We start from the raw sequence: 57018 nt of genomic DNA, 5'->3' as shown, positions 1-57018 counted from the left end.
CTGCGTTCGCGGCCAGAATCTCCCGGCGGCGGGCCGGTGTGAGCTCCTCTTCCCGCCCGTTTACCAAAAGGCGCGTTGCGCGCCCCAGCACCACGTCGGGAGCGCCTTTGGTGAGTACCAGGTAACCGCCCGCGGGAGCCGGGTGGATGGTGCTCATCAGTTTCCGCCGCGAATCAAAGGGCACCTCAGCCACGCGCGGGTAGGTGCCGGCCAGGTCCGCAGGAAAAAGGCCGCCCTTGGCCGCCAGGCCCAGGAGCGCCCCCTCGGTGGGGTCACCGGCGAGGTGGACGCCGCCGTCCGCTTCTTGCTCCACCCGCGCATCGTTGCAGAGGGCGGCGATGAGGAGCGCCCGGGCCAGGTCGGGATCACCGGCCGGTTCCACCTTTTCCCCGGCGCGGCAGATGGCGCCTTCCCGCCCGTAGGCTGCGCCGGACACGCTGTAGGCGGCAGCACCGCACCAAAGCTCCACCGCCGCCATTTTGTTCTGGGTGAGGGTACCCGTTTTATCCGTACAAATAACAGTGGTCGAACCCAGCGTCTCCACCGCATGCAGGCGTTTCACAATGGCATTGCGCTCCACCATGCGCTGCATGCCCAGGGCCAGGACGATGGTCACCACCGCCGGCAGGCCCTCGGGAATGGCCGCCACCGCCAAGCTCACAGCCACCAGAAACATTTCCAGGAGGCGCGCGCCGGTGTGCGCGCCGCGCAGGAAGCCCGTGAGAAAAACCACGCCGCAGATGACCAGGGTGATGGTGCCCAGGGATTTACCCAGGGCATTGAGCTTTTGCTGGAGCGGGGTGAGCTCCTCCGGCGCCGCTGCCAAAAGGCCGGCGATGCGGCCCATCTCCGTGGCCATGCCGGTGGCGCAGGCCACGCCCTCACCGCGCCCGTACACCACCGTGGTGCCCATGTAAGCCAGGTTACAGCGCTCTGCCAGGGGCGCTCCGGCAGCCAGCACCGCGCCGGCATCCTTTTCCACCGGCACCGACTCTCCGGTGAGCGCCGCCTCTTCGATTTTCAGGCTGGCCGTCCGGGTGAGGCGCAGGTCGCACGGCACCACGCTGCCGGCCTCCAGGAGCACCACATCGCCCGGTACGATGGTCGCCGCCGGCACTTCGAACACGCGCCCGCCCCGCAGCACCCGGGCCTGGGGGGCGGCGAGCTGTTTTAGGGCCTGCAGGGCGCGCTCCGCCCGGCCTTCCTGGATGACGCCCAGGACGGCGTTGAGGACCACGATGAGCAGGATAAGAGCAGCATCGGTGCGTTCCCCCACGGCGAAGGATACGGCCCCGGCGGCCAAGAGGATGATGACGAGATAATCCTGAAACTGCGCCAGGAGCTTGCGCCACAGGGGCTCTCCTTCCTTGCCGCCCAGTTCATTGGGCCCGTAGCGCTCCAAGCGGGCGGCGGCTTCCTGCGGGGTAAGGCCGCACTCGGTGTCCGTCCCCAGTTCCCGGCCGGCGGCGGCCACCGACAGTGAATGCCAGGCTTGCACTTAACTTCCTCCTTCTGCAGTCTACGGTAAAAAGGAAGCCAGATCTGCGCGTGAACAGGTCCGCCACTCCAGCGCCCGCTTTGCGAAGCGATTGTACGAGCTTTCCTTGACGCGTTGGGCGCGAGCCGACCCGGATCGCGGACGATGGGTTGAGCTTTTTCCGTTGCACATCGGCGTCGCAGCGTGGCGCAAAACGTAAAGAAGCGAGACCTTAAACATGCGTTTAAGGTCTCGCTTTCTGCCGGGTGCCAGAGGACAGGCCAGGACGCGCGTCCGGTGTTGTTGACCTGCCCGGGGTTTCCCAAGCTACTCCCCTTAATCCAGGTTCATTATACCCCATTTCTCGCGGTCTGACTAGAGGGATTTTGCGCCTGCGGCGCGAATAAAGTGGCAAGCGCGCTTAGCGCCGGAGCTCACGTGGAAGGAAGTGCAGGCATGGTCAAGGCGGCGGTTATGGAAGCGCCGGAGCAGCCCGTTCAGGTGAGAGAATTCCCCGAACCGGTGCTCGAGCCCGGCGGCGTGGTCCTTAAAACCCTCTTTTCCGAGGTTTGCGGCACCGACGTGCACCTCTGGCACGGCCGGCTGGCCGAGGTTCCTTACCCCATCATCCCGGGGCACATCAACGTGGGAGAGGTGGAAGCAACCGGCGGTGAGGTGCGCGACGGGGACGGCGAGGTCCTCAAGCCCGGCGACGTAGTGACGTTTCTTGACGTCCACGGCACCTGCCACAGCTGCTGGTACTGTGAGGTGGCCAAGGCCTCCACGCGCTGCCCCAAGCGGCGCGTGTACGGCATCACCTATTCGGCCAGCGAGGGCCTCTTGGGCGGCTGGAGTGAAAAAATCTACCTTAAGCCGGGCGTGCGCATCGTGAAAGTACCGGCGCATGTGCCGCCCGAGGCCGTCATCGGCGGCGGCTGCGGCCTGCCGACCGCCTTTCACGCCGTGGAGCGCGGCGGCGTAGGCCTGGCCGCCAGCGTGGTGGTACAGGGAAGCGGCCCGGTGGGCCTTAACGCGGCCCTCCTTAGTGTTCTCGCCGGTGCCTGCCGGGTGATCCTGGTGGGGGCACCTCGGCTGCGGCTGGATTTTGCCCGCTCGCTCGGCGTCGATGAAGTGATCGACATCGAGGAGGTCCCGGCCGCCGAGCGCGTAGCACGCGTAAAGGCGCTCACCGGCGGACGCGGTGCCGACGTCGTCATCGAGGCCACCGGCGTTCCCGCGGCGCTGAAAGAAGGGCTCGCCATGACGCGCGACTGCGGTACCTACGTGGTGGTCGGGCAGTACACCGACCACGGCGAGGTAACCCTTAACCCGCACTGGGACATCAACAAGAAACACGTGGACATCCGCGGCACCTGGGGCATCGACTTCAGCCACTTCTACCGCGCCCTTAAGGTGTTGGCCAAGCATAACGACCGCATCGGCTGGCAGCGCTTCATCACCCGCCGCTACGCCCTCGGCGAGGCCAACCTGGCCCTGGCGGACGTCGAGGCCCAGAGGGTGATTAAGGCCGTCATCGACCCCCGCGCCCCGTTCTAGGGCGCTCGCGCGCTGGGAGACCCGGCCCAGGAGCCGTGCTTTTTCCCGCGCAACGAAAACCAGCGTACCAAGCTGCTGCCCTCTCAGGCCCGGTCTCTGTTTCTTCCTGCGTGCCGGCGCGCCGTCAGGCGGGAAGCGCCCTGCGGGGCACGGCGGCGCAGGCCATCCAGGCGCCGCCGGCCCAAGCTAAGAAGGAGGCCGGTGGCCGTCAGGATAAGCAGCGCCGGGAAAACGGCCGCCATTTTACACCTCATCCTCGGCCGGGTGAAAGGTAAGCCCGTAGAGGCGGGCGGCCCGTTCATCGGTGAGGCGCCCGTCCACGCAGGCGAGGCCCGCCCTAAGGCCGGCATCGGCCCGCAGGGCCGCGCGCCAGCCGGCGGCGGCGATGGCCTTGAGATAGGGTAAGACCACCGTGGCGAGCGCGGTGGTGGCGGTGCGCGGAAAGCGCGCCGGCAGGTTGGGAACGGCCAGGTGCCGCACGCCCTCTTCCACATAGATGGGATCGTCCCAGGTGGTGAGACGGCTGGTCTCGACAGCGCCGCCCTCGTCCACGGCCACATCGATGATGACGGCGCCCGGCGCCAGGAGCTTCAGGTCAGCGCGGGCAACCAGGTGTTCCCCCCGCTCCCCCGGGCCCAGGGTGACGGTGTTGATGAGCACCTGACAGCCGGCCAGGCAGCGCGCCAGCGCGTCACCCTGCGCCACCACGGTGGCGACGCCGGGCGGCAGCTCCCCTTGGAGCGCCCGCGCCTGCTCCAGGCTGTGCCCTACCAGGACGACCTGAGCCCCCAGCCCCGCGGCGGCGCGCGCGGCCGCCCGCCCCACCCGGCCCGGGCCAAGGATGACCACGCGGGGCGACAGCAGGCCGCTCACCCCGCCGAGCAGCAGGCCGGGGCCACCGCGGTCCGTGCGCAAAAGGTCGGCGGCCACGAGGACAGCGGCCTGCCCCGAGATCTCGCTCATGGCAGCCAGCACCGGGCGGACGCCGCCTGCGCCCTGAACCTTTTCCCAGCCCAGCCCCACCGCCTGTTTTTGAAGGAGCGCCTTCAGGAGCGGGCGGTTTTTGCTGAACATGAGGAAAGCGAGCAGCACCTGCCCGGCCCGGAGAAGTTCCACTTCCTCCTCCACCGGCTCCTTTACCTTAACGATCACCTCGGCCGCCCGGTAAAGTGCGGCCAGGTCGCTCACCACCTCCGCACCGGCCGCGGCATACTCGGCGTCGCTCCAGCCGCTCCCGGCACCGGCGCCTTCCTCCACCAGGACGCGGTGTCCCAGGCGCGTAAGTGCCGCCGCCCCGTTCGGCACCACGGCCACCCTGAGTTCCCCCGGCACCCTTTCCCGGGGTACAGCAATAAGCACGGCAATCCCCCCTAAATTTCCCTTTCGGCGCCCGGCCCGGCTTTCCTGCTCCCGGCGCACCGGGGCGGGAAAAAAGCGATGAGGCAGGGCTTTTCCTGCCTCATCTGGCCTTGTCCAGGCGTTCTTTGATGTCTGTCAGGACCTCCTCCGGGGTCCGCCCTTCGGCGGAAATCACCGGGACGGCCGTGGTGCGGTCGGCCATGCCCAAGAAGGAGTCATCCTGCCCGCTTATCACCACGGCCGCGGCGTCTTCCTGTCTGCCGCTGAGATCCACCACGTCGTACCCTTGCCGGGTCAGGTACTTTTTGACGTAGTCCAGCCCGGCCTCGACGGCGATCCTCTCTGCCACACAGCCACCTCCCGCAGTTCTTGCTGATAGCTTTTCCGCGCTCCCGCGGCTTTATCCGGAAACAGCCGCCCACCCGGCGAAGGGAGGGTAGGTAGAGCACGCGCCGGCGCGCGCCACCAGGTGGCACAGGCTCACGATATCGAACACGGGAAGGCGGCTTTCCTCCTGCACCGCGCGTGCAAAGGGCGGCAGGTTGGTGCACTCGAGGACGATGGAGCCGATCTCCGGGTGAGCGGAAGCCAACCGGCGGGCGGCGTGGCGCACCTCGTTTTCGACAGCCGCCGGATCCAGCGTTGCTTCGCCCCGAATAAACGTGCGGGTGAACTCCGGGGCCTCCTCCAGCCCGTAGATCACGTGCGGCACTTCTTCTGCACCCACCGCGGCCAGGTGGCGCGGTGAGAGGCTCGGTGCGTGGGCGGTGATGATGCCTACCGGCCGCCCGCCGGTGAGGCGCCAGGCCAGCGGCACCTGCAGCAGGCTCGATGTAAAGAGCGGGACCTTCACACTGGCGGCAAGCTCCGCCTGCCAAAGGGCAAGAAAGCCGCAGCTCGTGGTGATGGTGCGCACCCCAGCGGCCTCAAGTTCCTGCGCCGCCGCGATGAAGGGCGTGAGCAGGGCCGGGTCCGCCTCTTCAACCACCTTAAGCGGTGAGGCACCCTTAACCACCTGGTAACGCACCGGAAATGGGAAGGTGGCGGCGTTGCCCACATCGCCCGGGAGGCGCGGGAAACGCGTATCCAGCATGATGATTCCCAGGACCTGGCCGTAGTTGGTGTAACCGCCCTCAATCAGTGCCATGCCGCTTCTCCTTTCGCCTGCCGCGCGCCGGCCCGCCGGCTAGAACAGCTGGAACCAGGCCGCCAGGCCCGTCAGGGCGAAGTAGAGGGTAACCGGGAGGGCCATCAGCATCACCCGCACCGGGTCCACCTTCTTGGCCAGGATACCGCCGACAATCCCTACCACCACAAAGGTGGTCAGGCACACCGGCGGCATGGACTGCCCGGCCATGGCCAGGTGGGCCGCGCCGAGCGCCGCCTTGGCCGGGGCGACACCCAGGTTTTGAGTGAGGATGGGACCTAGAAAGGGCACCAGCGTGTTTTGCGCGGTGGTCTGCGACCCGGTGAGCATGCCCAGGAGGAGCATGGCTGCGCCGCCGCCCAGCTTAAGCGCCGCCGGTGTGAGGCCCTTGGTGAAGGCCACCACCTGGTCGATCATGCCCGAGGCGTAAAAGGCACCGATCATGACGCCGGCGCAGAGCTGGATCTGTACGGTTTTAGAGACGGCGGCCAGACCCTTGCGGAAGATGGTCCCCGCGTCGCGGCGCACGCGCCGGAAGGTGAAGGCCACCAGGGTGGCCACGATGATGGCCTGGATGATGCGGTTGGTCAGAGCCTTGGCGATGGGGACTCCCGCGAAAGGAAGCAGCGGGTCCAGCACCTTAAGCAGTTCCACCTTGAAGCCGGACCGCAGCACGACAATGCCCGCCAGGACGGCGAGGGGCAAAAGGCGCAGCCATTCCTGCGCCAGAATCCGGCCGGCCGTCCGGTCCGGGATAAGCTCGGCGGGCAATTCTTTGATGCGCACGTAGCGCCAGACGGTGAAGAGGCCCACGATGACGCCGAGGCTCACGGTTACGTAGCCGGTGTTCACCACCGGGTCGACCGGCGTACCTACCAGGCCGGCGGCTAGAAAGAAGGCCTGGGTGATGGGCGGCATGATGGAACCGAGGATACCGCCCAGGAGGATGATGACACTTGTCTCCTCGGGGCTGAGGCCCAGCTCCGCCAGGGAGAGCACCACCAGCACCCCGATGACCGTGACGGCGGCGATGGCGTCACCCAGGAGGGACCCCGCCAGCACCAGGGTGAGGAGCACCGCCGCGATGAGCCCCTTGGGCGAGCGGCCGAAGAGGGCGCGGAAGGTGTTGAGCACAGTGTCCATGGTGCCGAGGCTAACCTGGGACTGGGCATAAATGCTCCCGAAGATGGAAAGGCCGATCACCCAGGCGATGCGGTCGATGCCGTCGATGGCCGCCAGGAGGGCCGCGCCCGGGGCCACGCCGCCGAAGAGGAAAGCCAGGAAGGCGGCGGTGAGAAGCCCCAGGCGCACTTCCCCGCCGATTTTGGGAAGGGGTATCAGGATAATCAGGAACAGGGCCGCCACCGGGATGAGGACGCTCAACACGGGCCAACCACCTCCTCGCCACTGCAGGTCTCGTTTGAATAAAAAGTGCGGGCGGCACAAAGGGTTCTCCCGTCGGGCGCGAGATCCGACCCCGATCGCGAACGACGGGCGATACAACTTTCGCTGCATCACCGGCGCCGAAAGAGTATCTTCTTTCGTCGGCTGGGTGCTCAAGGCGTGACCTTCAGCTGCCCGCCCTGGTCTTTGCCGCGGGCAAAGCGGTCCACGGCGAACTCGGCCAGGGGAAACGACGTTCGGCCGCTGAGGATGAGCTCCGCCAGCAGCCGGCCGGTGATGGGGGCCAGGGCGATCCCGTCACCCTCGTGCCCCGCCGCAATGTAGAGATTCTCCCACCCCGGCGCTTTGCCGAGGAAGGGCAGGCCGTCGGGGGTGTACGGGCGGAGCCCGGCAAAAGTGCGGACGGCGTGGAGCCTCGCCAGCGCCGGCATGATACGGGTGGCGTGGCGGACGACTGCCCTGATGCCGAGCGGCGTGGTCCCCTTATCCCAATCCACAAATTCCCGCGTGCTGCCGATGAGAAAGCCCCCGCTCTGCGTTTGCTCCAGGGCCAGCCCCACCCCCAGGCGCAGCGCCTCGTCCTCCGCCGCCGCCAGCAGCTCCGGGTGGTACTTGGCGGCGATGTAGCGGGCACAGAGGAAAATGTGGTGCACCAAGGGCGGAGCCGGCTCCGTTACCACCAGCTGGCCGCGGCGCGGCCGCAGCGGCAGCTCCAAGCCGAGCGGGGCGACGAGCTGCGGGGTGAAAACGCCCGTGGCGAACACCACCGCCCCCGCGGCGATCTCTTCTCCCCCCGCCACCACGGCGCTGAGGCGCCCGCCGGCGCGGCGCAGCCTCTCGAGCGGCGTCCCCTGGCGCAGCGTCGCCCCCAGCCGCGCTGCGGCCTGAGCGAACCCCAGCACCACCTGCAAGGGATTCACCTGGCTGTCCTGGGGGCTGTAGGTGGCACCCACGATGTGCGGTGCCAGGGCGGGTTCCAAGCGGCGGGCCTCGTCGCCGGAAAGGAGGCGCACGTCCAAGCCGATGGCCTGTTGCTTGGCCATAAAGGTGCGCATGGCCGGAAGTTCTTCTTCGCGCTCAATGACGATGAGCCCGCCGCAGTTGTTGTACTCAATATCCCACTCCAGCTCGTCCGCCAGGCCCCGATACAGCTCCGCGGACGCCAGGGCCAGCGACAGGTGTACCCCCGGGCTTTTCGACTGGAGGATCACAAAGCCGTCGCAGGCGGAAGACGTCTCGGCGCCCAGTTCCGCCCGCTCCACAAGAAGAACATCCGCGCCCTGCTTGGCCAGGTAGTAGGTGACGGCGGTGCCAATAACGCCGCCGCCCACCACCACCACATCCGGAGCCTTCATGCCTTCTCCCCCTTCAGGCCGGCCAGCATCAGCGGGCGCGTCGGCGGGCGGTAAGTGCCGGGGGGGATCTGGGCCGGGCTCTGGCCTGTCTCCTGGGCGAGAAGCTGGATGATCAGGCGACGGCAGGTGCATCCCTGGCAGAGGCCCATGCCGGCCCGGGTGAATTTTTTGATGGCTTTCACCGTGGTCGCTCCGGCGCGGATGGCACGCCGGATGTCGCCCTTGGTTACCTCCTCGCAGCGGCAGATGATCACATCGTCGTCATTTCTCATCGCTCAGCCTCCTCATCCCCCGCACTTCCGCGGCCAGGGCACTGGGTACGGCCAGGGTAACCAGCCAGGTGCCGTCCGAGGTGCGCACCTGGCGCACCGCCGTCACGGGAGCGGCCGCCACCGCCCTGCCTTCACGGTCTACGGCGGTCACCACAGCGCCCACCTTAGGCAGCGGCAGGAACTCGTAGGGGAAGGTCACCTCGGCCGCCTCGCCCTCTTCCTTCACCAGGAAAATGGCCAGGCCCGGGCAGGCGGCGACGCACAGGCCGCAGCCGCTGCACTTGGCTGGGTCCAGGCGCGGGCGGGCCGTGATAGGCTCGCCCACCTGGATGGCCCCCTGGGGACAGGCCGTCTCGCAAGGGTTGCAGGGAATCTCCTCGGGACACTCGATCACTGCCACCGGCCGCCGCTGCATTTGAGCCACCCTTTCACGATTTCCTCCTGGGCGCGCCGGCGCCCGCCGCCGAAGGGCCCGCTGCGCAGGGCTTCGAGCCTGCGGCGCGCCGCTTCCTTTTCCGCTTCCAGCTCCGGGCCGCCCCGGCCGGCGAAGGCCGCCGCCGCCAGGCCGGCCAGGCACCCCTCCTCCAGGGCCGTGGAGGCCTCCTCTACGCCGGCCGCATCCCCGGCGACAAAGAGGCCGGGTACGGTGGTTTCCATGTCGGCGTTGTGGAGCGGTACATGCCCGCCCAGGGGGCCGGAGTATGCAAAGCGGCACCCGGCCTGCCACGCCAGCTCCGTGAGCGGAGTTAAGCCTACCGCCAGGCAGATGAGGTCCACCGCAAACGTCTGTTCGCTGCCCCGCACCGGCCGCCCGTTGTCATCCAGGGCCGCAATGGTGACCGCCTCGAGCTCTCGGCCGCCGGCGGCAGCCAGCACCGTGTGCCGCGTCCAGATGGGAACGCCCGCGCGCCGGAGCTTCGCCGCATGGACGGCGTAGCCGCCGATGTGCGGCGCCGCCTCCACCACTCCCAGCACCTCAGCCCCCGCCTGCAGGAGCTGGTAAGAAACGATCAGCCCGACGTTGCCGGCCCCCACCATAAGCGCCCGCCGCCCCGGCAGCACGCGGTGGAGGTTCACGAACGTCTGCACCGCCCCGGCGCCCATCACCCCGGGCAGGGTGCAGCCGGGAAAGGCCAGGGCGTTTTCGCCGGCGCCGGTGGCCAGTACAATGGAACGCGCCGTAAGGGTGGAGGTGGTACCCTCCCGGGCCACGCCCAGGGTGTGGTCAAAAAGGCCGTAGGCCACTGTATCCATCCACAAGGCCACGCCCTGGGCCCTGCAGGCGGCCCCCAACTCGGCCGCGATGCGGAAGCCGCGCACCCCGGCATGGTGCGCCCGGGAACCGAAAAATTTATGGATCTGTTTGCGCAGCTGCCCGCCGGGCACGGCGTTTTCGTCGATAAGCACCACGTCCGCTCCGGCTCGGCGGGCGGCCAGGGCCGCCGACAGCCCGGCGGGCCCGCCGCCCACCACGGCCACCTCCGTCACTTCCGCTCCGGCCACTGCCCCAGCCCCCTTTGCGTCTCCACCTTCATGCCCGCCCGAACCGGGGTGACGCAGGTACGGACGTTGGGGACGCCGTCCACCGTCATCACGCAGTCGGTGCAGCGCCCGATGCCGCAGAAGGGGCCGCGCGGCTCGCCGCGCCGCTTGGTGGTGCGGAAGGCGCGGATGCCTGCGGCGAAAAGCGCGGCGGCGATGGGTTCGCCGGCGCGGGCCGGTACCTTTTTGCCGTCCACCTCAATCCAAACCACCGGGGCCGCGGGCAGCGGGCCCAGGATGGGGTGTTCTTCTATGCGCAACTCTTCCTCCCCCTTTACCATTTCTGCGCTCCGCGCGGGGGGGTTCCCGCCGTAAAGACGCAAAAACAGCCAGGCAGACAGGCCTGGCCGTATAGGCGCTTGAGCCCATCTCTCCCTCCCCAGCTGTGAGATAGCTCACCACCTGCGGTCCGGGGTGGCCGCAGGTGACAGTCCGGCAGCTCTTAACTGCCGACCCAGCTCAGGCGCCTGGAGCGGTCGCCCGGCTTCGGCGGCGGCCCCTTTCCCCGCCCTTCTCCGCTGCCCTGCTCTGGGCGGCTACTCATGGCCTGCCGCGCCTCTACCCCACCTCAGCGCTACAGCGCGTCGCAAGCAAGGACTGAGATGAGGCAACTATTCTTTTAATTCATATCTTACCGCTCATTATCCGGGGGTGTCAAGGGGGATTCCCGGGGAGCGAGCCGGGGTCTTCCCAGGCGGCCTTAAGGAGACGGATCACCTCGTCGTCACTTACCGGTGGGAAAGCGGCGTAGTACTCCCCCACAGCCTGAAAGGCGGGCGGCTCCTCGAGGCAGAGCACCTCATCGGCCACAGCCCGAAGGCGCGCAATGCTCTCGGCGGGGCCCACGGGGACGGCCAGAGTAAGGCTGGCCGGCCCGTCCCGGCGCAGAAGACGCAAGGCCAACAGGTCTGTGATCCCGGTGGCCACGCCGTCATCCACGAGGATGACATGCCGGCCGCCGACACGGGGCGGGGGACGGTCACCGCGGTAAAAGCGCAGGCGGCGCGCAGCCTCGGCCGCCTGGCGCGCCGCTTCGCGCCGCAGGTAATCCTCGCCGACGCCCAGACGGGCAATGAGGGCAGCGTCCCTGAGCTCGGTACCGTCGGGGGCCACGGCGCCGATGGCCAGCTCGGGATTAAAGGGGCTGCCTATTTTGCGCGGTTGGATGATGTCGAGGTCGCCGCCCAGGCGCCGCCACACGGGGAAGGCCACCGGCACCCCGCCCCGTGGAACGGCCAGGATGAGCGGATCCGGCTTCGCCACCTCGGCGAGAGCGACGGCCAGCTGTTCGCCGGCTGCGCGGCGGTCGCTGAACATGAGCCACCCCTACCTGTCGTTCTGCTCGTACGTCGTCCTTACCAGTATGGGCGGACAGAAAACGCGTTATGTACGGCCGGCGGCCCTCACGCGGCCGCCGCCGGGGATATGCTCTTCGGTTTCAACCAGGAACGGGCGTTGTCCCCAAGTTCCCCTGCCGCTTCCACGGGAAGGGGGCGTTCCGCCGGCGCTTTCACCTTCTGGTCCGTGAAGACCTCAACGCCGGGCGCGACCGCGGCCGGCGGCAGAATCCACTATGAAGGCGACATCCACGGGGCCGTTTCTTTGCCCCGTTGATCACACGTGTCAAGACAAACTTACGCTGCAGGCGAAACTTCCACCTCACGGGCCATGGGCTCGGGCCGCGTGGTCTGATGCCTTTCCCTCTTAAGAGGAGGCGTTAGCGAAGGCGTTCTCCATTTCGGGAGCCGCCGCCGTGCTCTTGCGGGCGCCTTCTTCCGCCCCGCGCATCTCGCAGGTGCCGAGAAAGAACCCGCCATCGCTTACCGCTAGGTTGGTCACATGGATCTTGCCCCGCACCTTGCCGGTAGCCGTGATTTCAAGGCGGCCCTCCAGGTCGAGTTCCCCCTCCACCTCCCCGGCCACGGTCGCATGGCGGGCCTTGATGTTGGCGGTGGCGCGCCCGCTTTCGCTGATGACGACATCGCCCTTTACGGCGATGTCACCTTCCACCCGGCCCTCGATGCGCAGCGTACCGTGCGCCGTGATGTTGCCTTTAAACTCGGTGCCCCGCCCCAGGATGGTATCCACCTGGTCGTAATTGATCTCGTCCTTCTTTTTTACAGCAAACATGCAGCGTGCATCCTCCTTCGGCCCTCCAGCCCGGGGAAGCGCCGGAACCACCGCCCCCGGCCTCCCGCGCCGGGGAGCAGAGGGTGTCTTCCGTTACAGCAGGAAGTCCAGCGGGTTTTCCTTGCGGCCCTGGTAAATGACCTCGTAGTGAACGTGCGGCCCGGTGCTGCGCCCGGTGTTGCCCACGTAAGCGATGACCTCGCCCCGTTTTACGGTTTGACCGGCGCGCACATTGAGCTTGGAGTTGTGCCCGTAAGCGGTCTGGTAGCCGTAGCCGTGATCGATGATGACGAAGCGCCCGTAACCGCTCTTCCACCCGGCGAACACCACGCGGCCTGCGCCGGTGGCCCGCACCGGTGCGCCGTACGGGGCGGCGATGTCCAGGCCTTCGTGGAACTCTACGCCCGGGCCGAAGGGTGAGCGCCGGAGGCCGAAACGGGAGGTTACCGAGCCGCGTACCGGCCAAGCGTTTGGTACATGTTCCAGACGCTGCCGGTACTGGGCGACCCTGGCCTTCAGATCCGCCAGGCGCGCCCGGGTGGGTTCCAGCGCCCCGGCTGCGCTGCCCAGCACCGCGTCGATATCCGCGGGGTGCACACCGCGGGACGCTCCCCCGCGCGGTGCGCTCTTCGCCGGCTGCGCGGCTCCCTCAGGCCCCCGGGGCAGGTCCAGCATCTCCCGCACCTGGCTGTCCAGCGTGTTGAGCTCATTCAGGCGCTCTTCCACATCCGCCGCCCGCGCGGCCAATGCCTCCAGCTGGCGGGCCTGCTCGCGGTTGACGCTGCGCAGGGCGTTTATTTCGGCCGCCGCCGAACGCAGGCGCAGGTAGTCGTAGCCCAACCAGGCCAGGCTGAGGGCGGCCAGGACGGTGCACAAGGCACCCAGGCGCAGGAGCACAGTGGGTATGCGCAGGTTGCGGCACTGCTCACCGGAATGAGGCGCGATGATAACGGTGAAGGCGGGAGGTGGCGGTGCGGGGCGACGCCGGCGGACCAAATTGTGCGGAAGTCGCAATGGAACCACCTCAAGCAAAAGCGCTATTGATGTTCGATTGCCCTTTGTTTAATCATTCTCCGCCCTCGCTGGAAATTCCTGCTCATGGGAGTATAAAAAGGGTACAGGCCTTTTAATGTGCCTGTGCCGTAGTAGCGATGGCCTGTTCTTCTTCTGCGGTGAGGTGGTAGGTGGACTTTCCGCCCTGGACCGGTTTGGCATACACCCGCGATTCATCGCGACCGAAGAGGCTGCTCAGTACCACGCCGTCCCCGTGCCCATCTAAGATGGCAACGGCAAAGCTGAGATCGCTGCCCGTATCGGGGAACGCGTTGAACCGCACGATCCCCACGTGCTGTACCGCGCGTTGTTGTGCCGTTTCCAGTTCCCGCAAGGCGAAACGCAGGTCCCGCAGCGCCTCGTTCTGCTCACGCGCCCGGCTTAAGGTTTCATTGAGGAGGTCTTCGAGGGAGGCGGCGGCATTCCCCGCCATGAAAGCCCGGTAACGCCTGGTAAGCACCCCCACCCGCAGCCAGAGCAACACCACCAGTATGAGCAGAATGGCAACCGCCGTGAGGAGGACGAGGAGCACGGGAACGGCCCCCGTGCCGAGCAGAGAAGAGAGGTAAGTGCTGTCCATAGAGAAAGGTTCGCTCCTTTTGTAGCTTGCAGCCTGAGGTTATAGGCCGGCCTCCCGCGCCAAGAGGCCGGTGAGCCGTTCCAGGTCTTCGGTCGAGTAGTATTCAATCTCGATGCGGCCTCCCCGGCGGCCGGGTTTGATGCGCACCTGGGTCGCCAGGGCGTGCTTGAGATTCGTCTCCACTTCCACCATCCAGGGGTCGAGGGCGGCGGGCTTTTTCTTTTTCTGCTGCTTTTTGCGCGTCAGCAGGGAACGGATCAGGTTCTCCGTCTCCCGCACCGATAGGTTCTTGGTTACCACCTGGCGGCAGACCTGGTTTTGGAGTTCAGCATCCTCCAGTGCGAGGAGGGCACGTGCATGCCCCATGCTGATTGTTCCACGTGAAACATACTCCTGTACGCCGGCCGGCAGGTTGAGCAGGCGGATGATGTTGGCGATGTGGGAGCGGCTCTTGCCTAACCGGCGCGCCAATTCCTCCTGCGTCAGCCCGAACTCCTGCAGCAGGCGCTGGTAAGCCGTGGCCTCCTCCAGGGGATTGAGATCCTCACGCTGCAGGTTTTCGATGAGCGCGATTTCCATCATTTCAGCGTCGCTCAGTTCCCGCACCACCACCGGTACCCGTTCCAGCCCGGCCAGCTGGGCCGCCCGCCAGCGCCGCTCGCCGGCCACCAGTTCAAAGCCGCCGATCACCGCCCGCACCACCACGGGCTGCAGCACCCCGTGCGCCCGCACCGATTCGGCCAGTTCCGCCAGCTTCTCCTCGTCGAAAACCCGCCGCGGTTGAAAGCTGTTCGGCCGGATCTCCTTAACCGGCACCTCGCGCACCGGCTCGTCCCCCTGCGCCTCCACCGCCGGCAAAAGCGCCGCCAGGCCCCTACCGAGCCCGTGCCGGACGTCTTTTTTCTGCGTCACGTTCCATCACTTCCTTGGCCAGTTCCTGGTACACCTCGGCCCCCCGCGAGCGCCGGTCGTACATCATCACCGGCTTGCCGTGGCTCGGCGCCTCCGAGAGGCGCACGTTCCGCGGCACAATGCTTCGGTAGACCTTGTCCCGGAAGTATTTCTTAACCTCATCCACCACCTGGATGGCCAGGTTGGTGCGGGCATCAAACATGGTCAACAGCACGCCCTCCACCTCGAGCCCCGGGTTAAGCGACTTCTGCACCAGCTGCACCGTAGCCATCAGCTGCCCCAGGCCTTCCAGGGCGTAGTACTCACACTGGATGGGCACCAGTACGGAATCCGCCGCCGTGAGCGCATTCACCGTGAGGAGCCCCAGCGAGGGCGGGCAGTCCACAAAGATGTAATCATACCGCTCCCGTTCCCCGTTCAAAGCCAGCCGCAGCCGGTGCTCGCGCGCCTCCATGCCTACCAGCTCGACCTCCGCCCCCGCCAGCTGCACCGCCGAAGGCACCAGCTCCAGTCCGCGCACCAGCGTCGGCACCCGCACCGCCCGGATGCTCTTTGTTCCCAGGAGCACCTCGTAAATGCAGGCGCCCACCCGACGCTTATCCACGCCCAGCCCGCTCGTGGCGTTCCCCTGCGGATCGATGTCAATAAGCAGCACCCGCCGGCCCTCCTGGGCCAGGGCCGCACCCAGATTGACGGCCGTGGTGGTTTTTCCCACTCCGCCTTTTTGATTGGCCACGGCGATCACTCTACCCATAAGGCTCACCTCAAATCGTCTTCGCTTAGTAATTCCACGCGCCCCTGGATCTTCCTGCCGCACCCGCCAAAATCAGCCCCGCTTTTTAGATCCCGCTCCTTCACCCAGCGCGGGCCATGCACAATCTTTGTTATCGTTATAACAATCATCTCTAGCCTAATTGCACTTATTTCTGTTATAATGAAGCCGTCAGCAAGAAGCGAGGGGAGACGCCCCAGCGAAGCCACGCGTTGCCGTGTAAGTTTAAGCCGCCGGGTCCGGCACCTTCTTCCCGCTGCTGCATGCCCCCACCCGGCGGTACGGCCAGCGCGGTACAGCCGACCACATGAGAGAGGAGTGACCTGCGTGACCCCATCCACGGCTGCCCGGGCCGCGGAACCTGCTCCCGCCTCGTTCCCCGAGGTGGATTCCATCCTGGCCCGCCACAGCTACAACCCCGGCGCCCTGATCGCTATTTTACAGGAAACCCAAGAAACCTACGGCTACCTTCCTCCGGCCGCCCTGCGCTACATCGCAGCCCGCACGCGGCTGCGCCCGGCGCACGTCTACGGCGTCGCCACCTTCTACACCCAGTTCCGCCTGCGCCCGGTGGGCAAACGGGTCGTCATGGTGTGCCAGGGTACCGCCTGCCACGTCAACGGCGGCAAAACCATTCTCCAGGCCCTGACAGAAGAACTCGGCGTGCAAGAAGGGGAGACCACCCCCGACGGCGAGTTCACCCTCCAGACGGTGGCCTGCCTAGGCTGCTGCAGCCTGGCCCCCGTGATGATGGTAAACGGCGAAGCCTACGGACAGCTCACACCGGACAAGGCCCGGCGCATCATCCGCGAACTCCGGGGCACGGCGGCTACACCCGCTGCCCCCGCCGACTAAACCAGGAGGTGTCCAGCATGGCGCAACAACCACAGCGAGTCACTCTGCGCGTCGGCCTCGGCAGCTGCGGCACCGCCGCCGGCGGGCTCAAAGTATACGAGGACCTCAAAGCGGCCATTGCCCGGGAGAACCTGCCGGTGGACCTGAAAAAAACCGGCTGCATCGGCCTCTGCTACGAAGAACCGCTCGTCGACGTCCTCGGCCCCGGCGACGCCGTCTACACCTACGGCCACGTCACACCCGAACGGGCGCTTGCCATCTTAAAACAGCACGCCCTGGGCGGTGAGCCCATCACCGAGTGGTTGGTCGCCGGTGCGGGCAGCACCACCGCCTCGACCGCCGCCTTTCTCGGTAAACAGCGGCGCATTGCGCTCCGCAACTGCGGGCACATCGACCCGGAGGTACTGGCTGAGTACGAGGCCCGCGCCGGCTACAGCGCCCTGCGGCGCGCGCTCACCGAGCTCACCCCCGAGGCCGTGATTCAGGAGGTTCTGACCTCGGGCCTCCGCGGGCGCGGTGGTGCCGGCTTCCCAACAGGTCTCAAGTGGAAGTTCACGCGGCAGGCCGGCGGGCAGCCCAAGTATATCGTCTGCAACGCCGACGAGGGCGACCCTGGGGCCTTCATGGACCGCAGCGTCCTCGAGGGAGATCCCCACGCCGTCATCGAAGGTATGCTCATCGCTGCCTACGCCATTGGTGCCAGCGCCGGCTACATCTACGTGCGCGCCGAGTACCCGCTCGCCGTGAAGCGCCTCGGCATCGCGCTCGAGCAGGCGCGCGCCGCCGGCTACCTGGGCGAGCACATCCTCGGCTCGGACTTTTCCTTTACGCTTGAGATCAAGCAGGGGGCCGGCGCCTTTGTCTGCGGCGAGGAGACGGCGCTCCTCGCGTCCATCGAAGGGCGCCGCGGCATGCCCCGCCTCAAGCCCCCCTTCCCGGCCAACTCCGGCCTCTGGCAGAAACCCACCTGCATCAATAACGTCGAGACCTTCGCCAATGTGCCCTGGATCATCTTAAACGGCGGCGCCGCCTTCGCCGCCCTGGGCACAGCCAAGAGCAAAGGCACCAAGGTTTTTGCCCTCGCCGGCAAAATCGCGCGCGGCGGCCTGGTGGAAGTCCCCATGGGCATCCCGCTGCGCGAGGTCATCTTCGACATCGGCGGTGGCATCCGCGGCGGCAAAAAATTTAAAGCCGTGCAGCTGGGCGGGCCGTCGGGCGGCTGCATTCCGGAGAGCCTCCTCGACACCCCTGTGGACTACGAGTCCATCACCGCCACGGGCGCCATCATGGGCTCGGGCGGCATGGTGGTCATGGACGAGGATACCTGCATGGTGGACATGGCCCGCTTCTTCCTCGACTTCGTCCAGAAGGAGTCCTGCGGTAAGTGCATCGCCTGCCGCCTGGGCACCAAGCGCATGCTGGAGATCCTGGAGCGCATCACCTCCGGCGAGGGCCGCGAAGAGGATCTCACCACCCTTGAGGAAGTGGCCACGCGCGTCAAGGAGACTGCCCTCTGCGGCCTGGGCCAGACGGCGCCCAACCCAGTCCTCACCACCCTGCGCTACTTCCGCCACGAGTACGAGGCCCATATCCGCGATAAGAAGTGCCCGGCCCACCACTGCCAGGCGCTCATCACCTTCCGTATCAACCCCGATGCCTGCACCGGCTGCGGCCTCTGTGCCCGCGTCTGCCCGGCCGGCGCCGTGAGCGGGGAACGCCGGCAGCCGCACGGCATCGATCCCAAGAAGTGCATCCGCTGCCGCAGCTGCTACGAGGCGTGCCGCTTCCACGCCATCGAGATCGACTAGGGGGTAGAAACCATGGGCTACACCATCAGCATCAACATCGACGGCCGCGAGCTCACCGTACCGCGCGGCCAGACCATCCTCCAAGCGGCCCAGGCAAACGGGATCCACATCCCCACCCTCTGCTATGCGGAGTATCTGGAACCCTTCGGCTCCTGCGGCCTCTGCGTGGTCGAGGTTGAAGGCACGCCCAAGCTTCTGCGCGCCTGCGCCACCGAGGCAGCCGACGGCATGATCATCCGCACCCGCTCGTCCAAAATCGACGCCGCCCGGCGCCTGGCCCTGGAGCTTCTGCTCTCCGACCACCGCGGCGACTGCCGGCCCCCCTGCGTCCAGGAATGCCCGGCGCACACCGACTGCCAGGGGTATGTGGCCCTCATCGCCAACGGGCGTTACCAAGAGGCAGTGCGACTCATTAAAGAGGTCCTGCCTCTCCCGGCTTCCATCGGCCGCATCTGCCCGCACCCGTGTGAGGACGCCTGCCGCCGCGGTAAGTACGTGGACGAGCCCATCGCCATCGCGGCGCTGAAGCGTTTCGTGGGCGACTTCGACCTGGCCGCCCGGGATCCTTACCAGCCTCAGCCGGCACCGGCGAGCGGCAAGCGCGTCGCCATCGTCGGCTCCGGTCCGGCCGGCCTTTCCGCCGCCTACTTCCTGGCCTTGGCCGGCCACGCGGTGACCGTCTTCGAAGCGCTGCCTGAGCCGGGGGGTATGCTGCGTTACGGCATCCCCCAGTACCGCCTGCCCAAGGCGGTTCTCGACGCGGAGATCGCCTCGATCCTCAAGCTGGGCGTAAAGCTTCGGACCGGCCAGGCCTTGGGACGCGACTTCACACTGCCGGGCCTCTTCAACCAGGGCTTCCACGCTGTGCTCCTGGCCCTGGGCGCGCAAAAGAGCAGTTCGCTCCGCGTCCCGGGCGAGGACCTCCCTGAGGTGCTGGGCGGCACCGAGTTCCTGCGCGCCGTCACCCTGGGCCGGCGCGTCCCACTCGGTCGGGTGGCCGTGGTGGGCGGCGGCAACACCGCCATGGACGCAGCGCGCACGGCCCTGCGCCTGGGCGCCGCCGAGGTCACCGTCCTTTACCGCCGCTCCCGCGCCGAGATGCCGGCCCGCGCCAGTGAAATTGAAGAGGCCGAGCAAGAAGGCGTCCGCTTCACCTACCTGGCCGCCCCCGTCGCCGTGCGCGGTGCGAACGGCCACGTCACCGGCCTCACCTGCCAGCGCATGCGCCTGGGCGCGCCCGATGCGTCCGGCCGCCAGCGCCCCGAGCCCGTCCCCGGCTCTGAGTTCGAGCTTACGGTGGACACCGTCATCGCCGCCATCGGCCAGCGCGTGGACCTTGAGGGCCTCAACGAGCTCAGCACCACGCCCCGCGGCACCCTCAGCGTTGACGCCGACACCTGCCAGACGTCGCTGCCCGGCGTCTTTGCCGCCGGTGACGCCGTCACCGGCCCCGACATCGCCATCCAGGCAGTGGCCGGCGGCAAAAAGGCCGCCACCGTGATCAACTCCTACCTGGCCGGCCGCCTCACCCCGCACCGCGAACCCTTCGCCGTGAAACGCACCGATCTTAAGCCGGAGGATTTTGCCCACCACGAGAAAAAGGCCCGCGTCCCCGTCCCGGTCCTCCCGCCAGAGATCCGGGTCAAGGACTTCCGCGAGATCGAGCAACCCCTCACCCCGGAGGCAGTGCGGGCCGAAGCGGAGCGCTGCCTGGCTTGCGGCTGTCAGGACTACTTCGAGTGCCAGCTGAGGCGCTACGCCGAGGAGTACGGCGCCAATGCCGAGCGCTTCGCCGGTGAAACCCACGACTATCCCGTGCAGGAACACCCGTTCCTTAAGCGCGACCCCAATAAGTGCATCCTCTGCGCTCAGTGCGTGCGCGTCTGCGACGAGGTGCGCGGCCTGGGGGCCCTCGGCTTTGTGCACCGCGGCTTTGACGCCGTCATCAAGCCGGCCTTCGACCTGCCGCTGGCCCAAAGCGGCTGCGACGCCTGCGGCCAGTGCGCGGCCGCCTGTCCCACCGGGGCCCTTACCGAAAAGGCGCCCCTTCCCAAACAGGGTCCCTGGGAGCTCACCGCCACCCTCAGCGCCTGCATCCTGTGCGGCCTCGACTGCCAGCTGAATCTCGAGACGCGCGGCGATCTTCTGGTACGGGCGACGCCGCTGCCGGACACCCCGCCGGCGGCAGGTAACCTCTGCGCCCGCGGCCGTTTCACGCTGCTTACGCGCCCGGCCGACCCGCTGACGGCGCCGCTGCTTCACGGCCAGAGCGCCACCTGGGATGAAGCCTGGGCCTACCTCACCCGCGCCGGCGTCGCCGCCCGCAGCGGCGGCCAGGGCGCGGCCTTCCTGCTGGCGCCCACCAGCACCAACGAAGAGGCCTACCTGGCAGCCAAGGTGGCGCGCGCGGCGCTGGGGACGAACAGCATCACCACCCTGAGCGAGGCCGGGCCGGACGAACTCTTCGCGACCCTCGGGGTGACAGCCGCGCCCAACACGCTGGCGGAGCTGCCCCAGGCCGATTTCATCCTCGGCATCGCCCGTAACCTGCAGGCGGATTACCCGGCAGTTCCGGTGCTGCTGCACCGCGCCTTCCGCCACGGCGCCCACGTGACGCTGGTTGAACAGGAAAGCAGCAGCTTCAGCGCCGAACTCCCGGCCGCCTACACCGTCTCCCGGCCGCGCGCCCTGCTCGAACTCCTCCTCAGCCTCTACCTCAAAGACCACGACCCGGCGCGCCTGCCGGTGGGGCCGCTCGCCGGCCTGCCTGAGCTTAAGGCTGCCCTGGCGGCGCTGGACCCCGAGGAACTCGCTGCGGCCGCCGGCCTCAGCCTCGGCGCAGCGCAGGCCCTCCTGGCGGACTACCTGAAGGCCAAGAACCCGCTCCTCGTCGTGGATGGAGCCCTTCCCGGCGCCCTCGCCCTGGCCGCCGACCTGGCGCTTGTCACCGGCCGGCTGGGCCGCCCGCGCCAGGGGCTGGTGGCCCTGCGCCCCTACGGCAACAGCCAAGGGCTCCTGGAGTTCGGCGCAACGCCCTACCTCCTCCCGGGAGGAAAGGACAGCGGCGACGCCGCCGCCCGCACCCGCCTGGCCGCCGCCTGGGGCCGCGCACTCCCGGAAGAACCGGGTCTCGCCGGCTCTCAACTCGTGTCCGCCCTCAAGGCCGGCCGGATCGCTACCTTGTTCGTGTGGGGCGAGGATCCCGCGTCCCTGGCACCCGAGTTGGTCCCGGCCCTGCGCAGCCTGAAGCTCCTGGTTGTGGCCAGCGATCGCCGCAGCGCCACCACCGACCTGGCGCACCTGGTCCTGCCTCTTCCTGAATTCGCTGCCACCGAAGGTACGGTGACCTCCACCGACGGCCGCCGCACGGCGCTCAACCCGGCGCTCCCGGCGGCGGCGCCTCCCGGCTGGCGGACGCTCCTCAGCGTGAGCCGCGCCCTGGGCTACAAGCAGGACATCGCGGGCGCAGCCGACCTCCAGGCGGAAATGGACGCCCTGGCCCCGCGTTTTACGCCCCCCCTCACCTGGCAGGCCCTCGCGCAGGCCGCGCATGCACCTAGGCTCCTCTGGCCGCACGGGGCCGCCGCCTCCTGGCGCACGGCCCGCGTGGCCGCCGCCGAGGCCCAGCTGGCGGAATTGGGGCTCCGCTAAATAGGGCAGGGGACAGTCCGCCACGTCCCTGCCTTGTGACAGGCCATCCACCCAACAGCGAAGAGGGGAGGAAGTACGGCTTCCTCCCCCTTTTACACCTATTCACAGGGTCACTCAACTCAGCGACTATACACGCCGGGTCCCCCCTATGCCTCCCCCGGCCGTCCAGGAGGACACTAAATGCAATCGAGCCGTGTACGCCCAGCTCCCTGCGCCGGCGAAGCCGCCGGTTTTCTCCTCGCCCTCCTCTCCGCCCTCGCCTACAGCACAGAGGGCGTGGCCGCCAAGCTGCTCTACGCCCGCGGCCTTGCCCCTCTCACCGTGCTGGTGTGGCGCTTTCTCCTCGCCGCCGCTCTCTTTGCGGCTGCCGCCGCTCTCCGCCACGCCCTAATACCGCCCCGCACCCGGCGCCTGCCGCTTCTCACCGCCGGCTGCATCCAGGCGCTCACCGTGCTCTTTCTCTTCTACGCCTTCGCCGCCCTCCCGGCCGCGCTGGCGATCCTCCTCTTTTACCTTTACCCGGCCTTCGTCACCGCCGGCGCCATCTTCTTCAGAGAGCGACTTACCGCCGCGCGCTTCCTGGGGCTCCTTCTCACCGTGAGCGGCCTCAGCATAATCACCGCCGCGCCCGGCACTGCCTTTTCTTTCTCCGGCGCCGCCTACGCTCTCGCCGCGGCCCTGGGCAACGCCGCCTTCGTGCTCCTCAGCAGCCGTTTCCTGGAAGAAGTGCCGGTCTATACCGTAAGCACCTGGACCACCGGCACAGCAGCCCTGATCTTTCTTGTCCCGGCGCTCGCCCGCCACCAGCTCCCTGTGGCCCCCGCCGTGCCGGCCGTGCTTTTCCTCCTGTTTTTCCTGGCGCTCGTTCCCACCGTCTTCGCCCTGGCCAGCCTCCTAGGCGCCATCTCCCACATCGGCCCCAGCCGTACCGCCATCATTGCCACCCTGGAGCCTCTCTTCACGGCTCTACTCGGGTACCTTCTCCTGGCCGAGCACCTCTCACCCCGCCAGCTCCTGGGCGGTCTCCTCATTCTGGCGGCTGTGGCGCTGCAGAGGCGCTGACCCATTTCCCGCCCGCGCTTCTCTAAAACCGCCGCCACGCACCGTGGAAACTGCAAAGGTTTTCCGCCCGCGGGGGGATTCCCCTGCGCCCCGGACCACCGCCGGGCCGAACGCACCCGCCTCGCTCAGCGTTCGGGCGCACCTGTCCTTCCCGATGGAGAAAGGGACAGGCTCAGTGCCGCCCCCGCTTTTTTCCCTGCAGCTTTTCCCAATACTCAAACCAGCCCTTCAGGAGCGCCGCTGCCTCGCCGCGCGTCAGCGGGGCCTCTGGGCGGAGGGTCCCATCCGGGTACCCCGTGAGGATCCCGGCCGCCGCCATCTCCTCACAGGGGCCGGCGTAGCCCTTTTCCTCCAGCCAGCCCCAGTCCTTAAAGCGCCTCAAGTGCTCGAGCGCTCCGCCGGAGCCGGAAATAAAGCCGTACATATTACCGATCTTCGCGAGCCCGGCCGCCGCATAGCCGCGCGACACCACCGAGCGCCCGCCTCCGGCTTCGTCCGCCGTGTAAGCATACAGCCAGTAGCGCCGCCCGCCTGTCTCCCCCGCTCCCGGTTCTTCGCCTACCGCCCGCGCCACGTACGCGTTCCACTCCAGCGGTGTGATCGCCCGGTTCAGGCCCGTCTCGGACTCCAGGGCCGCGCGCAGCTCCGCGCCGCCGATCCCTGCATCCAGCAGGGCCTTGGCCGGCGCCCACGCCCAGTGCGCTTCTTTCGGTGCAGGAGTCTCTCCTGCGCCCACCCGGCCCAGCACAGCATCATCCGCCCGGGCGGGCACCGCCGCCTCCAACAGCGCCAACGTCAGGACCAACCAGCACAACGCTTTCCGCTTCAGCGCCTTCAGCACCGCTGACACCCCTTTTTGACTATTGCGACACTTACCTGTGCAGCCAGGGCGCGTGCGCCCTTCTCTTTATGCCCTGCCTCACCCGGCTGCGTCGGCCCTGCCCTCCCGGGCCACAATCCGCTGGAGCGTCGCCGCATCCACGTTGCCGCCGCTCAACACGAAAACCGCCGGCCCCGCCCCCAGGGAAAGCTTTCCGGCCAGGAGCGCAGCGACGCCCACAGCCCCGGAGCCCTCCACCACCTGGCCGGCCTTGAGGACCAACCAGGCCATCGCCCGGGCAATCTCCGCCTCGGAGACGAGCACCAGCTCGTCAACCAGCCTCTGGAGCAGGGGAAAGGTCTCCTCATAGGCGTTCCCGGCCAGCCCTTCGGCCAGCGTCTCACCCACGGGACTGGGCACCACCCGTCCGGCCTTGAAGGCCTCGTATACCGCCGGCGAGGCCGCAGCCTGGACGCCGACGAGCTTAGCTGCAGGCCGCACCGCCTTAAGCAGCACCCCGATCCCGCCGATGAGCCCGCCGCCGCCCACCGGCACCACCACGGTACCGGCCTCGGGAAGCTCCTCCATGATCTCCAGCCCCACCGTGCCCTGGCCGGCCATCACTTCCGGGTCAGTACAGGGGTGAACGAAGGTGGCGTCGCGTTCGCCCCTGAGCTCCCAGGCCGCTTCTTCCGCCAAATCGAAGTTGCTCCCCCGGCAGATCACCTCCGCACCCCAGCGCTCCGCCGCCCGTACCTTAACCCGCGGGGTTACCTCCGGCACCACCACTGTAGCCTTAACACCCGTAAGCGCCGCGGCTAAGGCCACGCCCTGCCCGTGGTTGCCTGAAGAAGCAGCCACAATCCCCCGCCTGCGTTCCGCCGGGCTCAGCGCCAGCACCCGGTTCAGCGCCCCCCGCAGCTTGAAGGAGCGCGTTCGCTGCTGGTTCTCCAGCTTAAGATATACCTCCGGCCGGCCGCACTCCTCCTCCAGCGCCCAGCAGCGCTCCAGGGGCGTACGCCTTACGTACGGCCCGATACGCCGCGCGGCCGCAAAGACATCGGCCGGCCTAATTTCCTTCGTCAAGAAAAATCACCTGCTCCTTCCAGGGCCGGCGCGCCGGGGCCGCCGGCGTCTCCGCCGGGTAGCCGAGCGGGGAAAGCGCCACCACTGCCAGGTGGGCCGGCAGCTTGAGAAGCGAACGCACCTTCTCCTCTTGGAACCAGGTGATACAGCACGTCCCCAGTCCTTCATTCCACGCCGCCAAAGCCAGGTGCGCGAAGGCCAGACCGGCATCGAACAGGTAGTACGGCTTATGCTCCCGCGTGCCGGACTGTTCCGGATCGGCCACCAGTACCAGCGCCAGCGGCGCCTCCTCCAGGCCGCTGCGGCCCCGGTTCGTCTCGGGCACCGCTGCCAAAAGCTCGCGCTTTCGTTCTCCCTGCAGTACAAACAGCCGCCAGCCCTGCAGGTTGCGCCAGGACGGCGCCCAGTTCGCCGCCTGCACCAAAAGCTCTACCTTTTCCGGTGGTACCGGATCCGGCCGGAAGTGCCGCACGCTGCGCCGTCCCGCAATAACCTCCATCAGCTCCACGCATTACGCCTCCTCTTCTTCGGGGGCCCGGGTTTCGCCGGCCGGCGCCGGCGCGTCAGCGTGTGCCGCCGCCTCCCTGATCCCCCGCCCCTTCCGGGGCCCTCTCCCTCCCTTTCGCTCCCGAAGGCTCTTTTTCCTGCCGCCACTTCGGGATAACCACCCGCACCTCCCAGCCATCCTCGCTTTCCCGCGCGCTCACCGCCACCTGAAGCCCCGCCTTCTCGAGCTCCCCGGCGGCCTTCCGGACGCTGTTCAAAAAGAGGCGGATGTCCTTGTAAACCCGCACCACCCGCGGCCGCGGCGCGCGTTCCTCCCGGCCCGACAGGGTGCTCGCCACCAATTCTTCCGTCTGCTGCACCGTAAGCCGCTCGGCGACAATCTTCCGGGCCAGTTTCTCCTGGCTCGCCGCATCGGGCAGTCTAAGCAGCGCCCGGGCGTGTCGTTCCGTGAGTATTTCCCGGGAAATATGGTTGCGAATGCTGTCGGGCAGCCGCAAAAGCCGCAGCTTATTCGCGATGGTGGACTGGCTCTTACCCAGGCGCCGCGCCAACTCTTCCTGCGTCAGGCCAAACTCGCTCAGAAGGCGCGCGTAACCCTCGGCCTCCTCCCAGAAGGATAGATCCTGCCGCTGCAGGTTCTCCAGGAGCGCCAAGAGGGCCACGTCCTGGTCGCTCAGCTCCCGCACCATGGCCGGAATGGTGGCCCGGTGCAGCAAGCGGCAGGCCCGCACGCGCCGCTCGCCGGCGATAAGCTCATAGTTTGACCCCACCGGGCGTACCAGCACCGGCTGCAACACGCCGTAGGCCTCGATGCTGGCCGCCAGCTCCAAGAGTTCATCTTCGCTAAACTCGCGCCGGGGCTGAAAGGGATTAGCCCGGATGTTCCCCAGCGGGATCTCGCGCACCTCGCTGCGGCTCTGTTCCCCCAGCCCCAAAAGCTTGGCCAAGCGCTCCTTCACCGCGGCACCGCCTCTTCAGGTCTTTCTGTACTTTAATTCGCCGGGTGGTAGAAAATTCCTCCCGCTTAACAAAAAATGGACCCGGGGAGGCAGCTCCCGCGCCGCACTACAACGGTCGCTTGGCCGGCCTCCCCGCCGCCCGCGGGTAGGCCGCTGGGGTGGGAGCTACCTTGCGTACCAGCACCAGCGCGCGCCGCCCGGCCCCGCCCGGCAGCGCCAGCTCCCGCACCGCTTCCACCTTACCGCCCAGCACGGAAAAGGCCCGGGCAGCGGCTTCCACCTCTTCCTGCACCGCCGGCCCCTTGAAGGCGATGAACAGCCCCCCGACCTGAACCAGCGGCAGCACCAGCTCGGCCGAAACGGGGAGAGCCGCCACGGCCCGCGCCGTGCCCACAGCGAAGCCTTCCCGGAGCTCCGGGTCCCGACCTGCCTCCTCGGCCCGTCCCTGATACACGCGCACCCCGCTCAGCCCCAGCGCCTCCACCGCGCGGCGCAGGAACTCGGCCTTCTTGCCGACGCTCTCCAGCAGCACGAGCTTGAGCTCCGGCCGCGCAAGCTTGAGCGCCAGCCCCGGCAGCCCGCCCCCCGTTCCTACATCCACCAAGGGCACCGCTCCCGCCGGCAGGTAAGGCAGAGCGCTCAAGGCATCGAGGAAGTGCTTTGTTATCACCGCCTGCGGCTCCGTGATCGCCGTCAGGTTCACCCGCTCGTTCCAGCGCGTCAGCTCTCGGCCGTAGCACAGCAACAGCTCCACCGCCGCGTCGCTCAGATCCGCCCCCAGCGCCGCCGCCCCCGTTTTCACGAGCGCCCGTAATCCCGGTTTGCCCCACACATCTCCTGCGCCCGTCGTCATTGCCCCGCCTGCCCCTTACCCTTGAGATACACCAGCAGCACGCTGATGTCCGCCGGCGAAACCCCCGGAATCCGCGCCGCCTGCCCCAGGGTGGCCGGTCGAGTGCGCGCCAGTTTCTCACGCGCCTCCGCCGAAAGGGCCCGGATTTCAGCATAATCTATTTCCTCCGGCAGCCGCCGCCCCTCGAGCCGCGCGAACTGCCGCACCTGCTGCTCCTCCTTGGCGATGTACCCGGCGTACTTAATCTCCACCGCCACCTCTTGTGCCACCGCCGGCGCCACCGGCACCGGCGGCGGGGCCAGGCTCGCCACGTCCTGATAGCCGAGCTCCGGCCGCTTCAAGAGCTCCGCCAGCGTCGCAGGGCGCTCCAAAGGTGCGCTCCCCAGGCGCGCCAGGGCCGCGTTCACCTCGCTGCCCGGCACCAGGCGCACCTTCTCCAGCCGCTCCTTCTCCGCCGCGATGGCGGCCCGCTTGGCGCAAAAGCGCCCGTACAGCTCCTCCGGGAGCAGCCCCAGCGCGTGCCCGTAGTCAGAGAGCCTGAGGTCCGCGTTATCGGAGCGCAGCAGCAGCCGGTACTCCGCCCGCGAGGTGAGCATGCGGTACGGCTCTTTCGGGCCCTTGGTCACCAGATCGTCGATGAGGACGCCGATGTATGCCTCGCTCCGGCCCAGCACGAACGGCTCCTCTCCCCTAACGTAGCGCACGGCGTTGATGCCGGCCATGATCCCCTGCGCCGCTGCCTCCTCGTAGCCGGAGGTGCCGTTGAGCTGTCCGGCGCAAAAGAGCCCCTGCACCGCCTTGGCTTCTAAGTTCGCCTTGAGCTGTGTGGGCGGCAGGTAATCGTACTCGATACCGTACCCCGGCCGGATGAGTTCCACCTGTTCCAGTCCCGGCAGTGCGCGCAGCACCTTAAGCTGCACCTCCTCCGGCAGGCTGGTGAACAGCCCCATTACATACACCTCGTCCGTGTTCCAACCCTCCGGCTCGAGGAAGATCTGATGCGCCTGCCGCTCCGGGAAGTTCATCACCTTCCCTTCGATGGAAGGGCAGTAACGCGGCTCGGCGCCCTCCCAGGTATCCACAGAGAAGGGGGAGCGCCGGACGTTTTCCCGGATCAAGGCATGCGCCCGCTCATTGGTGTAGGTGAGCCAGCAGGGCAGCTGGCGGCGGCGCCGCGGCTCGTCCCAGAAGGAAAAAGCCAGCGGCTCCTCGCTGCCCGGCTGCTGGCTGAGCCGGCTGTAATCCACGGTATGCCCCGCAACGCGCGGCGGCGTGGTGGTGCGGAAGCGCCCCGTCTCCAGGCCCAGGCGCGTCAGCGAAGCGGTGAGCTCCTGCGCCGCCGGCTGCCCCTGCGGTCCCCCTTCGTACTTCAGCTCGCCGATGAAGATCTCGCTGCGCAGGTACACCCCGGTGGTCAGTACCACCGCCGGGGCCCGGTAAACCACCCCGGTGCGCGTCCGGACGCCGGCCACCCGCCCGCCCGGGGCCAAAAGCTCCGCCACCGCCGCTTCTTTGACGTCGAGCCCCGCCGTCCGGTAAAGCGTCTGGCGCATGCGGCGCCGGTAGAGTTCCTTGTCACACACCGCCCGGAGCGCCCGCACCGCCGGGCCCTTACTCGTGTTAAGCACCCGCAGCTGCAGGTACGACCGGTCCGTGTTGCGCGCCATCTCGCCCCCCAGCGCATCAATTTCCCGTACCAGGTGGCCCTTGGCCGGCCCCCCCACCGAGGGGTTGCAGGGCATCAGGGCGATGTGTTCCAGGCTCAGCGTCACAAGCAGCGTCCGGCAACCCATGCGCGCCGCCGCCAGCGCCGCCTCGCAGCCGGCGTGGCCCGCCCCCACCACAATGACATCGTACTTCCCGCCATCCATTCAAGCCGCCTCGCTTTGCCCTATTTTCCCACGCAAAAGTCGCTGAATATCCGCTCAAGGAGCGCCTCATCGGCCGTCTCCCCGGTGATCTTGCCCAACTCCAGCCGCGCCGCGCGCACGAGCGTGCTCACCACGTCGAGCGTCAGGCCGCCGGAAACCGCCGCCAGCGCCTCCCTGAGGTTCTGACGTGCCTCTTCCAGGGCCTCCAGGTGGCGGATGTTGCTCACCCCGGCATGCTCCATTTCGGCGGTGCCGCCGTACACCAAGTCGGCGATGGCCTCTTCCACCGCCTCCAGTCCCCAGCCCGCTTTCACCGACAGCGGGATCACCTTCGCCCCCGGGCAGTGCCTCTGGGCCTCTTCCGGCGTGAGCCGCCCGCCCACGTCCATCTTATTGAGCAGCACCAAGCTGCTGCGCCCGGCGCAGAGCGACCAGATCGCCTCGTCCTCCTTCTCCCAGCCGCGCGCGGCGTCCAGCACAAAAAGCGCCAGGGCCGCTTCTGCCAAGCGCTCCTTCGTCGCCGCCACGCCCAGTTTTTCCACCCGGTCGCTGGTCTCGCGGATGCCGGCCGTATCGAGGAGCCGCACCGGTACGCCCCGGATGTCCACCACCTCTTCAATAACATCCCGGGTGGTCCCCGGCACCTCCGTCACCAGGGCCCGCCGCGCCCCCACCAGGGCGTTGAGGAGGCTCGACTTTCCCACATTGGGCTTGCCCACGATCACCGTCGGCAGGCCCTCGCGCAGCACCCGGCCCCGCCTACCGCCGGCCAAGAGCCGCTCGAGCTCCCGAGCGGCCCCTTCCAGGCGCTTTGCCAGCTCCGCCGGCGCAAGCTCCGGGATGTCGTCCTCCGGGAAGTCGATGCCCACCTCCAGCTGCGCCGCGAGCGCCAGGAGCTCTTCGCTCACGCGCCGCACCGCCGCCGAGAGCCGCCCCTCCAGCTGCCGCCGTGCCACCGCCAGGCCGGCATCGGTTTGGGCGCGGATGATATCCGCCACCGCCTCCGCCTGGGCGAGGTCAATGCGCCCGTGCAAAAAAGCCCGCTCCGTGAACTCGCCGGGGGCCGCCAGCCGCGCCCCGGCGGCCAAGACCGCCTCTAAGGCCAGCCTGAGCGCCACGGGCCCGCCATGGCAGTGCAGCTCCACCACATCCTCGCGGGTGTAGGAAGCCGGTGCGCGCATCACCAGCGCCAGGGCCTCGTCGATGGCTTCCCCCGTCCGCGGGTCTACCACCCGGCCGTAACGCGCCGTATACGTGCGCTGCTCGCTCACCTTACCGCCGCGGCGGGCGCGAAAAACCCGGTCGCCCACCCCCAGCGCCTCCGGACCGCTCACGCGCACGATACCAATCCCACCTACCCCCACCGCGGTGGCGATGGCGGCGATGGTGTCTTCCTTCATCGACCTCCATCCCCCTAACGAAAAACCCAGCGAAAGCTTCACTGGGTTCGTTGCCTGCTATTCCTTTTCTTCTCCGGCCTGCGGCCCGCGCGCCTCGCGCTCCCTGCCGCGCAGGCTGATCACCACACGGCGGTATGGATCCCGGCCCTCGCTCAGCGTGATCACGTCAGGATCGTCCTGCAGGGCCAGGTGGATGATGCGCCGCTCGGCCGGCGGCATCGCTTCTAAAACGACGCTGCGCTTTCTCGTCTTCACGCGCTCGGCGGTGCGCCGCGCCAGGTTTTCCAGCGCCGCCTTGCGCCGCCTGCGGTAGCCGGCGACATCCAGCAGCACGCGCACCGGCCGCTCCACTCCTTTGTTGGCCGCCAGGTTCACCAGGTACTGCCAGGCGTCCAGGCTGTGCCCGCGCCGCCCAATGAGCGCCCCGACGTCTTCGCCTTCAACCTCCACCTCGAGCGCTTCCGCCCCCTGAACGGCACTCACCTTGGCCGCAATGCCGAGGACGCGCACAACGTTTTCCATAAACTCCCGGGCCTGCTCCGCCGCCTGCGGCCGCACGCTCACGCGCACCCGCGCCGGCCGGCTCCCCAGGATACCGAGGAGGCCGCGGCTACCTTCCTCCAGCACTTCCACTTCCACTCTGTCTCTCGGCAGTTCCAGTTTTCGCAGCGCCTGTGCCACCGCTTCGTCCACCGTGCGCCCTGTTTCTTCAACGCTCTTCACTTCGCGCCAACTCCCCCTTCACCACGAGCGTGCGCGCATCCCACCATTGCTGCGCGATGCGCACAGCGTTCTGCACCACCCAGTAAAGCGCCAGCCCGGCGGGAAAACGCGTCGCCATCCAACCAATGACAAGCGGCATGGCCACCAGCATCTGCGCCTGCTTCGGATCGCTGGTGACCTGCTTTTGCGAGATGTAGGTGGTGATCACCGTAAGTAGAGGGAGAATGTACCAAGGATCGGCCTTGCCCAGGTCTGCGATCCAGAGAAAGCCGGCTGCGTCCACCGGATAAGGGTAAGCCCTCAGCACGTTAAAGAGTGCGATCAGAATGGGAAACTGCAGCAGGAGCGGCAGACAACCGCTGAGCGGGTTGACCCCGTGCTCTTTGTACAGGGCGAGCATCTCTTTGTTGAGCTTCTCCGGCTGGTTCTTATACTTCTTCTGTAGCTCCTGAAGCTTAGGTGTCAGCTCCTTCATCGCCAGCATGCTTCTGGTCTGGCGCCGCGTCAGGGGCCACACAACAAGCTGCACCAGAACAGTGAGCCCGATGATCGCCCACCCGTAATTGTGTAGATAACCGTATAAGAACTCCAGCACCCAGAACATGGCATCACCGAGGGCCTTCACCTCATCCCCTCCTTCTCAAGAGCAGTTGCTCCGGCCAGCAGGGCCTGCTTTGCGGACCAGTTCCTCAGGCACCGGGTCATAACCGCCCGCCGCCCACGGGTGGCACCGCAGGATGCGCCGCACCGCCAGCCAACCTCCCCGCCGCGGCCCGTACCGCCGCACCGCCTCGTAGGCGTACGCCGAGCAGGTGGGCCGGTACCGGCAGTGGGGTCCCAAAAGCGGGGAGATAAAGCGCTGGTAACAGCGGATCAGCAGCAGGAGCGCCGTCTTAAGCATTCTTCTCTTCCCCCGCCAGTACACCGGCCCGCCGCAGAAGCCCCTTCAGCTCGCCCGCCAGCACACCGTGCGGCGCCGCCTTGGCGCGTCCCCGCGCCACAATCACGAGGTCGAAACCGGAAGCGAGCTCCGGGTAGAGCAGGCGGTAGATCTCGCGCAAGCGCCGGCGCACGCGGTTTCGCTCCACCGCGTGCCCGACCTTTTTACCCACCGTAAAACCGACCCGGGTGCCTCCCGCCCCCCGCGCGAGGGCATACACCACCACGCACCTTCCGACGTAGGAGCGCCCGTGCCGGTAAAGTTCCTGGAACTCCTCATTGCGCTGCAGCGTTTCCGCACGCACCGCCGCCCCTCCTTACCCCGGGCCGGCCCGCCCCTGACAAGAAAAGGGGCCAGGTTTCAGGTCCTGCCCCGCCTAGCCCCGCGATCTCCTCACCTCAGGCGGAAATCCTCTTGCGGCCCTTAGCGCGCCGCCGGGCCAAAACCCTCCGACCGCCTCTTGTGCTCATACGCACCAAAAACCCGTGGGTTTTCTGCCGGTGTCTGCGATTGGGTTGGTATGTTCTCTTCACGATGGAGTTTCTCCTTCCGCTCTTTTTCCCATAGCGCTTTAGAAAAATTATACTTGAGGCCTCTTCCCCTGTCAAGCTTTTCCCCCGCCTACCCCAGTACCTTTGTCCCGGTTGCCGACCTGTGGATATCTGTGCTATTATGATCCTGAGCTTAGCAAATCTGTCGGTTTCTACCTTCAGTGTTACCGTTATCCGCAGGTTTATGCACACCTTGTGGATAAACCTGTGTATAACTTGTGCAGCAACCCTTTGAAGGAGGGTGTTCCTTTGCCGCAATCCGCTCTGGAAGTCTGGCGTTCCGCTCTCGCCGTTATGGAGCAAGAGCTCGGCCGGACGAGTTTCGACAACTGGCTGCGCCCCACGCGCGCCGTGGCCATCGTGGGGACCAACCTCCTTGTCTCCGTGCCCAACGCCTACACGCGCGAGTGGCTCGAAACCTCGTACGCCAGCCTGGTGCAGCGCGCCCTCCGGGAAACGGGCGCCGGCGACCTCAGGGTCCATTACCTCCTTCCCGGCGACGACGAGCCGGCCGCGGCCCCGAGCAGCCCGGCGGCAGCCCGCCCGGCTGCGGGCGACCGCCCCCAGCTCAACCCCAAGTATGTTTTCGATACCTTCGTCGTCGGCAACAGCAACCGCTTCGCCCACGCCGCGGCTCTGGCCGTGGCGGAGTCCCCCTCGCGCGCCTACAACCCGCTTTTTATTTACGGCGGCGTCGGCCTGGGCAAAACGCACCTCATGCACGCCATCGGACACTACATCCTGGCGAAAAACCCCGAGATGAGCGTGGTCTATGTCTCCTCGGAAACCTTCACCAACGAACTTATCAACTGCATCAAGGACGATGAGATCAACAGCTTCCGGGCCAAATACCGGGAGAAGGACGTCCTTCTGATCGACGATATCCAATTTTTAGAAAATAAAGAGCGCACCCAAGAGGAGTTCTTCCACACCTTCAACGCCCTGCACGAGGCGAACCACCAGATCATCGTCTCGAGCGATCGCCCGCCCAAGGAGCTTTCCACCCTGGAAGACCGGCTGCGTTCGCGCTTCGAGTGGGGACTCATCACCGACATCCAGCCGCCCGACTTGGAAACCCGGGTCGCCATCCTGCGCAAAAAAGCTCAACTCGAAAACCTCACCGTGCCCGACGACGCCTTGGAGTACATCGCCACCCGCATCACCAGCAACATCCGGGAACTCGAAGGCGCCCTGATCCGCCTCGTAGCCTACGCCCAGCTCCACCAGGCCGAGGTGAGCGCCGCTCTGGCCGAAGAGGCCCTGCGCGACATCCTTCCGGAGAACCGCCGCCAACCCATCACCATCAGCCGCATTCAGAGCGTCGTGGCGGAGTACTTCCACCTGCGGCCGGAGGACCTCAGGGCCAAGCGCCGTACCCGCAACGTCGCCGAGCCCCGGCAGATCGCCATGTACCTGGCACGCGAACTCACCGACGCTTCCCTGCCGAAGATCGGCGACGAATTCGGCGGCCGCGACCACACCACCGTCCTCCACGGCTGCGAGAAGATCGCCGCCATTCTCCAGACCGACCCGAACTTAAGGAGCACCATCAAGCGCCTGCGGGAGGCCATCCAGGACAAAGCCGGCTAAACGCTGTGGATAACCTTTTTCTTCGCCGCCGCTCTACTTTTTTCCCCATATTTTTCACTGCTTGTCCACACCTGCGACGCTTTTTTCCACTGCATGATACCTGTGGACAAGCTTTTTTCCCGTTTTCTCTGCTTTTTCCACAGGCCTCTACTAATGCTACGCTGTCTTTTTAACCTCTGTCTTACTACCACCTTCGTAGTAACACGCCCTGTGGATAAAGCGCAAAGCCTTAGGTGGAGGAGAGGAAGATGAATCTTACCTGTGCGCGCGATCCCTTCTACAACGCCGCCCAGGCCACACTCCGGGCGGTCCTTCCCAAAAGTACCATTCCGGCGCTGACCGGCCTCCTCATCACTACGACACCGGAAGGCGTGACCGTAAGCGGTACCGACCTGGAGCTCGGGATAGAGGCGCGCTTCCCCGCGCAGATTAGGGAAGAAGGGCAGGTGCTCCTGCCGGCGCGCTACTTGGTGGGCATCCTGCGCAGCCTGCCCGAAGGCGAGCTGACCCTGGCGGAAAACCAGGGCGAAGAGCGCGTCCTGGTGACCGCCGGAGCGTCCCGTTTTGAACTCTTGACCCTGCCGGCCGCCGATTTTCCGGCCGTGGTGCCGGCAGAAGCGGCGGAGCTGGCGCGCGTGCCGGAGCCGGCGCTGCGCACCTTGATTCAACAGGTGAGCTTTGCGGCGGCGCGCGACGGATTGCGCCAGCTGCTTACGGCGGTGCTCTTCTCCCTGCGGGGCGATACGCTGCGCCTGGTGGCCACCGACGGCCACCGGCTGGCCATCGCTGAAGGGGCCTTTCCCGGCGCCGGCGCGGAGGGCGAGTACCTGGTTCCGGCGCGCAGCCTGGAGGAGCTGGCCCGGCTGGCGGGAGGAGCCGGGGAGATCACCATCGCGGCGGCGTCGAGCCAGCTCCTTTTTCACAGCGAGAACTGGGCCCTCATCTCGCGCTTGGTGGAGGGCAAATACCTGCCCTACGAGAGCGTGCTGCCGCGGCAGTTTTCTCTCCGCGCCCGGGTGAAACGCCTGGAGCTCCTGGCGGCGCTGGAACGGGCGGAGCTCCTGTCGGCGGAAAAAATGAGCGCGGTGCACCTTCACGTTTACCCGGGCGGCATCAAGGTTCTGGCGCAGAGTGCGGATGTGGGCCGCCTGGAAGAAGAGCTGCCGGCGGCGGTCGAGGGCGAAGAGCTGGACGTCGCCTTTAACGGGCGTTACCTGATCGAGCCGCTCCGGATCTTGGCGGCGGAGGAAGTCCTCTTTGAGTTTACCGGCCCCGAGAGTGCTGCGGTTATTTCGCTCCCGGGCAGCTCCAGCTACCGCTATCTGGTGATGCCGGTCACCGTGCGCGCTGCGGTGTAGGGGAGGTACGCGTGTTTCTTAAGCAACTGCGGCTGGCCGACTTCCGCAATTGGGCAGCGCTGGAGTGGGAGCCGGCGCCCGGGCTCAACATCTTGAGCGGCGCCAACGCCCAAGGCAAAAGCAACCTCTTGGAGGCCATCTTCTTTCTCGCGACGGGCAAGTCGTTTCGTACCCCGCGCGACGCCGAGCTGGCCCGCTTCGGCACTGCTGCCTTTGCCGTGGGCGGGCGCATCGTTAAGGCGAGCGGTGAAACCTCCCTGGTGGTGCGCTGGGAAGCGCCGCGCGGCAAAACCCTCACCCTGGACCGCACGGAGCACCTGCGCCTGGCGGAGCTCTTCGGGGAGGTTACCGCCGTGATCTTTTCCCCTGAAGACCTGGCCCTGGTGAAAGGCCCGCCCCAGGTGCGCCGCCACACGCTGAACCTGCTGCTTCTGCAAACCAGCCGCGCTTACTACCACCACCTACGCGAGTACAACCGCGCCCTCAGCCAGCGCAACGCCGCCTTAAAGCACCTTCCGCCGACGGCCGGGAGCGAACTTGCCCTGGCCGCTTGGGAGGAAGAGCTGGCCGGCCACGGGGCCGAAGTGATTCTCAGGCGCGCACGGGCGCTGGCCGAGCTGGCGCGCTGGGCGGACGCGCGGCACCGGGAGCTGAGCGGCGGGCAGCCGCTCAGCGTAAGCTACCTGCCGAACGTACCCTTCCCGGCCGGCGCCGCTCTACCGGCGATTGCAGCGGCCCTGGCGGCCGAACTGGCCCAGCGCCGCCGCGAGGAGCTGCGCCGCGGGATCACCCTGAGCGGTCCCCAGCGCGACGAGATCGCCTTCAGCGTGGCGGGGCGTGAGCTCAGAAGCTATGGCTCGCAGGGCGAGCAGCGCACGGCGGCCCTGGCCTGGAAGCTGGCCGAGGTGGAGTACATCAAGGCTGCCACCGGGGAAAGCCCGCTGCTTCTTCTGGACGACGTTTACTCGGAGCTGGACCCGGAACGCCGCACCTACCTCACCCGCCACGCCGCCCAGGGGGGCCAAACCTTTCTCACCGCTACCGAAGAGACGGCCGCGGCCCGCCTGCCCGGCGCCGTGCGCTGGCAGGTGGCGGGGGGCGAACTGACGGCCCTGTGAGCTGTTCCAGAAGGAAAAGAGGCTGGGGCTTAGGCCGTTCCCGGGGCCATCCCGGGCAAGAAGCTTTTACCTGTGCAGTGCCGCCGTGGCGGCGTAGAGGTACAGCATGAAAAGGAGTGACAGCCCATGTTCCTTCACATCGGCGACGATGTGGTGGTCCCAACCCGGGACGTGATCATGATCCTCGACCTTAGAACCGCCGGCGAGGGCGTGGCCACCCGCGAGTTCATGGAAATCAGCCGCGATGAGGGCTACCTGACCAAGGTGGGAGAGGGGGAACCCAAAGCGCTGGTTCTTACCGGCGAACGGGGTTACCTGACACCGATCTCTTCTCTCACCCTGGCCGGCCGGAGCAAATCCCTCCTCGCCGGTTAAGCGCGGGGCGGCTGAAGGCTGAGGCCTGGCCGCCTCTTCTTGTGGCTTTTCCCGGCGCTATGGTATAATTGTCCTTGTCGGACTCAGCAACCGAAAGGGGTGGAAGAATGCCAGAAAAGAACGAAGCGCGCTACGACGCCAGCCAGATCCAGGTACTCGAGGGCCTGGAGCCGGTGCGCCTGCGTCCCGGCATGTACATCGGCAGCACCGGGCCGCGCGGCCTGCACCACCTGGTCTACGAGGTGGTGGACAACAGCATCGACGAGGCCCTGGCCGGCTACTGCACCGCCATCGAAGTTACCCTCCACCCCGAGCACATGGTGGAAGTTAAGGATAACGGGCGCGGCATCCCCGTGGAGATCCACCCGCAGGTGGGTAAGCCGGCGGTGGAAGTGGTGATGACCATGCTCCACGCCGGCGGGAAGTTCGGCGGTGAAGGCTACAAGGTTTCCGGCGGCCTGCACGGGGTGGGCGTCTCGGTGGTTAACGCTCTTTCCGAGTGGCTGGAGGTAGAGGTGCGCCGGGGAGGTCACGTTTACCGCCAGACCTACCGCCGCGGCGAACCTACGTCGGATCTCGCCGTGGTGGGGGACAGCGACGAAACCGGGACCACGGTGCGCTTTATCCCCGACCGCGAGATCTTCCCCGACCGCACCTTTTCCTTCGACACCCTGGCCCAGCGCCTGCGGGAGCTGGCCTTCTTGACGCGCGGCCTGAAGATCAGCCTGAAAGACGAGGTCTCCGGTCAGGAGAACGTCTACCAGTTTGAGGGCGGGATCGAGGAGTTCGTGCGGCACCTGAACAAGAACAAGGATGTGCTGCACGAGCCGCCCATCTACTTTGAACGGCGGCGTGAGGACGCCAGCGTGGAGGTGGCCCTGCAGTACAACGACGGCTACGTGGAGAACATCTTCACCTACGCCAACAACATCCACACCCAGGAAGGCGGGGCGCACGAGGCCGGCTTTAAGACGGCGCTCACCCGCGTGATCGGCGACTACATCCGCAAGAACAACCTGCTCAAGAACGGCGACCCGGCCCTTACCGGCGAGGATGTACGCGAGGGCCTGGTGGCGGTGGTGAGCGTCAAGCTGGTGAACCCACAGTTTGAAGGGCAGACCAAGACCAAGCTCGGCAACCCCGAGATGCGCAGCTTTGTAGACGCGGTGGTCAGCGAGGGCCTCGGCACCTTCCTCGACGAAAACCCGGCCGTGGCGCGCCGGATCATCGACAAGGTGCTGGCTGCTTCGCGGGCGCGCGAGGCGGCGCGGCGGGCGCGGGAACTCACCCGGCGCAAGAGCGCCCTCGAGGTGACCTCGCTCCCCGGTAAGCTTGCCGACTGTACGGAACGCGACCCGGCGGTGGCGGAACTCTTCCTCGTGGAGGGCGACTCCGCCGGCGGCTCCGCCAAGCAGGGCCGGGACCGGCGCTTCCAGGCCATCCTGCCGCTCCGGGGCAAGATCCTCAACGTGGAAAAGGCACGCCTCGACAAGATCCTGGCCAGCGAGGAGATCCGCGCCATGATCACCGCCCTCGGCACGGGCATTGACGAGGACTTTGATCTTAGCAAGGCGCGCTACCACAAGGTCATCATCATGACGGATGCCGACGTGGATGGGGCGCACATCCGCACCCTGCTGCTCACCTTTTTCTACCGCTACATGCCGCAGCTGGTGGAATCCGGCTACGTCTATATCGCGCAGCCGCCCCTTTACCGGGTGGTGAAGGGCCAGGAGGAACACTACACCTACAGCGACCGCGAGCTGGACGAGCTGCTGAAAAAGATCGGGCGCGGCGGCAACATCGACGTGCAGCGCTACAAGGGTCTGGGCGAGATGAACCCCCAGCAGCTCTGGGAAACCACCATGAACCCTAAGTCACGCACGGTGCTCCAGGTTTCCGTCGCGGACGCGCTGGAGGCGGACAACATCTTCACCATCCTCATGGGGGATAAGGTGCAGCCGCGGCGCGAGTTCATCCAGGCCAACGCCCGCTTGGTGCGTAACCTGGACATTTAGGGGAAGGGAAGAGAAAAGTGGCAGATCAAGTGGCCGATCGCATCGTTCCCGTGCGAATTGAAGAGGAGATGAAGCACTCCTACCTCGATTACGCCATGAGCGTGATCATCGGTAGGGCGCTGCCGGACGTGCGCGACGGGCTCAAACCGGTGCAGCGCCGTATCCTCTACGCCATGAACGAGGTGGGCATGGGGCCGGATAAGCCTTACAAAAAATCCGCCCGCCTGGTGGGCGAGGTGCTCGGTAAGTACCACCCCCACGGCGACGTGGCGATTTATGACGCCATGGTGCGCCTGGCGCAGGACTTTGTCTGCCGCTACCCGCTGGTGGACGGGCACGGCAACTTCGGCTCGGTCGACGGCGACGCCCCGGCGGCCATGCGGTACACTGAGGTGCGCCTGGCGCCGCTGGCGGTGGAGATGCTGCGCGACATCGACAAAGAAACGGTGGACTTCATCCCGAACTTTGACGAGCACTTCAAGGAGCCGGTGGTCCTGCCGGCGCGGGTGCCGAACCTCCTCATCAACGGCTCTTCCGGTATCGCCGTGGGCATGGCCACCAACATTCCGCCCCATAACCTGGGCGAAGTGGTGGATGCCCTGGTGATGCTCATCGACAACCCCGCGGCCAGCGTAGCCGACCTGATGCTGGCTGTCAAGGGGCCGGACTTTCCCACCGGCGGGCTCATCCTCGGGCGCGAAGGCATCCGGGCGGCCTATAGCACCGGCCGGGGGACCATCAAGGTGCGCGCCGCCGCCCGCATTGAAACAGTAAAGGGCGGCAAGCAGCAGATTGTGGTAACGCAGCTGCCTTACATGGTCAATAAAGCCCGGCTGGTGGAGACCATCGCCGACCTGGTGCGCGAAAAGCGCATCGAGGGCATCACCGACCTGCGGGATGAATCCGGGCGCGAAGGGATTCGCGTCGTCATCGAGCTGAGGCGCGACGTCAACGCCGACGTGCTGCTCAACCAGCTCTACCACCACACGCAGCTGCAGGTGAGCTTCGGCGTCATCATGCTGGCGCTGGTGAAGGGCGAGCCGCGTATCCTCAGCCTCAAAGAGATGCTCACCGAGTACCTGGACCACCAGAAAGAAGTGGTGGTGCGCCGGACGCGCTTTGACCTGGCGCGGGCGGAGGAGCGGGCCCACGTTCTCGAGGGGCTGCGCATCGCCCTCGACCACATCGATGCCATTATCGCCTTGATCCGTGCTTCCCGCACGGTGGCGGAGGCGCGAAGCGGCCTCATGGAAAAGTTCGGCCTCAGCGAAAAACAGGCCCAGGCCATCCTCGACATGCGCCTGCAGCGCCTCACCGGCCTGGAGCGGGAAAAAATCGAAGAGGAGTACCGGGAACTTTTAACCGCCATCGAGCGCCTGCGCGCCATCTTGGGCAGCGAAGCCATGGTCTACCAGATTATCCGCAGCGAACTTCTCGAGATCAAAAACACGTACGGCGACGAGCGGCGCACCCGTATCACCAGCGACGTGGGGACGCTGGCGCCGGAGGACCTGATCCCAGAGGAGCGCGTTGTGGTGACGCTTACCGCCGAAGGCTACGTGAAGCGCCAGCCCCTGGCTGCCTACCGCAGCCAGCGCCGCGGCGGCCGGGGTATCCTGGGCACCGGCACCAAGGAAGAGGACGTGGTGGAGCACCTTATCACCCTCTCCACCCACGACTACGTCCTCTTCTTCACCAACAGCGGGCGCGCCTACCGCGTGAAGGGCCACGAGATCCCCGAAGCCAGCCGCCAGGCCAAGGGCACCCCCCTGGTCAACCTCATCTCGCTGGGCGCCGGGGAGAAGGTGACCGCCGTCCTGAGCGTGCGCGAGTTCAGCGACGGCCAGTACCTGGTGATGGCGACGCGGCGCGGCTACGTGAAAAAGACGCCGCTGGCCGACTTCGACTCGGTGCGCCGGGCCGGCCTGGTGACCATTACCCTGGAGGAAGGGGACGAGCTGATCTACGTACGCCGTACCGACGGCGAGCGCGAGCTGCTCCTGGGGACGCGGGGCGGCAAGGCCATCCGCTTCGCCGAGGCCGAGATCCGCTCCATGGGGCGGGCGGCGCGGGGGGTGCGCGGCATCAACCTGGCCCCGGACGATGCCGTGGTGAGCCTGGATGTGGTGCAAAAGGGCGCCGACCTTTTGGTGGTTACGGCCAAGGGCTTCGGCAAACGCACGCCGCTCGGCCAGTTTACCCGCCACAGCCGCGGGGGGAAAGGGATGAAGGCCATCCGCATCTCGGAACGCAACGGCCCGGTGGTGGACATGAAGGTGGTGCGCCCCAGCGACGACCTGATGCTGATCACCGCCGCCGGTGTCCTCATCCGCTTGGAGGTGGACGGCATCCCCGAGAAGGGGCGCGACACCCAGGGCGTAACCCTGATGCGGCTCGAGGAAGGCGACAGCGTCATGGCGCTGGCGCGGGTGACAGAGTAGAAGAAAGGTCGAAGGAAAAGGGAAGGCCCCGTCGCCGGGTAGGCGACGGGGCCTTTGCCAGGTTTCCGTGGGCATTCACCCTGGGGGACCTTTTGCCCGGGGCGGCGCGGAAGCCGGGCCGGCTCAGCCGATGTTGTACTTGGCCAGCAGGGCCTCGGCCTCGCCCGGCTGCATCTTATAGCAGTGTTCGGCGGCCGGGAAGGCGCCGCTTGTGACGTCGGCGATATACTCGGCCAGCGCCGCGCGGATGGCACCGTTGAGGTCGGCGTACTTTTTCACGAACTTGGGGGTGAAGGCCTCGAAGAAGCCCAGCATGTCGTGCACGATGAGGAGCTGGCCGTGGACGTACGGGCCGGCGCCGATGCCGATGACGGGGATATTGGCCCGGGCGGTGATGATCCGGGCGACCTCGGGCGGCATGGCCTCGAGCAGGATGGCCACCGCGCCGGCTTCCTCGAGCGCCTTGGCGTCTTCGATCAAGGTCTCGGCCGCAGCCAGACTCCGCCCCTGGGACTTGAAGCCGCCCAGCATGGCGATGGACTGGGGCGTAAGGCCGATATGGCCCATCACTGGAATGGTGGCCTTGGTGAGGGCCGCCACCACGTCGACCACGTTGCGCCCGCCCTCGAGCTTCACCGCGTCACAGCCGGCCTCTTTCATAAAGCGGCCGGCGTTGGCCACGGCCTGCTCCACGCTTACCTGGTAAGAGAGGTACGGCATGTCACCGATGACATAGGCGGTGGGGGCGGCGCGGCGCACGGCCTGCGCGTGGTCGATCATGGTGTCCATGCGTACCGGCAGTGTGGACTCGTAACCCAGCACTGTCATGCCCAGGGAATCGCCCACCAGGATGATGTCCACCCCGGCCTTTTCCTCGGCCAGGGCCAACGGATAATCATAGCCGGTGAGCATGGTGATCTTTTCGCCGCGGGCGACCTTCTCCCGCAGGGTAGTGATGGTAACCTTGGCGCGCATCAAGCATACCTCCCGTGAGTTTTGTATGGGAAAACAAAGCCTACCCCTGCCGCAGCAGGCTCAGGGCCTCGCTGTAACCCAGGCGGTGGGAGATGGCGAGGGCTGTTTCCCGGGCTGCGGCGGTGAGCCCGGGCAGCCGCTCGGGCGTGAGTGTGGCGGAGAGCCCGGAGAGAGAAAGGGAAGCCACCACGTGGCCGCGCGCCCCCCGGATGGGTGCTGCCACGCAGCGCAGCCCCAGCTCCAGTTCCTCGTTGTCGAGGGCGTAACCTTGCTTGACGATGCGGGCCAGGTGCTCGCGCAGGACGGCCGGATCGGTGATCGTATTGGGTGTGTAAGCCGCCAGTGGGCCGCGCAGGACTTCCTCCTGGTCAGCCGGCGGTAGGTGGGCCAGGAGCACCTTGCCGGCGGCGGTGGCGTGCAGCGGCAGCTTTTTGCCGATCTGCGAGTAACTTACCACCGAATGCGGGTTTTCCACCTTTTCCACGTAGATGGGGTCATAACCGGAGAGGAGCACCAGGTGGACGGTGTGACCGCTTTTGGCAGAAAGGTCGCGCATGTAAGGCAGCGCCTCGCACCTCAGCTCCTGGCGCGCGCCGACGACGGCCCCCAGCTCAAACAGCTTCAGGCCCAGGCGGTAGCGGCCGCTGACCTGGTCCTGCTCCACAAACCCCCCTCCCTCCAGGGTGACCAGCAGGCGGTGCACGGTGCTCTTGTGCAGGCCGAGCCGCTCCGCCAGTTCCGTCACTCCCAGGGCGGGGTCGCCGCCGGCCAGGGCCGAGAGGAGCTCCATGGCCCGTTCCACGGCGCGCACATTGTAGCCGGGACCGGAAGCAGGTGAAGAACGCATAGCCTCAGCCCCCGTCTTGTACTGTAAGACAAAGTTTCATTTAACATCATAACAATTCGTCATTCAGCAGGAAATTCCTTGTGGCCCCGAGAACATTTTTTTGGTATAAAGTAATGGTTCCGTAGTCCGAGAGGAGGGAAGGCAACCGGCCGTCAACATGGAGTGGAATGAGATTCTTGTGCCGGCCTGGCGGGGCGAGGCTAACACCGACATCGCTGAAATCATGCGGCTCAGCGAGACGGAGGGGGTCATTTCCTTCGCCGGCGGTTTCCCGGGCGCGGACATGTTCCGCCTGCCCGAGGTCAGCGAAGTGGGTGCACGGATTCTGGCCGAAAACGGCGCCGCCGCCCTGCAGTACGGGCCTACGGCGGGTTTCAGCGCTCTGCGGGAGTACCTGGCGGACAGGATGCGCGCGCGCTTTGGCGTGGCGATCAGCCCGGCGGAGGTCACCATCACGAGCGGTGCCCTGCAGGGGCTCGACCTCATTTGCCGGGTGCTGCTGGAGCCGGGAGACGTGGTCATCAGCGAGGCGCCTTCTTATGTGGGGGCGCTGCAGACCATCATTGCCTACGGTGCCCGCGTGGAAGAGATACCCACGGACGAGGAGGGCATGCAGGTGGACCTTCTGGCGGAACGCCTGGCGGCCCTGAGTACATCCGCTCGGCGGCCCAAGTTCATCTACACCGTCCCCACCTTCCAGAACCCGAGCGGCGCCACCCTCAGCTCTGCCCGGCGCCGCCTCCTGGTAGACCTGGCGGCTGCGTACGGCGTGCCGCTGGTGGAGGACAGCGCCTACGCCGAGCTGCGCTTCGCCGGCAGCGAAGTGCCGACCTTGAAGTCCCTGGATAAAAGCGGTGCGGTGCTCTTCCTCGGGACCTTCTCCAAGATCCTGTCGCCCGGCCTGCGCCTGGGCTGGGTGGTGGCTCCGGAAACGTTCACCGCCAAGCTCATTGCTGTCAAACAGACCAGCGACCAGTGTTCCAGCAGCCTAAGCCAGCTCCTGGCGCTGGAGTGCGGGCGCCGGGGGATCATCGAGCGACAGGTGAAGGCCAGCTGCGCCCTCCTTAAGGAAAGGGCTGCTGCCATGTCGGCCGGGCTCAAGCGGCATTTCCCGGCCGGTACGCACTGGGTGGAACCTCAGGGCGGTTTCTTCACCTGGGTTACCCTGCCGGACGCGCCCGGCCTCGACACCGCCCGCCTCTTGAAGCAGGCGGTTGCCGAGGAAAAGGTGGCGTACGTGGCGGGGCGCTCCTTTTATGCCCACGGCCAGGGGGCCAACCAGCTGCGGCTTTCCTTCTCCTACCCTTCACCGGCGGACATTGAAGAGGGAACGAAACGACTGGGCCGCTTCTTCCAGCAGGCGCTGGCGGCCGGCGCCTAGTTCAGGAATAGAAAGGCGCCCCGCCGGGCAGATTAAGGGAAAAGCTGCCAGGAGGGGCGCGCGTGGCGTACGACATGAGGCTGAGCCGGCAGATGGTTCAGGTACAGTTACCGTTTGCGGTGGACCTGCCGCACTTGACCCGGGCGCTCATGGAGGCCGGGTATTACGTCCGCGACGAAAACGGTGAAGGCACCTCCCAAGGCTGGGGGCGCGGCTACGACCGCGAGGGCTACTACCCTTACTGGGTTTACCAGGAGGGTAATGCCTGGTTCTTCGCCTTCCCACCCGAGGATTATCAGCAAACCGGTCCCGCAGACGTCTTTCAGGCGTACGTAGGGCCGGAGGCGGAAAACGAGTTGGAGCGCTGGCTTCCCTACCTGGAGCACGCCCGTGCCTGAGGACCACCCGGCACCCCAAGGCAGGCCGAGGCGGCAGCAAAAAGAAAGAGGGCGCGCGAAAACGCGCCCTCTTTCTTAGTGGTGGTATCGCTCGATTGCGTGCAGGAAGTAGCGGTGAAAACGAAGATCGTCCGTAAGCTCCGGGTGAAAGGCTGTGGCCAGGAGATTCCTTTGTTGGACAGCGACGATCTTGCCGTTCAGCATTGCCAGCACGCAGGCCTGTGGCCCCGCTTCCTCCACATAAGGGGCCCGGATGAAAACCAGGGGGAACGGTGCGGGAGAAACCGCGGGAATGGTGAGCTCGGTACGAAAGCTATCCAGTTGCCCGCCATAGGCATTGCGCCGTACGGCTATGTCCATGAGACCCAGGTGCACCGTATCCTCGCCGACGATTCGCTCGGCCAGGAGGATCATGCCGGCGCATGTGCCCCACATCGGCAAACCCTCCTTACCTAGGCGGCACAATGGTTCCCGGAGCCCGAACTCCCGGAGCAGGCGGCCCATGGCTGTACTCTCCCCACCGGGAAGGATCAGACCGGAAAGCCCGTTCAAATCCGCCGGGAGGCGCACCTCGCGCACGGGCACACCCAGGCGCTCCAGGGCCGCCCGGTGCTCGCGGAAGGCGCCCTGCAAGGCAAGAACTCCCACCGGCCCCATGCTACCACCCCCGGGCGGCGTAACGTTCCTCGGTCGCCAGAGCAGCTACGTCCACACCGGGCATCGGATCGCCCAGGTCTTCCGAAACCTGGGCCAGGATGGCCGGATTGTTGTAGTAGGTTACCGCTTTAACGATGGCCTGCGCCCGCTTCGCCGGATTTCCGGACTTGAAGATACCGGAACCAACGAAGACGCCGTCTGCACCCAATTGCATCATAAGGGCGGCATCCGCAGGAGTGGCGACGCCGCCGGCGGCGAAGTTCACCACCGGGAGGCGTCCCTCGCGGGCGACCTGCTCCACCAGCTCCAGCGGCGCACCGAGCTCTTTCGCCCGGGCAACCAGTTCGGCCCGCCCGCGGCCTCGCAGGCCGGCGATCCCTTCGTTTACCGCCCGGAGGTGCCGCACCGCCTCAACTATGTTCCCTGTGCCGGCTTCGCCTTTGGTGCGAATCATCGCTGCTCCTTCCGCGATGCGCCGCAGCGCCTCACCCAGGTCGCGGGCGCCGCAGACGAACGGGATCTTAAACCTGGTCTTATCGATATGGTAGGACTCGTCGGCCGGCGTCAGCACCTCGCTTTCATCCACAAAGTCGATGCCCAGCGCCTCCAGTATCTGGGCTTCGACAAAGTGACCGATGCGCACCTTGGCCATCACCGGGATGGAGACGGCCGCCTTGATGGCCTTGATGATCTTGGGGTCGGACATGCGGGCCACTCCGCCGTCCCGGCGGATGTCGGCCGGCACGCGTTCCAGGGCCATTACGGCGCAGGCGCCTGCTTCCTCTGCAATACGGGCCTGCTCGGGCGTGGTCACGTCCATGATCACGCCGCCCTTGAGCATCTGTGCCAGGTTCTTGTTCAGAGCGTAGCGGTCTTCGGACACGGGTAAACCCTCCTTTACTTGCGCGGCGCCGCCTGATACACTGAGTGTAGTAGTACAACAAGGGGAACGGAAACCGGAGTATACAGCTGCGCCCAATTCGTCACAAGCGTAGTATAGCATTGACAAATCGTATTGGTCAAGAAGGAGTTTGTGTTTATATGGCCAGCAATGTATCGATACAATTTGACCGCCACGGTAAGCTCCCCATTTACCGGCAAATTGCTCAGGCGCTGTCCGAGCGCATTCGGACCGGCGAACTGGCACCCGGTGAGCGGCTGCCGGCTGTCCGAACCTTGGCCCGCACCCTTCAGGTGAACACGATCACCGTGGTCAAGGCATACCGGGAGCTCGAGCAGCTCGGGCTGGTCCGCGCCCGCACCGGGAGCGGCACTTTTGTTGTGCCCGGGGGCAGAGTCAATGTGGGGGCACCGGGTGGCGGGAAGGAGGCAGACCTCCTCGGCCAGGGCCAGGTGGAAATACCGCCGGGGGCCATCAACTTCGCCAGCGCCACCCCGGATCCGGGTCTTTTGCCGGTAGCCGCGGTACAGCGCCTGCTGAACCGGGTCATTGAACGGGATGGCGGTCAGGCCTTTGCCTACCAGGACAGCCGGGGTTACCTGCCGCTCCGGGAAGCGGTAGCGTCGGCGCTCGGTACACTGGGTATCTGTGCCGCCGCCGGCGCTATCCAGGTTATCTCCGGGGGGCAACAGGGGATCGATGTGGTGGCCAAGAGTCTGCTCGGGCCGGGAGATGCCGTGCTGGTGGAGTGCCCTACCTACCCGGGGGCCATGGCGGCGTTCCGTTCGCGCGGCGCACGGATACTTTCCGTGCCGCTGGAAGCGGACGGGCCGGACCTTACGGCCCTGGAACGGCTTCTTGCTACAGTGCGACCGCGCATTTTTTACGTGATGCCCACCTTCCAAAACCCCACCGGGGTGGTCTACAGCCGCAAGAAAAAAGAAGCGCTCCTAGCCCTGGCGCAGCGCTTCGGCTTGACTTTGCTCGAGGATGATTACCTGCGGGAACTCAACTTCACCGAGACAGACCTCACACCGCTGGCCGCACTGGCCCCGCCGGAAGTGCCGGTCCTCTACCTCAAAAGCTTCTCCAAGGTGCTTCTCCCCGGCCTGCGCCTGGCGTTTCTCGTGGTGCCGCCTGCGCTCGGCGGTGAGGTTCTGGCCGCCAAACACACCTCGGACATCTTCACCTCCGGGCTTTTCCAGCGCGTTTTCGAACTCTTCTTGCGCGAGCGTACCTGGGAAGAGCAACTGGGGCGGATTCGGGCTGTGTACGAAGAGCGCTACCGGACGATGATTGCCGCCCTACGCGACACCCTGCCCCCGGAGATAATCTTCACCCCTCCGCCCGGCGGTCTCAACTTCTGGTTGCGCCTGCCGGGAAAGCAGGACGCAGCCGCGCTCTATCAAGAGGCACTCAAGGAAGGGGTGGTGATCAGCCCGGGGGCCCTCTTTGTCCCTGCACCGGGGCCCAGTCCTTGGTTCCGCCTTACCTATGCCTCGCTGACACCGGAGGAAATACGGCAGGGCACGGCCCGCCTGGGGAAGGCCTGTCGCCGCCTTCTGGGAAAGGAGAACGCGGTCGACTACACCCCTTTCGTCTAGGCGGACGGCCGGGGGGTCATTTAATGGCCAGGCCGAGAAGCGGCCAGTAAAGATAGGCGGCCAGCAGGGTGACGGCACCCGCCAGCAGGGTGGAGGCACCGCCGGCGCGGAGCACGTCGCAGGGCGTAAGGGAACTGGCAGCATAGGCCGTCATGAGCGTCATGGACTCCATGGGGTAGAGAAAAGCAGTGTGGGCGGCGACGGCCGTAAGCGCTCCCAGCCAGACGGGGTTAAGCGACAGGCTTTCCGCGGCTGCAAACGCCACCGGCAGCAGCGCCGCCGCGTAGGCGGTCGGTGTGGTGAAACCCAGGCGCACGATCACGAGGAAAAGAAACGCCGCGGTCCCTGCCTGCGCCGGGGTAAAACCGCCCAAGAGGTGCCCCAGCTGTGCCCCCAGCCAGGCAGCGGCGCCGGTCTCGGTAAGACCGCCGGTGAGCGCCAGCCCGGCGGAAAACACCAGGATGATGGACCAGCTGATGGAATCTGCCGCCTCCCGCCAGGAAATAAGTTCAATTCCAGGGAGAAAGAGGGCGGCCGCCGCCATCAAGCAGACCAGCGTCACCGGGAGGGTGTGCAGGTAGCCGCCCGTGGCCCAAAGCCCGATCATAAGCCCCAAGATGAGGGCCAGTTTTTTTTCGGCGCTGTTCATCCGCCCCAGGGACTGGACCTGAGAGCCGAGGAAGGCAAGAAAGGCCGCCCTTTCCGCGCCGCCCCGCCCCTCGGGCGGGTAAAGGAGCAGGAGCAGCGGCCAGAGAAGCAGGCTGGTGAGCAGCACGGGCGGGAAAAAGACCAGGAACCAGCGCCCGTACGTCCAGGTTGCCCCTGCTTCGCGCGCCATGAGCTGGGCGGCGTACAGGCTGGCCGGGCAGCCGGTAAGGAGGCCCACCCCGGCAAAGAGCGAAATGCTGCCCAGGGCAAAGTGTGTGGCGCGGCCGGTGTTGCCGCCCGAGGGAAGGCCCAGCACATCCAGGCTCTGGGCGGCCAGCGGCAGCAGGAGAGCCACCTTGCCCACCGGTGCCGGCACCAGAAAGGTGAAAAAGACGCCGCAGAGGAGAAAGACCAGGCTTACCAGGGCCGGCCGGCCGGCGGAGAGAAAGAGCAGGTTGTAGGCCAGGCGCCGGTCAAGCTGCCACTTGGTGATGGCTCCTGCGATGATGTAGATGCCGATGAGCTGCCACACCGTCTCAGTGCCCAGGGTGGCCAGGGCAACATTAAGGGGTAAGATGCCGAGAAGCGGCAACAGCACGAACACCAAAAGCGAAGTGGCCGCCGGCTGAATGGCCTCACTGGCCCAGAGGATAACGGTAAAGGCCAAAAGGCCCAACGTGCGTATACCGCTGGGAGAAAGCCCGGCCAGCGTGCGGGAGGAAAGCGCGAAGGATACGATGAGAATGGCCAGGGCAAAGCCCAGGATCAACCGGCGCGGCGATTTGAGCATGTTCTTCAGCCTCCTCAGCCCGCTTTTGCGTTGGACCAGCCTGGTAATTTGCCGTATAATGAAGACAAAGAAAGTTTTCTCTAAGGAGGGACCATGAGTGCTGGAGGTAACCTGCCCCGTTTGCGGCGTCGATTTTGAGGTTCCCGAGGACAAAGGGGTAGGCGACGTTGTGCTTTGCCCGTACTGCCGGGCCCGCCTGCGCCTCACGCTGGAAGAGGGGGAGGTTGTCGCCACCGGCGCTTAGCTTGGGTTCCACCCCGCCCTCTTTCTCACCTCAGAGGGTCTCCTGTGCCGCCGCCTGCCGCCCTCCCGGCCGGGTCCAGGAAGCCAGCGTACCCGCCAGGGAGACGGCCGCACCCACCAGGTAGGCGGAGTGCAGCGCCGCAGCGTAGGCCGCCTGCTGCAGGACCTGCCCGCTCAGGGTGCCGGCCAGCCGGGCCAGGTGGTAAACCAGGGCGCCGGCGAAAGACGACTGGGCCAGAGCGATTCCGAGCACCATGCCCACGTTGCGCACCGTGGCCAAGGTACCCGAGGCGATTCCCAGGTGGCTACGGGTGACGCTGCCCATGACGGCGCTGTTGTTGGGCGACTGGAAGAGGCCGGTGCCCAGCCCGAAGATAGCCAGGCGCCAGGCTACGTCGCGGCCGGAGAGGCCCGGCCCCAGCCCGCGCATAAACCAGAGGGCCAAGGTACAGATGGCGGCCCCCATGGTACTGAGGAGGCGGGTGCCGAAACGGTCGGAGAGGGTGCCGCTCACCGGGGCAACGAACAGGGTTACCAGGGGAAACGCCGTCATAACCACGCCGGCGGCCCGTGGTGAGTAGTTAAGGAGGTTCTGCAGGTAAAAGGGTGTCAGAAACAGCATCACGTACTGCGCGCTGAAGTTGCACAGGGCGGCCAGGTTGGCGGCGCTGAAGAGACGGTTGGAAAAGAGGCCCAGGTTAAGCATGGGCTGGGGTACGCGCTGTTCCGTGTAAAGGAAAAGGACAAGAAAAACCAGGCCCGCCCCCAAGGAGCCCAAAACGAAGGGGGAGAGCCAGCCCCAGGTCTGCCCGCGGCTCACGGCCACCAGGATGCCGGTGAGGGCAAAAAAAGCTAGGGCCGCACCGGTAAGGTCAAACGCCTGCCCGCGCTGACCGGGGTGGCGCGGAATCAGCCGCCAGCCGAAGTAAAAGGCGACTAAACCGATGGGCAGGTTGATGTAAAAGATAGAGCGCCAGCCTACAGCGTCCACCAGGAACCCGCCCAGGCTGGGGCCCAGCGCCAAGCCCACGGCTACGCTCATGGCGTTGATGCCGAGGGCGCGGCCGCGCTCGCTGGCCGGAAAGGCATGGGTGATAATGGCCGGCGCCACGGCCAAGGTCATGCCGGCGCCCACCGCCTGCAGGGCCCGGAAAAAGATGAGGGCGTGGATGTTCCAGGAAAGCCCGCACAGGGCGGAGGTTAGCACGAAGGCCATGAGTCCCGTCAGGTAAACAGGGCGGTAGCCGTACATGTCTCCCAGGCGGCCGTAGGTGAGGAGCAGGCTGCTGGCGACCAGAAGATACGACATGGAGACCCAGGCCACCAGGCCCAGGTCGGCGCCGAAGATGGTGGCGATGGTGGGCAGCGCGATGTTCACTACGCTGCCATCCACCGGACCCATGATGGTGCCGGCCAGAACGGCGGCCAGTATGTACCAGCGATCGCGGCGCACCCCGCGCATCTCAAGTGTTTCCGGCATAAAGGAGCCCCTTTCTTTGTCAAAATCCCAGCGAACGCAGGGCCTGCCGGCCGAAGTGCAGGGCGAAGCCCGCCAGGACCAGGCCGCAGGCCAGGTTGATAAAACGGAAGGCGGCAGGTGTGACGAAGCGGCGGCCCCAGGCCAGGAGGAGCGAAAGCCCGGTGGCCCAGGAGAGGATGCCGGCCAGCACCCCAAAGTAAAGCGTAAAGAGTTCCGCTGAGGGTTCAACCTCGGCAGCCAGGCCGGCACTGGCGAAGGCGGCGGTACCGATGGAACTCCAAAGGAGGATGGACATCGGATTGGTCAGGCAGATATAAAGGCCGCTGAAATAAGCGCCACGGCGGCTCAGGGCCTGCTCAGAGGGGCGTAAGTCCAGCCGGCGCGCGCCACGCAGGCTGCTGAAGGCCAGGTGCAGGAGTAAGAGCGTGCCCGCCGCCCAGAGGGCTGTTTTAACCACTGGAAAGCGGAAGACGAAAGGGGCCAGGCCGAAGGCAACGAGCGAAAAATAAAACGTGTCGGCGGTAACCGCCCCCAGGGCCACCACAAACGACGGCCAGAAGCCGCCGGCCAGCCCCTGCCGGATCTGCTGAATGTTCACCGGTCCCAAAGGAGCGGCGATGGAAAGGCCCAGCAGGGCCCCGCTGAGGAGCAACTTGAGCACGCCCTTTCCTCCTTCCGTGATGCGGCCGTCAATGTCGGACCACAGCTTTATTATACTGCCGCGGCGGCCCCAGGGAAAGCCTTACCGGCGGGCCGGCGCCTCGCTTCCGGTTACCCGGGCCGGGTAGTGTGCTTGCGGTTTGCCGCCCCCTGGGGTATGATAAGGGAAAAATGAGGCAACAGCGCCTCTTTGCACCAAGTGAATACGGGAACAGGAGGGAGCAGCTTGGCGGAAGGCGTCATTGTCGCTCTCGGCGATTCGCTCACCTTCGGCTTCCCTTACAGCCCGGGCAGCTCCTGGGTGGCGGAGGCCGAGGCGCTCCTGGGGCGGCCGATCGTGAACCGGGGTGTCAACGGCGAGGCCAGCTTCGATATGGTGGCCCGGGTTAAAGAGGACGTGCTCAGCCTTCAGCCGGCCTGCGTGGTGATCCTGGCCGGCAGCAACGACGCCCTGCGCGGCGGCGTGCGCTGGGCGGAGACCGAGACCAGCCTGCTCGCCCTGGCTGCGGCGGTCGAGGAGGTCGGCGCGCAGGTGGTCTTCGGGCTGCCGCCGGCCCTGGACGATCCGGCGGCGGAAGAGCGGCTCAAGCGCCAGCGGGCCTGGCTCAAGGAAGAAGCCCCGCGGCGCGGCTGGACGCTCATCGACTTTTTTACGCCGCTTCTCGACCCGGCCACGGGCCGGATCCACTCCCAGCTCACCGTCGACGGTGTCCATCCTACCAGGGAAGGGTACCGGCGCATGGGGCAGGCGGCGGCCGAGGTGTTGGCCGGCCTGGGGTTCGGCTCCAGCGAAGCGCAGAAAGGTAAAGCGTAAAGGAGGAAGCAAGATGTCGGAAGCCATGCACCTGGTGGCGGAACTGATGGCCCTCGCGGCGCGCACCGCGCCCAAGGCCGGGGGTAAGGACTACGTGGGGATGAGAATCCTCGAAGGGGGCGATCTGGCCCGGCTGGCGGATGCCATGGTCGCCTACGGGAAAGAGAGCGGGAAGAAGAACTTTGACCGTGACGGCGAGAACGTGCGCCGCTCGGATGCGGTGTTGCTCCTGTCGCTCGACCGGCCCCAGGTGGCCGGGCTGAACTGCGGCGCCTGCGGCTACCCCTCTTGCGCGGAGCTGGCCAAGCTCCACGAAGGACCCGAATTCGCCGGTCCCATGTGCGCCTGGCGCCTCCTGGACCTGGGCATCGCCCTGGGCTCCGCCGCCAAAACGGCCAGCCTTCTTAACGCCGACAACCGCATCATGTACCGGATCGGTGTGGCGGCACGGCGGCTGGGGCTCCTGAGCGGAGAAATCGTGGTGGGTATCCCGATCTCGGGAACGGGTAAGAACATCTACTTTGACCGTTAACCTACCCAGACAGCCTGTGGTGAGCGCATCCCATACAGGGTGCGCTTGTTTTTGTTTACGGGAAGGGGTGGCGGCGGGACCAGAAAGTACCAGCAACTTTTTCGGACAAGCCGGCGTCTATAGGATACGAGCGGCCGAGCGGAAGAACGCTCTGGGGCCGCACCATAAGCCAAGGAGGTTTACCATGATACGACGGATCACAGCCACCGTCTCATTGCTCGTCAGCCTGCTGCTTCTTTCCGGACTCGCTGTGGCGGCCGCGCCGGCCCGAGCGCTCTCCCGGAGCGCTGCCATTGAGGTCGCCCAAAAAGAGGTGGCCCGGCCCACCGAAGTTGCCGCTACCTCGCACGTAACCGGCTCCGACCGCTGGACCGTATCGCTGCGCCAGGAAGGCGCCCGGCCCGAGGACCGGGTGTATATCGCCGTGGACGGCAGCGGCCGGGCGGTGGAGTGGGGCTGGCTGGATGCCGGCAAACTGAAGCCGGCCGCCATCTCCAAGGCCCAGGCGCTCACCCTGGCCAAGAACTTCGCCGGCTACGGGTATCACCCGCTCTCGGCCGGCCTGGTTCTTACACCGGATACCCTCACCTGGGAGGTGACCCTGGCGCGCTCCGGGTCTCGCTACCAGGTGACGCTGGATGCTTTCACCGGCAAGCTCATCGGTCGGAACACGCCGCCTGCGGATGAAGAGCCGGTGCTCCTCAGCCGGGCCGCAGCCGTGGCCATTGCCCGAGCTCAGGTGTCCTACCCGGCCCAAGTGGATGCCGCCGCCCTTACCACCTACCGCGGGAAACTGGTTTGGCAGGTGAAGCTCAGCCGCAGCGGCCTGGGCATCCCCAACAGCGATGTGTTCTACATTGATGCGCACACCGGCAGCGTCCTGGCCCACAGCGGAACCGAGAACCCAGCGCCCGTCCCCCTGAGTCAGGACCGCGCTGTGGCCCTGGCGAAGGAGCAGCTGGGCGTTCCGGCCGAAGTCGCGAACGCCCGGCTCGATACCGCTGGGGGCCAGGGAAAATGGGTAGTCACCCTCTACGAAAAAGAGCAGCCGACCTGCTGGCACATTTTCGTACTGAGTGCAGCTGACGGTAAGGTACTGCAGCACCTGAGGGTGTATATCGGGTAAAGAAACTGCGGCCCGGGAGAACAATGACTCCCGGGCCTTTTTTATTCCCCGGTGGCGCAGGCGCCGTCGGCGGGTGACTCCTTGCTCCAGGTCAAAAGGGCCCGCAGGCGGGGCAGGGTGTCGGCGAAGTGCTGGAAGGGATGAAAGGGGACGCCCCGTTGGGCCAGGAAGGAAGCCAGGTACCCTTTGGCGAACACCAGGTCTGCCTGCCGGGCGGCGCAGCGGTCGGTATGGCCGTCGCCCAGGTAGACGATGCTGTAGCCCTGGGCCTTAAGCCGTTCCAAGTGGTAGGTTTTGCAGTTGGCGCAGCGGTGACAGGCCAGGGCGCCGTGATAGGGGAAGGACACCTGGGGCCGGGTGCCGGCAATTTCCAGGTGGTTACAGAAGCGGGGCAGCCAGGTGAGCGCGGCGCGCGCCAGCAGGCGGTCGATGTAAAAGTCGAAGCCGTCGCTCACGATGACGGCCGGTAGTCCGTAACGGGCAAAGAGCTCGGCGGCGGCTGCAAAGTGGGGGTCAAGCGGAAAGCGCAGGACGAACTCCCCCAGCTCTGCAGCGCTCACCCGGATGCGGTCGTACACCACCTCATAGGCGCCCTTGGTGGTGAGTTCGCCCCGACGAATGGCGCCGTCCACCTCCCGCCAGGCTTTAGGTCCGGCGTAGGTACGTACGATGGCGTCGCCCACGTCGGTAAGGCTGGCCGTACCGTCAAAGTCAGAAACCAAAGCCCATTTTGCCACGCGATAACCTCCAGTACGTTCTCGGCCGATTTCAGCGTGAAATGGGACCGGTCCGAGGGGCTGAGAAGCTTTTCCCCCCGGTACCGCCCTGGCAGCATGGAAGTTTAACTGAAAAGGCGGCTTGCCTTGAGGCTGGTGAGAGCGTCCCGGATCGTATCCTCCGGCTGTACCAGGGCGAGGCGCACGTGCCGGTCGCCGGCGGGGCCGAAAGCGGCGCCTGGCACCACGATAACCCCGCTTTTTTCCATGAGCTCCAGGGTAAACTCCCTCGAGGAGGAAAAGCGCTCCGGAATGGGCGCCCAGACGAACATGGTGCCTGGTGGTTTCGGCACCGCCCAGCCTAAGGCGGCGAGTCCCTCCACCAAGAGGTCCCGCCGGCGCTCATAGGCGGCGCGCGTCGCAGCCACCTCATCCTGCGGGCCGTTTAAAGCCGCGCAGGCGGCCCTTTGGATGGGGATGAACATCCCGTAGTCCACGTGTGCCTTGAGGGCGGCCAGGGCGGCGATCATGTCCCGGTTGCCCAAGGCGAAGCCGATGCGGGCCCCGGCCAGACCATAGGTCTTGGAGAGAGAGTTGAACTCAATGCCGACCTCTTTGGCGCCCGGGTAAGAGAGAAAGCTCTCTGTACGGCGGCCGTCGAAGGTGAGCTCACAGTACGCGTTATCGTGCAGAACCAGGATGTCGTACTCCTTGGCGAAGGCGATGAGATCCCGGTAAAACGCGGGTGGGGCCAGGGCGGTGGTGGGGTTGTTGGGGTAAGAGACGATCATCAGTTTGGCGCGCCGCGCCTCCTCCGGGTCGATGGCTGCAAAGTCAACCAGGTAGTCGTTCTCCGGCAGGAGGGGCAGGCGTACCAAGCGGGCTTCGGCCAAAAGCGGTCCCTCGCTGAACACCGGGTAACCCGGGTCGGGAACCAGCACCGTGTCGCCCGGGTTGATGAGGGCCAGTGCCAGGTGGGCCAGGCCGTCCTGCGAGCCGAGCAGAGAAATGATTTCCGTCGCCGGGTCGAGTTCTACGGCGAAACGCCTTCTATACCAGGCAGCGGCGGCCGCCAGGAGCTCGGGTTCATCTTTGATGGCGTACCGGTAACTGGCCGGATCCAGGGCCGCTTCAGCCAGCGCCCGGCGGACGTGCAGGGCCGGCGCCCGGTCGGGCGAACCCACGGAAAAGTCGAAAACCGGGCGCCCGGCCGCCTGCAGTTCCCTTTTGCGCTGGGTGAGCTCGGCGAAAATCGCTGAGGCCAGCGGCGTCATGCGGTCGGCGAGTTGCAAGATACTGTACCCCCTTTATTCGCACAAAACGTGCGCACACTCAACCTTACCTACTATATTCGCCCTCCCGGCGCCGGGATTCCTTCCGGGGAGACCTTTAAGATGATAACTTGCCATCAGAAAAAAAGCGCACTTACAGGGAAGAATGCCGTGGATGCCGAATTACTGCAGGAGGGAAAGAGTGGGAGGTGCGGCTGGTGATCTACATCGCCACTTCAGGCTATTACTATAAAGACTGGGAAGGGGTGTTTTACCCGCCGGGGCTGCCCAGCGCCAAGCGGCTCGCCTTTTACGCGCAGGAGTTTCCTTTCACCGAGATTAACGCCACCTACTACGGGCAACCCCGGGCGGCCATGTTCGACCGGATGCTCGCGGAGACACCGGAGAATTTCCTGTTTGCGGTTAAGG

General features: G+C 66.4%; 57 protein-coding genes and 1 riboswitch (2 of these 58 cut by a window edge). Of the genes, 19 read left to right on the top strand and 38 right to left on the bottom strand.

The window, feature by feature from the left end:
• On the bottom strand, positions 1-1498 hold the 5' portion of the coding sequence (locus K5554_RS02895; RefSeq protein WP_221039648.1) for a cation-translocating P-type ATPase. 1250 nt of this gene lie to the left of the window's left edge; 1498 of the gene's 2748 nt are visible here — the first part of the coding sequence; its start codon is at positions 1496-1498; its stop codon lies beyond the left edge, outside the window.
• 435 nt (positions 1499-1933) lie between these two features.
• On the opposite strand from K5554_RS02895, the gene K5554_RS02890 reads away from it, so the two are divergent.
• Entirely contained in the window at positions 1934-3034 is a 1101-nt protein-coding gene (locus tag K5554_RS02890; RefSeq protein ID WP_221039647.1) for a zinc-binding dehydrogenase, read from the top strand.
• 83 nt (positions 3035-3117) lie between these two features.
• Here the strand turns inward: K5554_RS02890 and K5554_RS02885 are convergent, their stop codons facing one another.
• The 16 genes from K5554_RS02885 to K5554_RS02810 all read right to left on the bottom strand — a co-directional run bounded on the left by K5554_RS02885 (position 3118) and on the right by K5554_RS02810 (position 15542).
• Positions 3118-3276 carry a hypothetical protein gene (locus K5554_RS02885; RefSeq protein WP_221039646.1) on the bottom strand — a complete coding sequence of 53 codons (159 nt, stop codon included), beginning with the start codon at positions 3274-3276 and terminating at the stop codon, positions 3118-3120.
• Position 3277: 1 nt separating this feature from the next.
• Entirely contained in the window at positions 3278-4393 is a 1116-nt protein-coding gene (locus tag K5554_RS02880) for an NAD(P)-dependent oxidoreductase (RefSeq protein WP_221039645.1), read from the bottom strand.
• Between the two features lie 100 nt (positions 4394-4493).
• Entirely contained in the window at positions 4494-4742 is a 249-nt protein-coding gene (locus K5554_RS02875; protein WP_221039644.1) for a YkuS family protein, read from the bottom strand.
• A gap of 51 nt (positions 4743-4793) precedes the next feature.
• On the bottom strand, positions 4794-5540 hold the full coding sequence (locus K5554_RS02870; RefSeq protein ID WP_221039643.1) for an aspartate/glutamate racemase family protein: 747 nt from the start codon (positions 5538-5540) through the stop codon (positions 4794-4796).
• Positions 5541-5579: 39 nt separating this feature from the next.
• Complete coding sequence (locus K5554_RS02865) at positions 5580-6926, bottom strand: TRAP transporter large permease subunit (protein ID WP_221039642.1); 1347 nt, start codon at positions 6924-6926, stop codon at positions 5580-5582.
• A gap of 170 nt (positions 6927-7096) precedes the next feature.
• Entirely contained in the window at positions 7097-8299 is a 1203-nt protein-coding gene (locus K5554_RS02860; protein ID WP_221039641.1) for an FAD-binding oxidoreductase, read from the bottom strand.
• Positions 8296-8571 carry a (2Fe-2S)-binding protein gene (locus tag K5554_RS02855; protein WP_221039640.1) on the bottom strand — a complete coding sequence of 92 codons (276 nt, stop codon included), beginning with the start codon at positions 8569-8571 and terminating at the stop codon, positions 8296-8298. The genes K5554_RS02860 and K5554_RS02855 overlap by 4 nt, the downstream gene beginning before the upstream one ends.
• A complete protein-coding gene (locus tag K5554_RS02850; protein ID WP_221039639.1) occupies positions 8561-8986 on the bottom strand; it encodes a 4Fe-4S dicluster domain-containing protein in 426 nt (141 codons plus the stop codon). Before K5554_RS02850 ends, K5554_RS02855 begins: the two co-directional genes overlap by 11 nt.
• Entirely contained in the window at positions 8962-10074 is a 1113-nt protein-coding gene (locus K5554_RS02845; protein ID WP_221039638.1) for an NAD(P)/FAD-dependent oxidoreductase, read from the bottom strand. Before K5554_RS02845 ends, K5554_RS02850 begins: the two co-directional genes overlap by 25 nt.
• Positions 10056-10373 (bottom strand): (2Fe-2S)-binding protein, encoded by a 318-nt coding sequence (locus K5554_RS02840; protein ID WP_221039637.1) that lies wholly within the window; start codon positions 10371-10373, stop codon positions 10056-10058. Before K5554_RS02840 ends, K5554_RS02845 begins: the two co-directional genes overlap by 19 nt.
• Positions 10374-10496: 123 nt before the next feature.
• A riboswitch (Lysine riboswitch) is annotated at positions 10497-10682 on the bottom strand.
• An 85-nt stretch (positions 10683-10767) separates the two neighbouring features.
• The gene (locus K5554_RS02835; protein ID WP_221039636.1) at positions 10768-11430 is read right to left on the bottom strand and encodes a phosphoribosyltransferase; all 663 of its coding nucleotides are present in this window, start codon (positions 11428-11430) and stop codon (positions 10768-10770) included.
• A 387-nt stretch (positions 11431-11817) separates the two neighbouring features.
• Positions 11818-12243, bottom strand: coding sequence for a polymer-forming cytoskeletal protein (locus K5554_RS02830; protein ID WP_221039635.1), 426 nt, complete (start codon positions 12241-12243; stop codon positions 11818-11820).
• 93 nt (positions 12244-12336) lie between these two features.
• Complete coding sequence (locus K5554_RS14380) at positions 12337-13257, bottom strand: M23 family metallopeptidase (protein WP_255565481.1); 921 nt, start codon at positions 13255-13257, stop codon at positions 12337-12339.
• Positions 13258-13369: 112 nt separating this feature from the next.
• Positions 13370-13876, bottom strand: coding sequence for a DUF4446 family protein (locus tag K5554_RS02820; protein ID WP_221039634.1), 507 nt, complete (start codon positions 13874-13876; stop codon positions 13370-13372).
• A 39-nt stretch (positions 13877-13915) separates the two neighbouring features.
• Positions 13916-14788 (bottom strand): ParB/RepB/Spo0J family partition protein, encoded by an 873-nt coding sequence (locus K5554_RS02815; protein WP_221039633.1) that lies wholly within the window; start codon positions 14786-14788, stop codon positions 13916-13918.
• Positions 14751-15542, bottom strand: coding sequence for a ParA family protein (locus K5554_RS02810; RefSeq protein WP_221039632.1), 792 nt, complete (start codon positions 15540-15542; stop codon positions 14751-14753). The genes K5554_RS02815 and K5554_RS02810 overlap by 38 nt, the downstream gene beginning before the upstream one ends.
• A gap of 345 nt (positions 15543-15887) precedes the next feature.
• Here K5554_RS02810 and nuoE point away from each other — a divergent pair, with 345 nt between their 5' ends.
• The 4 genes from nuoE (at position 15888) to K5554_RS02790 (ending at position 22936) form a co-directional block, all read left to right on the top strand.
• Positions 15888-16415 carry an NADH-quinone oxidoreductase subunit NuoE gene (gene nuoE / locus K5554_RS02805; RefSeq protein ID WP_255565480.1) on the top strand — a complete coding sequence of 176 codons (528 nt, stop codon included), beginning with the start codon at positions 15888-15890 and terminating at the stop codon, positions 16413-16415.
• Positions 16416-16432: 17 nt separating this feature from the next.
• Complete coding sequence (gene nuoF / locus K5554_RS02800; RefSeq protein WP_221039630.1) at positions 16433-18223, top strand: NADH-quinone oxidoreductase subunit NuoF; 1791 nt, start codon at positions 16433-16435, stop codon at positions 18221-18223.
• 12 nt (positions 18224-18235) lie between these two features.
• Positions 18236-21874 (top strand): FAD-dependent oxidoreductase, encoded by a 3639-nt coding sequence (locus K5554_RS14550; RefSeq protein ID WP_221039629.1) that lies wholly within the window; start codon positions 18236-18238, stop codon positions 21872-21874.
• A 180-nt stretch (positions 21875-22054) separates the two neighbouring features.
• Complete coding sequence (locus K5554_RS02790; RefSeq protein ID WP_221039628.1) at positions 22055-22936, top strand: DMT family transporter; 882 nt, start codon at positions 22055-22057, stop codon at positions 22934-22936.
• A 172-nt stretch (positions 22937-23108) separates the two neighbouring features.
• On the opposite strand, the gene K5554_RS02785 is transcribed toward K5554_RS02790, so the two are convergent.
• The 12 genes from K5554_RS02785 to rpmH form a co-directional block, all read right to left on the bottom strand.
• A complete protein-coding gene (locus tag K5554_RS02785; RefSeq protein WP_221039627.1) occupies positions 23109-23777 on the bottom strand; it encodes an S-layer homology domain-containing protein in 669 nt (222 codons plus the stop codon).
• 78 nt (positions 23778-23855) lie between these two features.
• Positions 23856-24842 carry a threonine/serine dehydratase gene (locus K5554_RS02780; protein WP_221039626.1) on the bottom strand — a complete coding sequence of 329 codons (987 nt, stop codon included), beginning with the start codon at positions 24840-24842 and terminating at the stop codon, positions 23856-23858.
• The gene (locus K5554_RS02775) at positions 24826-25341 is read right to left on the bottom strand and encodes a nitroreductase family protein (RefSeq protein WP_255565573.1); all 516 of its coding nucleotides are present in this window, start codon (positions 25339-25341) and stop codon (positions 24826-24828) included. The genes K5554_RS02780 and K5554_RS02775 overlap by 17 nt, the downstream gene beginning before the upstream one ends.
• A 64-nt stretch (positions 25342-25405) precedes the next feature.
• Complete coding sequence (locus K5554_RS02770) at positions 25406-26308, bottom strand: ParB/RepB/Spo0J family partition protein (RefSeq protein ID WP_255565479.1); 903 nt, start codon at positions 26306-26308, stop codon at positions 25406-25408.
• Between the two features lie 106 nt (positions 26309-26414).
• Positions 26415-27161, bottom strand: coding sequence for a 16S rRNA (guanine(527)-N(7))-methyltransferase RsmG (rsmG, locus tag K5554_RS02765; protein WP_221039624.1), 747 nt, complete (start codon positions 27159-27161; stop codon positions 26415-26417).
• Complete coding sequence (gene mnmG, locus K5554_RS02760) at positions 27158-29032, bottom strand: tRNA uridine-5-carboxymethylaminomethyl(34) synthesis enzyme MnmG (RefSeq protein WP_221039623.1); 1875 nt, start codon at positions 29030-29032, stop codon at positions 27158-27160. The genes rsmG and mnmG overlap by 4 nt, the downstream gene beginning before the upstream one ends.
• Before the next feature lie 20 nt (positions 29033-29052).
• Positions 29053-30432: a tRNA uridine-5-carboxymethylaminomethyl(34) synthesis GTPase MnmE gene (gene mnmE / locus K5554_RS02755; protein ID WP_221039622.1), complete on the bottom strand. Its 1380-nt coding sequence runs from the start codon at positions 30430-30432 to the stop codon at positions 29053-29055.
• Between the two features lie 57 nt (positions 30433-30489).
• The gene (gene jag / locus K5554_RS02750) at positions 30490-31155 is read right to left on the bottom strand and encodes an RNA-binding cell elongation regulator Jag/EloR (protein WP_221039621.1); all 666 of its coding nucleotides are present in this window, start codon (positions 31153-31155) and stop codon (positions 30490-30492) included.
• Positions 31142-31780 carry a YidC/Oxa1 family membrane protein insertase gene (locus K5554_RS02745; RefSeq protein WP_221039620.1) on the bottom strand — a complete coding sequence of 213 codons (639 nt, stop codon included), beginning with the start codon at positions 31778-31780 and terminating at the stop codon, positions 31142-31144. Before K5554_RS02745 ends, jag begins: the two co-directional genes overlap by 14 nt.
• Positions 31781-31795: 15 nt before the next feature.
• Positions 31796-32056, bottom strand: coding sequence for a membrane protein insertion efficiency factor YidD (gene yidD / locus K5554_RS02740; protein WP_221039619.1), 261 nt, complete (start codon positions 32054-32056; stop codon positions 31796-31798).
• Positions 32049-32399 carry a ribonuclease P protein component gene (gene rnpA / locus K5554_RS02735; RefSeq protein ID WP_221039618.1) on the bottom strand — a complete coding sequence of 117 codons (351 nt, stop codon included), beginning with the start codon at positions 32397-32399 and terminating at the stop codon, positions 32049-32051. The genes yidD and rnpA overlap by 8 nt, the downstream gene beginning before the upstream one ends.
• A 94-nt stretch (positions 32400-32493) precedes the next feature.
• The gene (rpmH, locus tag K5554_RS02730; protein ID WP_221040498.1) at positions 32494-32628 is read right to left on the bottom strand and encodes a 50S ribosomal protein L34; all 135 of its coding nucleotides are present in this window, start codon (positions 32626-32628) and stop codon (positions 32494-32496) included.
• Between the two features lie 267 nt (positions 32629-32895).
• On the opposite strand from rpmH, the gene dnaA reads away from it, so the two are divergent.
• The 6 genes from dnaA (at position 32896) to gyrA (ending at position 41546) form a co-directional block, all read left to right on the top strand.
• A complete protein-coding gene (gene dnaA / locus K5554_RS02725; RefSeq protein WP_255565477.1) occupies positions 32896-34236 on the top strand; it encodes a chromosomal replication initiator protein DnaA in 1341 nt (446 codons plus the stop codon).
• A gap of 248 nt (positions 34237-34484) precedes the next feature.
• The gene (gene dnaN, locus K5554_RS02720) at positions 34485-35594 is read left to right on the top strand and encodes a DNA polymerase III subunit beta (protein ID WP_221039617.1); all 1110 of its coding nucleotides are present in this window, start codon (positions 34485-34487) and stop codon (positions 35592-35594) included.
• 11 nt (positions 35595-35605) lie between these two features.
• Entirely contained in the window at positions 35606-36712 is a 1107-nt protein-coding gene (gene recF, locus K5554_RS02715; RefSeq protein ID WP_221039616.1) for a DNA replication/repair protein RecF, read from the top strand.
• Between the two features lie 126 nt (positions 36713-36838).
• Positions 36839-37087, top strand: coding sequence for an extracellular matrix regulator RemB (gene remB, locus K5554_RS02710; RefSeq protein ID WP_221039615.1), 249 nt, complete (start codon positions 36839-36841; stop codon positions 37085-37087).
• Between the two features lie 107 nt (positions 37088-37194).
• Positions 37195-39105 (top strand): DNA topoisomerase (ATP-hydrolyzing) subunit B, encoded by a 1911-nt coding sequence (gyrB, locus tag K5554_RS02705; protein WP_221039614.1) that lies wholly within the window; start codon positions 37195-37197, stop codon positions 39103-39105.
• Positions 39106-39122: 17 nt separating this feature from the next.
• Positions 39123-41546, top strand: a complete 2424-nt coding sequence (gene gyrA, locus K5554_RS02700) for a DNA gyrase subunit A (protein WP_221039613.1) — start codon at positions 39123-39125, stop codon at positions 41544-41546.
• A gap of 123 nt (positions 41547-41669) precedes the next feature.
• Here gyrA and panB read toward each other — a convergent pair whose 3' ends face one another.
• A complete protein-coding gene (gene panB, locus K5554_RS02695) occupies positions 41670-42521 on the bottom strand; it encodes a 3-methyl-2-oxobutanoate hydroxymethyltransferase (protein WP_221039612.1) in 852 nt (283 codons plus the stop codon).
• 40 nt (positions 42522-42561) lie between these two features.
• Positions 42562-43368 carry an IclR family transcriptional regulator gene (locus K5554_RS02690; protein ID WP_221039611.1) on the bottom strand — a complete coding sequence of 269 codons (807 nt, stop codon included), beginning with the start codon at positions 43366-43368 and terminating at the stop codon, positions 42562-42564.
• A gap of 157 nt (positions 43369-43525) precedes the next feature.
• Here K5554_RS02690 and K5554_RS02685 point away from each other — a divergent pair, with 157 nt between their 5' ends.
• A complete protein-coding gene (locus tag K5554_RS02685; RefSeq protein WP_221039610.1) occupies positions 43526-44749 on the top strand; it encodes a PLP-dependent aminotransferase family protein in 1224 nt (407 codons plus the stop codon).
• Positions 44750-44811: 62 nt separating this feature from the next.
• Positions 44812-45147, top strand: coding sequence for a hypothetical protein (locus K5554_RS02680; RefSeq protein ID WP_221039609.1), 336 nt, complete (start codon positions 44812-44814; stop codon positions 45145-45147).
• A gap of 75 nt (positions 45148-45222) precedes the next feature.
• On the opposite strand, the gene pdxT is transcribed toward K5554_RS02680, so the two are convergent.
• Together pdxT and pdxS are read right to left on the bottom strand one after the other, a co-directional pair.
• Positions 45223-45804, bottom strand: coding sequence for a pyridoxal 5'-phosphate synthase glutaminase subunit PdxT (pdxT, locus tag K5554_RS02675; RefSeq protein ID WP_221039608.1), 582 nt, complete (start codon positions 45802-45804; stop codon positions 45223-45225).
• A 1-nt stretch (position 45805) separates the two neighbouring features.
• Positions 45806-46687 (bottom strand): pyridoxal 5'-phosphate synthase lyase subunit PdxS, encoded by an 882-nt coding sequence (gene pdxS, locus K5554_RS02670; RefSeq protein ID WP_255565475.1) that lies wholly within the window; start codon positions 46685-46687, stop codon positions 45806-45808.
• A 158-nt stretch (positions 46688-46845) separates the two neighbouring features.
• Here pdxS and K5554_RS02665 point away from each other — a divergent pair, with 158 nt between their 5' ends.
• On the top strand, positions 46846-48309 hold the full coding sequence (locus K5554_RS02665) for a PLP-dependent aminotransferase family protein (protein WP_221039606.1): 1464 nt from the start codon (positions 46846-46848) through the stop codon (positions 48307-48309).
• A 16-nt stretch (positions 48310-48325) separates the two neighbouring features.
• Here the strand turns inward: K5554_RS02665 and K5554_RS02660 are convergent, their stop codons facing one another.
• Entirely contained in the window at positions 48326-49747 is a 1422-nt protein-coding gene (locus K5554_RS02660) for an SLC13 family permease (protein ID WP_221039605.1), read from the bottom strand.
• Positions 49748-49844: 97 nt separating this feature from the next.
• Between K5554_RS02660 and K5554_RS02655 the strand changes: the two genes are divergently transcribed.
• Positions 49845-49991, top strand: coding sequence for a hypothetical protein (locus K5554_RS02655; RefSeq protein ID WP_221039604.1), 147 nt, complete (start codon positions 49845-49847; stop codon positions 49989-49991).
• Between the two features lie 30 nt (positions 49992-50021).
• Here the strand turns inward: K5554_RS02655 and K5554_RS02650 are convergent, their stop codons facing one another.
• A complete protein-coding gene (locus tag K5554_RS02650) occupies positions 50022-51470 on the bottom strand; it encodes an MFS transporter (protein WP_255565474.1) in 1449 nt (482 codons plus the stop codon).
• Between the two features lie 19 nt (positions 51471-51489).
• On the bottom strand, positions 51490-52131 hold the full coding sequence (locus K5554_RS02645) for a LysE family translocator (protein ID WP_221039603.1): 642 nt from the start codon (positions 52129-52131) through the stop codon (positions 51490-51492).
• A gap of 225 nt (positions 52132-52356) precedes the next feature.
• On the opposite strand from K5554_RS02645, the gene K5554_RS02640 reads away from it, so the two are divergent.
• From K5554_RS02640 to K5554_RS02630, 3 genes are all read left to right on the top strand, one after another.
• Complete coding sequence (locus tag K5554_RS02640; protein ID WP_221039602.1) at positions 52357-52944, top strand: GDSL-type esterase/lipase family protein; 588 nt, start codon at positions 52357-52359, stop codon at positions 52942-52944.
• A gap of 13 nt (positions 52945-52957) precedes the next feature.
• Entirely contained in the window at positions 52958-53476 is a 519-nt protein-coding gene (locus tag K5554_RS02635) for a ferredoxin domain-containing protein (protein ID WP_221039601.1), read from the top strand.
• A gap of 184 nt (positions 53477-53660) precedes the next feature.
• Positions 53661-54602: a PepSY domain-containing protein gene (locus tag K5554_RS02630; protein ID WP_221039600.1), complete on the top strand. Its 942-nt coding sequence runs from the start codon at positions 53661-53663 to the stop codon at positions 54600-54602.
• Between the two features lie 41 nt (positions 54603-54643).
• Here K5554_RS02630 and K5554_RS02625 read toward each other — a convergent pair whose 3' ends face one another.
• On the bottom strand, positions 54644-55339 hold the full coding sequence (locus K5554_RS02625) for an MtnX-like HAD-IB family phosphatase (RefSeq protein ID WP_221039599.1): 696 nt from the start codon (positions 55337-55339) through the stop codon (positions 54644-54646).
• Positions 55340-55443: 104 nt separating this feature from the next.
• A complete protein-coding gene (locus K5554_RS02620) occupies positions 55444-56610 on the bottom strand; it encodes an aminotransferase class I/II-fold pyridoxal phosphate-dependent enzyme (RefSeq protein ID WP_221039598.1) in 1167 nt (388 codons plus the stop codon).
• A 188-nt stretch (positions 56611-56798) separates the two neighbouring features.
• Between K5554_RS02620 and K5554_RS02615 the strand changes: the two genes are divergently transcribed.
• Positions 56799-57018 carry the 5' portion of a DUF72 domain-containing protein gene (locus tag K5554_RS02615; RefSeq protein ID WP_221039597.1) on the top strand. 566 nt of this gene lie beyond the right edge of the window, so only the first 220 of its 786 coding nucleotides appear in the window; it begins with the start codon at positions 56799-56801; the stop codon falls past the right edge of the window.

Origin of the sequence: Gelria sp. Kuro-4 (assembly GCF_019668485.1) — a bacterium.
GTDB lineage: Bacteria > Bacillota > DTU030 > DUMP01 > DUMP01 > DUMP01.
Note: the sequence above shows the minus strand (reverse complement) of the source record. Positions and strands in the feature narration are given on the sequence as shown.

Bases quoted from the DNA above. Each gene is read 5' to 3' on its own strand.
- K5554_RS02890 (WP_221039647.1), top strand. From the start codon at position 1,934: ATGGTCAAGGCGGCGGTTATGGAAGCGCCGGAGCAGCCCGTTCAGGTG.
- K5554_RS02885 (WP_221039646.1), bottom strand. From the start codon at position 3,276: ATGGCGGCCGTTTTCCCGGCGCTGCTTATCCTGACGGCCACCGGCCTC.
- K5554_RS02870 (WP_221039643.1), bottom strand. From the start codon at position 5,540: ATGGCACTGATTGAGGGCGGTTACACCAACTACGGCCAGGTCCTGGGA.
- K5554_RS02860 (WP_221039641.1), bottom strand. From the start codon at position 8,299: ATGAAGGCTCCGGATGTGGTGGTGGTGGGCGGCGGCGTTATTGGCACC.
- K5554_RS02855 (WP_221039640.1), bottom strand. From the start codon at position 8,571: ATGAGAAATGACGACGATGTGATCATCTGCCGCTGCGAGGAGGTAACC.
- K5554_RS02850 (WP_221039639.1), bottom strand. From the start codon at position 8,986: ATGCAGCGGCGGCCGGTGGCAGTGATCGAGTGTCCCGAGGAGATTCCC.
- K5554_RS02835 (WP_221039636.1), bottom strand. From the start codon at position 11,430: ATGTTCAGCGACCGCCGCGCAGCCGGCGAACAGCTGGCCGTCGCTCTC.
- K5554_RS02830 (WP_221039635.1), bottom strand. From the start codon at position 12,243: ATGTTTGCTGTAAAAAAGAAGGACGAGATCAATTACGACCAGGTGGAT.
- K5554_RS02820 (WP_221039634.1), bottom strand. From the start codon at position 13,876: ATGGACAGCACTTACCTCTCTTCTCTGCTCGGCACGGGGGCCGTTCCC.
- K5554_RS02810 (WP_221039632.1), bottom strand. From the start codon at position 15,542: ATGGGTAGAGTGATCGCCGTGGCCAATCAAAAAGGCGGAGTGGGAAAA.
- nuoF (WP_221039630.1), top strand. From the start codon at position 16,433: ATGGCGCAACAACCACAGCGAGTCACTCTGCGCGTCGGCCTCGGCAGC.
- K5554_RS14550 (WP_221039629.1), top strand. From the start codon at position 18,236: ATGGGCTACACCATCAGCATCAACATCGACGGCCGCGAGCTCACCGTA.
- K5554_RS02790 (WP_221039628.1), top strand. From the start codon at position 22,055: ATGCAATCGAGCCGTGTACGCCCAGCTCCCTGCGCCGGCGAAGCCGCC.
- K5554_RS02775 (WP_255565573.1), bottom strand. From the start codon at position 25,341: ATGGAGGTTATTGCGGGACGGCGCAGCGTGCGGCACTTCCGGCCGGAT.
- rsmG (WP_221039624.1), bottom strand. From the start codon at position 27,161: ATGACGACGGGCGCAGGAGATGTGTGGGGCAAACCGGGATTACGGGCG.
- mnmG (WP_221039623.1), bottom strand. From the start codon at position 29,032: ATGGATGGCGGGAAGTACGATGTCATTGTGGTGGGGGCGGGCCACGCC.
- mnmE (WP_221039622.1), bottom strand. From the start codon at position 30,432: ATGAAGGAAGACACCATCGCCGCCATCGCCACCGCGGTGGGGGTAGGT.
- yidD (WP_221039619.1), bottom strand. From the start codon at position 32,056: ATGCTTAAGACGGCGCTCCTGCTGCTGATCCGCTGTTACCAGCGCTTT.
- dnaN (WP_221039617.1), top strand. From the start codon at position 34,485: ATGAATCTTACCTGTGCGCGCGATCCCTTCTACAACGCCGCCCAGGCC.
- remB (WP_221039615.1), top strand. From the start codon at position 36,839: ATGTTCCTTCACATCGGCGACGATGTGGTGGTCCCAACCCGGGACGTG.
- gyrB (WP_221039614.1), top strand. From the start codon at position 37,195: ATGCCAGAAAAGAACGAAGCGCGCTACGACGCCAGCCAGATCCAGGTA.
- panB (WP_221039612.1), bottom strand. From the start codon at position 42,521: ATGCGCGCCAAGGTTACCATCACTACCCTGCGGGAGAAGGTCGCCCGC.
- K5554_RS02690 (WP_221039611.1), bottom strand. From the start codon at position 43,368: ATGCGTTCTTCACCTGCTTCCGGTCCCGGCTACAATGTGCGCGCCGTG.
- K5554_RS02685 (WP_221039610.1), top strand. From the start codon at position 43,526: ATGGAGTGGAATGAGATTCTTGTGCCGGCCTGGCGGGGCGAGGCTAAC.
- pdxT (WP_221039608.1), bottom strand. From the start codon at position 45,804: ATGGGGCCGGTGGGAGTTCTTGCCTTGCAGGGCGCCTTCCGCGAGCAC.
- K5554_RS02665 (WP_221039606.1), top strand. From the start codon at position 46,846: ATGGCCAGCAATGTATCGATACAATTTGACCGCCACGGTAAGCTCCCC.
- K5554_RS02660 (WP_221039605.1), bottom strand. From the start codon at position 49,747: ATGCTCAAATCGCCGCGCCGGTTGATCCTGGGCTTTGCCCTGGCCATT.
- K5554_RS02650 (WP_255565474.1), bottom strand. From the start codon at position 51,470: ATGCCGGAAACACTTGAGATGCGCGGGGTGCGCCGCGATCGCTGGTAC.
- K5554_RS02635 (WP_221039601.1), top strand. From the start codon at position 52,958: ATGTCGGAAGCCATGCACCTGGTGGCGGAACTGATGGCCCTCGCGGCG.
- K5554_RS02630 (WP_221039600.1), top strand. From the start codon at position 53,661: ATGATACGACGGATCACAGCCACCGTCTCATTGCTCGTCAGCCTGCTG.